This is a genomic window from Maribacter sp. IgM3_T14_3 (assembly GCF_049603095.1).
In the GTDB taxonomy this organism is placed as follows: Bacteria; Bacteroidota; Bacteroidia; order Flavobacteriales; family Flavobacteriaceae; genus Maribacter.
On record NZ_CP187138.1, the window covers coordinates 3855344 to 3913014 of the forward strand.

40 protein-coding genes (2 of these 40 running past the window's edge) are annotated in these 57671 nt (G+C 33.9%); 16 read left to right on the forward strand and 24 right to left on the reverse strand.

What is annotated here, in order from left to right:
* The 4 genes from ACPF9A_RS17155 to ACPF9A_RS17170 all read left to right on the forward strand — a co-directional run.
* A protein-coding gene (locus ACPF9A_RS17155) for a translocation/assembly module TamB domain-containing protein (protein WP_423998782.1) crosses the window boundary here: on the forward strand, window positions 1-261 show its 3' portion. 4191 nt of this gene lie to the left of the window's left edge; 261 of the gene's 4452 nt are visible here — the last part of the coding sequence; its start codon lies off the left edge, out of view; it ends in the stop codon at window positions 259-261.
* A 159-nt stretch (window positions 262-420) separates the two neighbouring features.
* Window positions 421-1407, forward strand: a complete 987-nt coding sequence (pfkA, locus tag ACPF9A_RS17160; RefSeq protein WP_423998784.1) for a 6-phosphofructokinase — start codon at window positions 421-423, stop codon at window positions 1405-1407.
* A gap of 23 nt (window positions 1408-1430) precedes the next feature.
* Complete coding sequence (gene gap / locus ACPF9A_RS17165; protein ID WP_423998786.1) at window positions 1431-2432, forward strand: type I glyceraldehyde-3-phosphate dehydrogenase; 1002 nt, start codon at window positions 1431-1433, stop codon at window positions 2430-2432.
* An 87-nt stretch (window positions 2433-2519) separates the two neighbouring features.
* A complete protein-coding gene (locus ACPF9A_RS17170) occupies window positions 2520-3371 on the forward strand; it encodes an N-acetylglucosamine kinase (RefSeq protein WP_423998788.1) in 852 nt (283 codons plus the stop codon).
* A 4-nt stretch (window positions 3372-3375) separates the two neighbouring features.
* Here the strand turns inward: ACPF9A_RS17170 and ACPF9A_RS17175 are convergent, their stop codons facing one another.
* Complete coding sequence (locus tag ACPF9A_RS17175; protein ID WP_423998790.1) at window positions 3376-3756, reverse strand: RidA family protein; 381 nt, start codon at window positions 3754-3756, stop codon at window positions 3376-3378.
* A 19-nt stretch (window positions 3757-3775) separates the two neighbouring features.
* Window positions 3776-6466 (reverse strand): putative LPS assembly protein LptD, encoded by a 2691-nt coding sequence (locus tag ACPF9A_RS17180; RefSeq protein WP_424004511.1) that lies wholly within the window; start codon window positions 6464-6466, stop codon window positions 3776-3778.
* Between the two features lie 179 nt (window positions 6467-6645).
* Between ACPF9A_RS17180 and ACPF9A_RS17185 the strand changes: the two genes are divergently transcribed.
* From ACPF9A_RS17185 to ACPF9A_RS17225, 9 genes are all read left to right on the forward strand, one after another.
* Complete coding sequence (locus ACPF9A_RS17185; protein ID WP_423998792.1) at window positions 6646-7938, forward strand: N-acetylmuramoyl-L-alanine amidase family protein; 1293 nt, start codon at window positions 6646-6648, stop codon at window positions 7936-7938.
* A 47-nt stretch (window positions 7939-7985) separates the two neighbouring features.
* Window positions 7986-8951, forward strand: a complete 966-nt coding sequence (locus ACPF9A_RS17190; protein ID WP_423998794.1) for an MlaD family protein — start codon at window positions 7986-7988, stop codon at window positions 8949-8951.
* Window positions 8952-8966: 15 nt separating this feature from the next.
* Window positions 8967-10292, forward strand: coding sequence for a 4Fe-4S dicluster domain-containing protein (locus ACPF9A_RS17195; RefSeq protein WP_423998796.1), 1326 nt, complete (start codon window positions 8967-8969; stop codon window positions 10290-10292).
* An 8-nt stretch (window positions 10293-10300) separates the two neighbouring features.
* Window positions 10301-11092 carry a (Fe-S)-binding protein gene (locus ACPF9A_RS17200; protein ID WP_423998798.1) on the forward strand — a complete coding sequence of 264 codons (792 nt, stop codon included), beginning with the start codon at window positions 10301-10303 and terminating at the stop codon, window positions 11090-11092.
* Between the two features lie 18 nt (window positions 11093-11110).
* Window positions 11111-11593, forward strand: a complete 483-nt coding sequence (locus ACPF9A_RS17205) for an ABC transporter ATPase (RefSeq protein WP_423998800.1) — start codon at window positions 11111-11113, stop codon at window positions 11591-11593.
* Window positions 11594-11687: 94 nt separating this feature from the next.
* Window positions 11688-14597 carry a glycoside hydrolase family 3 N-terminal domain-containing protein gene (locus ACPF9A_RS17210; protein WP_423998802.1) on the forward strand — a complete coding sequence of 970 codons (2910 nt, stop codon included), beginning with the start codon at window positions 11688-11690 and terminating at the stop codon, window positions 14595-14597.
* 19 nt (window positions 14598-14616) lie between these two features.
* Complete coding sequence (gene bshA, locus ACPF9A_RS17215) at window positions 14617-15756, forward strand: N-acetyl-alpha-D-glucosaminyl L-malate synthase BshA (RefSeq protein ID WP_303599639.1); 1140 nt, start codon at window positions 14617-14619, stop codon at window positions 15754-15756.
* Entirely contained in the window at window positions 15749-16195 is a 447-nt protein-coding gene (locus tag ACPF9A_RS17220) for a hypothetical protein (protein WP_423998804.1), read from the forward strand. Before bshA ends, ACPF9A_RS17220 begins: the two co-directional genes overlap by 8 nt.
* A gap of 120 nt (window positions 16196-16315) precedes the next feature.
* Window positions 16316-17497 (forward strand): OmpA family protein, encoded by a 1182-nt coding sequence (locus ACPF9A_RS17225; protein ID WP_303599637.1) that lies wholly within the window; start codon window positions 16316-16318, stop codon window positions 17495-17497.
* A gap of 94 nt (window positions 17498-17591) precedes the next feature.
* Here the strand turns inward: ACPF9A_RS17225 and ACPF9A_RS17230 are convergent, their stop codons facing one another.
* The 11 genes from ACPF9A_RS17230 to ACPF9A_RS17280 all read right to left on the reverse strand — a co-directional run bounded on the left by ACPF9A_RS17230 (window position 17592) and on the right by ACPF9A_RS17280 (window position 32019).
* Entirely contained in the window at window positions 17592-18269 is a 678-nt protein-coding gene (locus tag ACPF9A_RS17230) for a hypothetical protein (RefSeq protein WP_423998806.1), read from the reverse strand.
* Window positions 18266-21640: a PQQ-dependent sugar dehydrogenase gene (locus ACPF9A_RS17235; RefSeq protein ID WP_423998808.1), complete on the reverse strand. Its 3375-nt coding sequence runs from the start codon at window positions 21638-21640 to the stop codon at window positions 18266-18268. The genes ACPF9A_RS17230 and ACPF9A_RS17235 overlap by 4 nt, the downstream gene beginning before the upstream one ends.
* A gap of 204 nt (window positions 21641-21844) precedes the next feature.
* On the reverse strand, window positions 21845-22813 hold the full coding sequence (locus tag ACPF9A_RS17240) for a UDP-GlcNAc--UDP-phosphate GlcNAc-1-phosphate transferase (protein WP_423998810.1): 969 nt from the start codon (window positions 22811-22813) through the stop codon (window positions 21845-21847).
* A 54-nt stretch (window positions 22814-22867) separates the two neighbouring features.
* Window positions 22868-24583, reverse strand: a complete 1716-nt coding sequence (locus tag ACPF9A_RS17245) for a carbamoyltransferase family protein (RefSeq protein WP_423998812.1) — start codon at window positions 24581-24583, stop codon at window positions 22868-22870.
* A gap of 27 nt (window positions 24584-24610) precedes the next feature.
* Entirely contained in the window at window positions 24611-25522 is a 912-nt protein-coding gene (locus ACPF9A_RS17250) for an NAD-dependent epimerase/dehydratase family protein (RefSeq protein WP_423998814.1), read from the reverse strand.
* On the reverse strand, window positions 25519-26292 hold the full coding sequence (locus ACPF9A_RS17255; RefSeq protein ID WP_423998816.1) for a glycosyltransferase family 2 protein: 774 nt from the start codon (window positions 26290-26292) through the stop codon (window positions 25519-25521). The genes ACPF9A_RS17250 and ACPF9A_RS17255 overlap by 4 nt, the downstream gene beginning before the upstream one ends.
* 18 nt (window positions 26293-26310) lie before the next feature.
* Complete coding sequence (locus ACPF9A_RS17260; RefSeq protein ID WP_423998818.1) at window positions 26311-27390, reverse strand: glycosyltransferase family 4 protein; 1080 nt, start codon at window positions 27388-27390, stop codon at window positions 26311-26313.
* An 80-nt stretch (window positions 27391-27470) separates the two neighbouring features.
* Window positions 27471-28694: a glycosyltransferase gene (locus ACPF9A_RS17265; RefSeq protein WP_423998820.1), complete on the reverse strand. Its 1224-nt coding sequence runs from the start codon at window positions 28692-28694 to the stop codon at window positions 27471-27473.
* Between the two features lie 5 nt (window positions 28695-28699).
* Window positions 28700-29731 carry a hypothetical protein gene (locus tag ACPF9A_RS17270; RefSeq protein WP_423998822.1) on the reverse strand — a complete coding sequence of 344 codons (1032 nt, stop codon included), beginning with the start codon at window positions 29729-29731 and terminating at the stop codon, window positions 28700-28702.
* A gap of 192 nt (window positions 29732-29923) precedes the next feature.
* On the reverse strand, window positions 29924-30793 hold the full coding sequence (locus ACPF9A_RS17275; protein ID WP_423998824.1) for a glycosyltransferase family 2 protein: 870 nt from the start codon (window positions 30791-30793) through the stop codon (window positions 29924-29926).
* A 50-nt stretch (window positions 30794-30843) separates the two neighbouring features.
* Window positions 30844-32019 (reverse strand): hypothetical protein, encoded by a 1176-nt coding sequence (locus tag ACPF9A_RS17280; RefSeq protein ID WP_423998826.1) that lies wholly within the window; start codon window positions 32017-32019, stop codon window positions 30844-30846.
* A gap of 142 nt (window positions 32020-32161) precedes the next feature.
* Between ACPF9A_RS17280 and ACPF9A_RS17285 the strand changes: the two genes are divergently transcribed.
* Complete coding sequence (locus ACPF9A_RS17285; RefSeq protein ID WP_423998828.1) at window positions 32162-33121, forward strand: hypothetical protein; 960 nt, start codon at window positions 32162-32164, stop codon at window positions 33119-33121.
* A gap of 1 nt (window position 33122) precedes the next feature.
* On the opposite strand, the gene ACPF9A_RS17290 is transcribed toward ACPF9A_RS17285, so the two are convergent.
* From ACPF9A_RS17290 to ACPF9A_RS17315, 6 genes are all read right to left on the reverse strand, one after another.
* Window positions 33123-34382 (reverse strand): glycosyltransferase family 4 protein, encoded by a 1260-nt coding sequence (locus ACPF9A_RS17290; RefSeq protein ID WP_423998830.1) that lies wholly within the window; start codon window positions 34380-34382, stop codon window positions 33123-33125.
* Entirely contained in the window at window positions 34369-35487 is a 1119-nt protein-coding gene (locus tag ACPF9A_RS17295) for a glycosyltransferase (RefSeq protein WP_423998832.1), read from the reverse strand. The genes ACPF9A_RS17290 and ACPF9A_RS17295 overlap by 14 nt, the downstream gene beginning before the upstream one ends.
* A gap of 132 nt (window positions 35488-35619) precedes the next feature.
* Window positions 35620-37059, reverse strand: coding sequence for a lipopolysaccharide biosynthesis protein (locus ACPF9A_RS17300; protein WP_423998834.1), 1440 nt, complete (start codon window positions 37057-37059; stop codon window positions 35620-35622).
* Between the two features lie 205 nt (window positions 37060-37264).
* Window positions 37265-38356 (reverse strand): GDP-L-fucose synthase family protein, encoded by a 1092-nt coding sequence (locus ACPF9A_RS17305; RefSeq protein WP_423998836.1) that lies wholly within the window; start codon window positions 38354-38356, stop codon window positions 37265-37267.
* 95 nt (window positions 38357-38451) lie between these two features.
* Complete coding sequence (gene gmd / locus ACPF9A_RS17310) at window positions 38452-39567, reverse strand: GDP-mannose 4,6-dehydratase (RefSeq protein ID WP_423998838.1); 1116 nt, start codon at window positions 39565-39567, stop codon at window positions 38452-38454.
* Between the two features lie 249 nt (window positions 39568-39816).
* Window positions 39817-42006, reverse strand: coding sequence for an Ig-like domain-containing protein (locus ACPF9A_RS17315; protein ID WP_423998840.1), 2190 nt, complete (start codon window positions 42004-42006; stop codon window positions 39817-39819).
* 309 nt (window positions 42007-42315) lie between these two features.
* Here ACPF9A_RS17315 and ACPF9A_RS17320 point away from each other — a divergent pair, with 309 nt between their 5' ends.
* A complete protein-coding gene (locus ACPF9A_RS17320) occupies window positions 42316-43209 on the forward strand; it encodes a polysaccharide deacetylase family protein (RefSeq protein WP_423998842.1) in 894 nt (297 codons plus the stop codon).
* 11 nt (window positions 43210-43220) lie between these two features.
* A complete protein-coding gene (locus ACPF9A_RS17325; RefSeq protein ID WP_423998844.1) occupies window positions 43221-44156 on the forward strand; it encodes a nucleotide-diphospho-sugar transferase in 936 nt (311 codons plus the stop codon).
* 74 nt (window positions 44157-44230) lie between these two features.
* Here ACPF9A_RS17325 and ACPF9A_RS17330 read toward each other — a convergent pair whose 3' ends face one another.
* The 5 genes from ACPF9A_RS17330 to ACPF9A_RS17350 form a co-directional block, all read right to left on the reverse strand.
* Window positions 44231-49870, reverse strand: a complete 5640-nt coding sequence (locus tag ACPF9A_RS17330) for a T9SS type B sorting domain-containing protein (protein WP_423998846.1) — start codon at window positions 49868-49870, stop codon at window positions 44231-44233.
* Between the two features lie 213 nt (window positions 49871-50083).
* The gene (locus tag ACPF9A_RS17335; RefSeq protein ID WP_423998848.1) at window positions 50084-51409 is read right to left on the reverse strand and encodes a UDP-glucose dehydrogenase family protein; all 1326 of its coding nucleotides are present in this window, start codon (window positions 51407-51409) and stop codon (window positions 50084-50086) included.
* A 73-nt stretch (window positions 51410-51482) separates the two neighbouring features.
* Window positions 51483-52757, reverse strand: a complete 1275-nt coding sequence (locus ACPF9A_RS17340; protein ID WP_423998850.1) for a nucleotide sugar dehydrogenase — start codon at window positions 52755-52757, stop codon at window positions 51483-51485.
* A gap of 34 nt (window positions 52758-52791) precedes the next feature.
* Complete coding sequence (locus tag ACPF9A_RS17345; RefSeq protein WP_423998852.1) at window positions 52792-53817, reverse strand: NAD-dependent epimerase/dehydratase family protein; 1026 nt, start codon at window positions 53815-53817, stop codon at window positions 52792-52794.
* Between the two features lie 84 nt (window positions 53818-53901).
* Window positions 53902-57671, reverse strand: the 3' portion of a protein-coding gene (locus ACPF9A_RS17350; RefSeq protein ID WP_423998854.1) for a PKD domain-containing protein. It continues 1861 nt past the right edge of the window; 3770 of the gene's 5631 nt are visible here — the last part of the coding sequence; its start codon lies off the right edge, out of view; its stop codon occupies window positions 53902-53904.

Below are 57671 nucleotides of genomic sequence, written 5' to 3' on the forward strand. Positions count from 1 at the left end.
CAAGGTACATTAAGTGCCAATTTTTTTAGTAGACAGAGCGAAATACAGGCTTATTTGTCTGATCAGCAAGGTTCGACCCAAGGGGCTGGTTTATCTTATGAGGTAGACTTTAATAATTTTAAAGAACTTTTTCAGAAAATTCTGGCTACTAAGCCGCTTAAGAAGGAAGAACCTGTAAAAAAAGCCGAAACCCCATCTTCCGTCATGGGTAATGATAGCTTAATTCGTTTTTACGATAAGCCAAAATCATTAAATCGGTAAGCAATCAAATGCATTATTGTAATTAAATAACAAATTTTAAGAATAAGACTGGTAATATGCTATTGCGAAATCCTTTTCGTTGATTTTTTCTTAAAATGCGACTGATCTCTATTCTCTTTTTGCATAAGATTTCTTACTTTCGTTGGCTTAAATTGTTCAATGTCTTCAGAAATAAAAAAAATAGCGGTACTGACTTCAGGGGGTGATTCTCCGGGTATGAATGCTGCCATAAGATCAGTGGTTCGTACTTGTGCCTACTTGAAGGTAGATTGTGTTGGAATCTATAGAGGGTATCAAGGTATGATAGAGGGTGATTTTAAATCTATGGATGCCCGTAGTGTAAACAATATCATTAATAAAGGTGGTACAATACTTAAGTCTGCCCGTTGCGATGATTTTAGAACCCCAGAAGGTAGAAAATTAGCGCACGAGAATTTACTTAAAGCAGGTATAGATGCATTTGTAGTTATTGGAGGTGACGGTAGTTTTACAGGTGCCATGATTTTTAATAGAGAATACAATTTCCCTGTTATTGGTATACCTGGTACTATAGATAACGATATTTTCGGTACAACATTTACATTAGGTTTTGACACCGCCTTAAATACGGTGGTAGAATGTATTGATAAAATTAGAGATACGGCCAGTTCGCATAACAGACTTTTCTTCGTTGAAGTAATGGGGAGAGATGTTGGGCATATTGCCTTGAATGCAGGCGTAGGTGCTGGTGCAGAAGAAATTCTAATTCCTGAAGAGAATTTAGGTTTAGATAGATTGCTTGAATCTTTAAAGAGAAGCAAGGAATCTGGTAAGTCTTCTAGTATCGTAATAGTAGCTGAAGGTGATAAGTCTGGTAAAAATGTATTCGAATTAAAAGAATATGTAGAAGAACATTTGCCAATTTATGATGTTCGTGTCTCTGTATTAGGGCATATGCAAAGAGGTGGTGCGCCATCTTGTTATGATCGCGTACTAGCTAGTAGAATGGGTGTAAAGGCTGTGGAAGCTTTGTTAGAGGGTAAAACGAACCTAATGGTTGGTATACAAGATAATAAGTTGACATTGACGCCTATTAACAAGGCGATTAAGGGGCATACGAAAATTGATAAGGAACTTATTAGAGTTTCAGAAATAATGACTACATAATATTAAAAATAAAAATAGAGAAAATGTCAAATTTGAAAATAGGAATAAACGGATTCGGTAGAATAGGTAGATTGGTCTTCAGAACAACTGTAAAACGTGGTGATGTTGATGTAGTTGCTATCAACGATTTATTAGATGTTGAGCACTTAGCTTATTTGTTGAAGTATGATTCGGTTCACGGAAAATTCGACGGTACTGTTGAAGTAAAAGATGGTCACTTAATTGTAAACGGTAAAACTGTACGTATTACTGCAGAGAGAGATCCTAAGAATTGTAAGTGGGATGAAGTAGGTGCTGATACCGTTGCTGAATGTACTGGTATTTTTACAACTTTAGAAACTGCTCAATATCATATTGATGGTGGTACTAAAAAAGTTGTAATTTCTGCTCCTTCTAAAGATGCTCCAATGTTCGTTGTAGGTGTAAACCACAAAGATGTTAAAGCAACTGATACTATAGTTTCTAATGCGTCTTGTACTACAAACTGTTTAGCGCCTTTAGCTAAAGTTGTTAATGATAACTTCGGTATCGAAGAAGCTTTAATGACTACCGTTCATGCAACTACTGCAACACAAATGACTGTTGATGGTCCTTCTAGAAAAGACTGGAGAGGTGGTAGAAGTGCATTGTTAAATATTATACCAGCATCTACAGGTGCTGCTGTAGCGGTAACGAAGGTAATACCAGCATTGAAAGGAAAACTTACTGGTATGGCTTTTAGAGTGCCAACTGCCGATGTTTCTGTTGTAGATTTAACAGTGAAAGTTAAAAAAGCAACTTCTTTAGAAGAGATTAAAAAAGCTTTTAAAGCAGCTTCTGAAGGTGAATTAAAAGGTGTTTTAGGTTATACGGAAGAAAACGTTGTTTCTCAAGATTTTATTGGTGATCCTAGAACTAGCATTTTTGATGCTGGTGCTTGTATCGAATTAAACTCTACTTTCTTCAAGTTAATATCTTGGTATGATAACGAAGCTGGTTTTTCCAATAAAATGGTAGATTTAATGCAACACGTTAATACTTTATAACCTTCATTTTAGTATAACAAAGATATATCCTGAAAATGAGGCCATTTTTCCTTATTTTCAGGTTTATTTTTTAAAGACATTAGGCATATGATTTTAATAGTAGATAGTGGTGCAACCAAGTCAGATTGGATTGCCTTAGACGAAAATGGTGAACAACTTTTTTTTACTCAAACTCTAGGTCTTAGTCCAGAGGTGTTAACTAAAGATGTTATTGAAGATCGTTTGGCCAATAATTTCGAACTTTCTAAAAACCGTGATAATGTTTCGCATCTTTATTTTTATGGAGCAGGTTGTGGAACCGATCGCATGAAATTGTTCTTGAAGAATATTTTCAAAGATTTTTTCCCGAATGCCAAGGCGGATGTTAAAGAAGATACCTATGCTGCCATATTTGCAACAACAAAAGTGGGGCAACAAGGTATCGTTTGCATTTTGGGTACAGGTTCTAATTGTAGTTACTACGATGGTAATCAGTTGTTTCAAAAAGTAACCTCATTAGGGTATATACCTATGGATGATGGTAGCGGAAATTTCTTTGGGCGTAAATTAATACGTGACTACTATTTTCATAAAATGCCTGCAGATCTGGCGCATAAATTTGCTGTTTCCCATGATTTGGATGCCGATGTTATAAAAGAGAATTTGTACAAGCAGCCCAACCCGAATACATATTTAGCGACCTTTGCTCGTTTTTTAATCGAGAACAAAGATCACCCGTATTCTAAAGGAGTAATTGATAAAGGCTTTCAACAATTTATTAATAACTACGTTATGCAATTTGAATTGGCGACAAAGGTGCCAATTAATTTTGTTGGTAGTATTGCACATTATCTAAGAGATGAATTAACTTCAGTACTACTTAGAAATGACTTAATCGTTGGTGTTATTAGACAAAGGCCTATTGAAGGTTTAGTCGATTTTCACCGATCTAATATGTAAAATCTTATTTTACGGCAATCATAGAGATTTCAACATTTACAAACTTAGGTAAATTTGCAACTTCTACGGTTTCTCTGGCCGGTGCGGTTTCCGCATTAAAATAAGAAGCATAAACTTCGTTTACTTCAGTGAACTGTTTCATGTCACTAAGAAAAATAGACGACTTCACAACATGTTCAAAGGTCATTCCAGCTTCGGTTAAAATGGCCTTTAAATTTTCCATAGACTGCTTAGTTTCTAATTTGATGTCTCCAGAAACCAATTCTCCATTTTTAGGATTCAAAGGAATTTGACCAGAAATATATAAAGTTCCGTTGCTTAAAATTGCTTGATTGTATGGTCCTATAGGTGCAGGAGCATTTTCGGTATTGATAATTTTTTTCATGTTAGATAAAATTTAGGTGTTAGTTTTGGCTTCTATTCTCCCACTTAAGGTCTTTAAGTATCGAAGAGTCTATACCGATAAAGAAATACCATCTTTTATAGGTCCCGAAGGGAGTCCAGTTAAAGCGCATGGTAAAACTTTTTAAATCTCGTTGAAAGCGTAATTGAGTTAATGTGAAACCTTGATTTTTAAAATCGTAACCAGACGAGCCTCCGACAGACCATCTTGGGGCAAGTTCTATATCGCCCGAAAACATTAATGAGTGGCTGCTAAATTCATTCTGTCGTGCCGAATTACTATAGTTGGCAGAATATGCCAGTCTAAAATTCCAAGGTATTTTGGTACCGTAAATCGGGTTTTCGACATCTGAATTCTTTTCGTCTTTTCTAACTGGGTTAGAATTGAAATCATCGGCTCTACCAAAAAGATCATCATCTCTACCGCCACTTTGCGCTACATAATCGAATGGGTCATCATCTTGGTCTTCATCTCTATCCTTGTCATCTTTCTTACCAAACATTTCACTACTTATGGAGTATGATACGTTAGCATTTGCTCTGGTAAGTCTAAAAAGGCTTCCGCCATTATCGATATTAAAAGTATTTATTCTTGTTCCGTTGTTATCAATTGCATAAGGGTCTAAGCCAGCAGAGAAGTTAATCGACATTTTATTGTCGAGAATATTTGTACCTCCATTTATGCTTAATGGATTAAGTCGAAGTGAATCCGACTCAAAATTATATCCCGTAGAAATATTGAAGTTGCTTAGTAATGATATTTTTTTAGGTTCAATTTTGGTAGAATCCTTATCTCTTACCTTTGCTTCTAATGTATTAGCTAATGAAAAGCTTAAGCTGTTAGATTTACCTAAAGATGGTGCGCCATTCAGTGTCCCTGTAAATCGGCTATACTGAACTTCAACGCCATCTTCACCAAGATACTCATCATAAAACTGTTCAAAGGATGGTGCGTAACCATAGCTTAATGATGGTCTTACGGTATGTCTAATTGCCTGTATTTTTTTGTCCTCACCTAAATTAAAAGTACCGTAAAGGGTTGTACCTACACTCGCACTAAAGTTGTAGGTGTTATAGCGATCAAATCCGCTAACGGTATCTATTACGACTTCTTCTAGTTCATTGTCATAACTTCTGTTGTAGGTTTCTAAAGACCAAACATCTTCATAATTACCACCAACACTTACACTAAAAAATTTAGCTACTTTAAAGTTTGTAGCTACTGGTATACTATGACTTGCTCCAATTCTTGCGTTATCGAACATTTTTGCGGTGAAAAAATCCTCGTCGTTAGTGGTTAATCTATTTTGAGCATTGACACTATACTGAAAATTGATATTATCTATAATTCCCTTTTTTATGCCGTCTTTTTTTACAAATGGATAAATACGTTCAACACTTGCTTGAAATGTAGGTAAGGTCATATTAATGTTGTCTTCATCGTCATCATCGTCGTCTGTCGCTGCCGTTGTTAGTTGTGAATGTGTAGCGGTTAAACTCATGTTCACTGAGGGGTAGTTAGGAAACGTTTTAGAATATGATATTGATGATGATAAAGTATTGTTTTGTGTATTTGGTAAGTTACTTTGCTGCAACGAATTTTGGTAATAATCGCTACTACCTAGGTTTACAGATGCTGAAAATCTAGAATTCGGACTCGATTTTGTATCCTGTGAATGTGAAAATTGAATATTGTAATTTCTAGAGAGACTGTAGTCGCTGAATCCTTTTTGGCTATTAACTTGATTTTCATACCTCAGGTTTACATTTCCTCGGTATTTATATCGCTTTGTATAAATTGATGCGGTCCTGAAGGCATAACTTCCATTCGTATAAAAATCTCCAGAAAGGGTGACATCTGCGTAATCACCCAGCGGAACGTAGTAACCCATATCTTGGAGAAAATACCCAGTATTAGGATCATTACCAAAAGAGGGCATTAATATACCCGCAGATCTACCCTGCGAAAGCGGAAAATATGCAAAAGGCATGGCAATGGGTGTTGGTACATCGGCAATATATAAATTACTGAAACCTGCAATTACCTTCTTTTTAGGTACAAACTTTGCCTTTCTTACTCGTATGTAATAATCTGGGTTTATCGTATCTGTTGATGTTGTTAATTTCCCTTCACTTAAAAAATAGACCGAGTCATTCTCTTTTTTGGTTATTTCGGCGTAAACCTTCATAGCATCGCTACCTAATGCCCCTGCCGCTGCTTGTTGCTCGGTTCTCGAATTCCAGATTAATGCCTTTTGAGTATCGAAATTGAAGCGAATAGAATCTGGTATTACAATGTTGTCACCCTGTTTAAAATAGGGTAGTTGCGTATAATTGCCCAAAGAATCTACCATTCTACCGGCATAAACTTCGTTCTTTATATAATCCATTATAATAACACCTGCTTTAAGTTCGGTATCTTGATAATAAATTTCTGCTTCGTTATAGAGGTAAATTTTATTTTCTTTTTGACTTAGCTTTACATAATCTTTTGCCTTATATTTTATCTTGTCAAGTAGTAAAGGCGGATTCTTGTTAACTGAGTCTGCGGCAATAGAATCATTTGCAATTGAGTCATTTACAGCGGTAGGTGGTAATAACGGCGCGATTATTGAATCTCTATCAACTTTAATAGTTAACGGTATAATTTTACCTTCTTGACCAATAGCAAAAAATGCACCGGCAAAAACCATGAATAGGAAAAGTAAGTATTGTTTGTTTGATTGCAAGGCTATATATCCTATTTTTGTAAAGGTTTAGCGGTCTAGTGAGCCGTTATTTAAGATGTCAAACTTACATATATTTTTTAATCCCTATGTAGGGTCTTACAATAAATTTAACCATTATAAGGGCGATATAATCCCCAACACATATGAAAACAAAATTCTTAAGCATTTCATTAGTTTTAACTTCAGCGTTATTACTTCTGTCTTTTACAGTGTCAGATGAAGAAATTAAATCAGATGACCCTTTTATTGTTGTTCTAGATGCAGGGCATGGTGGTCATGATCCTGGTAACTTGGGTAATGGTTATTTAGAGAAAAAAATAGCCTTGAGCATTGTACTAAAGGTGGGCGAAATTCTCTCGACCAATAAAGACATAAAAGTTATTTACACGCGAAAAGATGACACGTTTATTGATCTTTATGTTAGAGGCGAGGTTGCTAATAAAGCAAATGCAGATTTGTTTGTGTCTGTACATTGCGATTCTCATACCTCAGATGCACATGGGGCAGGTACGTTTGTATTGGGTCTTCATGCCAACAAGCAGAACTTTGAGATTGCGAAGAAAGAAAACTCGGTTATTTATTTAGAGGATAACTACGAGAATAGATATGCCGATTATGATATTAATTCTCCGGAATCTGTTATCGGATTAACTATTATGCAAGAAGAATTTTTAGATCAAAGTGTGGCTTTGGCCACTATGATTCAAGAGAATTTTTCTTCTAAATTAAAAAGAACGGATAGAAAGGTGAAGCAAGCAGGTTTTATAGTTCTGCACCAAACCTTTATGCCTAGTGTTTTGGTAGAAACCGGCTTCTTGACGAATAAAGATGAGGGTGCTTATTTAAATTCTACAAAAGGTCAAAATGATATGGGCGATGCTATCGCCAAAGCGATATTGCATTATAAAGAAGGCGTACAGCCAACTGTTCGCTCTGTAGCTACTACTGTAGAGAAAACTAAGGAGCCACCGGTAAAAGAGGTCGTTGTTGAAAAGGTTGAAGAAAAGAAAGAAGTTGTTATCGAGCCTGTTAAAGAAGTGGTTGCCGAAGTAGAAAAGCCAAAAGAAATTACTACTTCACCTAAAATTGAAGAGGTAAAAGAATTGGTAGAAGTACCAGCGGTAAAGATTAAAGAAGCAATTAACGAAAAAGAAGTTGCAGAATCTATTGTATTTAAAATTCAATTGATGGCTAGTAGTAAAAACGTAGCACTTAATTCTAGTAATTTTAAAGGGCTTTCAAATCTTTCTCAAGAACCGTTTAAAAACTTGTATCGTTATATGTATGGTGAAACCAGATCGTATAGAGAGGCAAAAATGATGCAGACCCAGGCTCAAGAAAAAGGGTATTCAAGTGCATATATTGTTGCTTATAAGCTAGGTGAGAGAATTCCGATTCAAGATGCGATTGACGAGGTTTCTAATTTAACACCCTAAAGTGTAAATATTATTCATAATTTTGAGAGTACTAAAAATATAATTGCTTGAAACTATCTAGAGAATTAAAAACAGGAATTATTGTTATTGGTGGCATATTACTGTTCATCATGGGATTCAGCTATTTAAAGTCAACCCCAATTTTTGATAACAGTAAAACATTTTACGCCGTCTACCCAAATGTGGGCGGGTTGCAATCTGGTACCAACGTTTCTATTAATGGCTTCGGTGTTGGTAAGGTAAACGATATTAAATTTTTAGATGAGAAAGGTAATTTGTTAGTGACCTTTACAGTAGGTAATGAATTCAAATTCTCTAAAAATAGTATCGTCGAATTATATGATACCGGTATTATAGGTGGTAAGGGACTTCAGATCAGAACCATTTTTGATAATGAGTTTGCAAAATCTGGCGATACATTACGTACAGAGACTAGACCGGGTATTACAGATTTGGCGCAGCAAAAACTAACTCCATTGGTGCGAAAAGTAGAATCGGCCATATCTGGTGCAGATTCTGTTTTGGTAAATGTTAACTCTGTTTTAGACGAAAAGACCAAAAGAGAATTGAAAGAAGTTATCGGAGGGTTAAATGTTTTGATTACTAACTTGAATACGAGTGCTACTCAAATTAATTCTGTTTTAGATGGTAATAAAGAAAAGCTGAATAGCTCATTCGAAAACTTTGAGCAGTTGACTGCTAATTTCGCAAAGCTTTCAGATTCTTTAAATTCTGCGGGACTTGGAAGAACTTTGGCGAGTCTAGAATCTACTATGGTCAGTTTAGATAAAGTGACCGAAAGAATTGAGAATGGCGATGGTTCACTTGGGTTACTTATGAACGACAAAGAATTGTATGGTAACTTAAATAATGCGTCTCGCGAGCTAGACTTATTATTACAAGATTTTCGTTTAAACCCAAAGAGGTATGTAAATGTTTCTGTTTTTGGTAAAAAGCAGAAAGATTATGAAGTACCTGAAGATGATCCAGCAGCAAATTCAATAGAGAAGTAAAGAAGATTAATTTATATGCAATATCTCCCTAATATTATTTTTATAATCCTGCTTATAGTGGGCATTGGTTTCTTTGTAAAGAATGTTTCAAGGTTGAAACGAAATATTTTTTTAGGTAAAGAAGCTTCGTTAACAGACAATAAGCCACAACGTTGGAAAAATATGGCTAAGATTGCTCTCGGGCAGTCAAAAATGGTCGTGCGACCTATTGCAGGTGCCTTACATATTATAGTTTATGTTGGTTTTGTTATCATTAACATCGAAGTTCTAGAAATTATTTTAGATGGTATTTTTGGTACACACAGAATGTTTGCGGTATTGGGACCTGTTTATGATTTTCTAATAGGATCGTTTGAAGTTCTGGCATTACTAGTTATAATAGCTGTTGTTGTATTCTGGATTAGAAGAAATGTCATAAAACTAAAAAGGTTCTTTAAGCCAGAAATGGAAGGATGGCCTAAAAAAGATGGTAACCTAATTCTTTATATAGAGCTTGTTTTAATGTTTTTGTTTTTGACCATGAACGGGGCAGATTACCAATTACAACAAATGGGTGCAGAGCATTATGCTGCTGCTGGGTCTTTCCCTATTAGTATTTTTATCGCTCCTTTATTTGAAGGGATGTCTATTTCTACATTAGTATTAATAGAACGTACAGCTTGGTGGATGCATATTGCGGGAATTTTATTTTTCCTGAATTACTTATACTACTCAAAACACCTTCATATACTTTTGGCTTTCCCAAATACCTATTATGGTAAATTGACACCAAAAGGACAATTTAGAAATTTACAGTCTGTTACAGATGAAGTTCGTATGATGATGGATCCAGATGCTGATCCTTATGCAGAACCGGCTGAAGATGCTGCTGTTCCAGATAAGTTCGGGGCATCAGACGTGCAAGATTTAAGTTGGGTACAATTGCTAAATGCATACACGTGTACAGAATGCGGTCGTTGCACTAGCGAATGTCCTGCTAATCAAACAGGTAAAAAATTATCTCCTCGTAAGATTATGATGGATACCCGTGATCGTTTAGAGGAAGTGGGTAAGAATATAGATGCAAATAATGGTGTGTTTAAAGATGATGGTAAGCAATTACTTAATGATTTTATTACGCCAGAAGAATTATGGGCATGTACATCTTGTAATGCTTGTGTTGAGGCTTGCCCAATAAGTATTGATCCTCTTTCTATTATTATGGATATGAGACAGTATTTGGTTATGGAAGAATCTGCTGCTCCTACAGATTTGAATAACATGATGGGTAATATTGAGAATAATGGAGCACCTTGGCCATTTAACCAAATGGACCGTTTAAATTGGAGTAAAGAATCTTAAAGATAGATATGGCAAGTGAATTAAAAGTGCCTACAATGGCAGAATTTTTTGCGTCGGGTACCGTACCTGAAGTTTTGTTTTGGGTAGGTTGTGCTGGTAGTTTTGATGATAGAGCAAAAAAAATAACGAAAGCCTTCGTAAAGATTTTGAACAAGGCAAACGTATCTTTTGCGGTACTTGGTACAGAAGAAAGTTGTACCGGTGATCCTGCAAAACGTGCGGGTAATGAGTTTTTGTTTCAGATGCAGGCAGTTACGAATATAGAGGTGATGAACGCTTATGAAATAAAAAAAATAGTAACGGCATGTCCGCATTGTTTTAATACGATAAAAAATGAATACCCAGGTTTAGGTGGTAATTATGAAGTAGTTCATCATACCCAATTTCTTAAAGATTTATTGACCGAAGGTAGAATTTCTATGGAAGGTGGTAACTTTAAGGGTAAGCGTATTACTTTTCATGACCCATGTTATTTAGGTAGAGCAAACGGCATATACGAGGCACCAAGAGATTTAATTCGAAAATTAGATGCCGAGCTAATTGAAATGAAAAGCTGTAAGCAAAGAGGTCTTTGTTGTGGTGCCGGTGGTGCCCAAATGTTCAAGGAACCTGAGAAAGGTGATAAGGATGTGAACATTGAACGTACAGAGCAGGCTTTAGAAACTAAACCCGAAATTATTGCAGCAGGTTGTCCTTTCTGTAATACGATGATGACCGATGGTGTAAAGAATAAAGAAAAAGAAGGTTCGGTACAGGTGATGGATATTGCTGAAATGATTGCAACGGCCGAGGACTTATAATAGTTAAAAAAATAAAATTTGCTAGTAGAATTTAATACGTTACCAGAGACTGCAAGAGTTTGGATTTATCAATGTAGCCGGTCTTTTTCTGAAAGTGAAATGGCTGAAATTGGGTCTGATTTAGATACTTTTTTAACATCGTGGACTGCACATGGTAATGATTTACAAGCTGGATACGAAATAAAATACAAACGATTTATTGTTATCTCCCTGGATCAAACTGATCAGGGTGCTACTGGATGTTCCATAGACGCTTCTGTTCGTTTTATACAGGCTCTAGAAAAGAAGTATGATGTACTTCTCTTAGATAAGATGAACGTTTCTTACAAACAAGGTGAATTTGTAGCATACAAAAGCTTGTTGGATTTTAAAGCCATGGCAAAGCAAAAAGCCGTTTCGAAGAATACCATTGTCTTCAATAACCTAGTCACTAATAAAGGCGAATATCTTGAACATTGGGAAGTACCAGCTTCAGAGAGTTGGCATGCTCGTTTCCTTTAACATAATTTCTTCTTAAGCATCAGATTTTATTGGGTTTTATCGATGAAATGCAATAATTTCAATCCATAATAGTTATCTCAGTACATATATTTTTATGCGCTATATTTTTATTCTTATTTGTGGGTTGTTTTGCTGTTCAAGTATACTAGCTCAAAACCCTTTGGTAACCAAAGACAGTACTGCTCAACAGAGATGGGTAGATACCCAATACGCTCAAATGAGCTTAGATCAAAAATTGGGTCAACTTTTTATGGTAAGTGTAGCTTCTAACCAAAGTAAGCAGGCTACTGATCAAATCAAAAAATTAATTATTCAAGAAAACTTGGGCGGTGTAATTTTTTCAAAAGGTGGTCCGGTAAAACAGGCAAAACTTACGAATGATTATCAAGCTGCTTCAAAACTTCCGTTATTGATTGGAATGGATGCCGAGTGGGGTCTTTCCATGAGACTAGATTCTACCTATGCTTTCCCTTGGAATATGACCTTGGGTGCTATTCAAGACAATTCAATTGTAGAAAACGTCGGTTATCAAATTGGTAAGCATGCAAAACGATTAGGGGTACATATCAATTTTGCTCCGGATTTAGATATTAATACCAATCCTAAAAACCCCATTATCGGCAATCGTTCTTTTGGGGAGGATAGAGATAATGTGGTTGATAAAGGAACCGCTTTTGCCCGAGGTATGGAAAGCGCAGGGGTTTTGGCAAATGGAAAACATTTTCCTGGTCATGGTGATACAGAAGTAGATTCTCATCACAATTTGCCGGTAATTCCGTTCTCAAGACAAAGACTGGATAGCTTAGAGCTTTATCCGTTTAAAAAATTAATCAGTTCAGGCTTAAGCAGTATTATGGTTGCCCATTTAGAGGTGCCTGCACTAGAAATGAAAAAGGGAATGCCTTCTTCCTTATCTGAGCAAATTATTACAGGTATTTTAAAAGAAGAGTTAGGCTACGAAGGATTGATTTTTACCGATGCCCTAAATATGAAAGGGGTTTCTACAAAAGGTAAAGATGGTAGTGTTGAATTAGATGCTTTTATGGCTGGTAATGACATGTTATTAATGCCAGAAAATATTGTTAGCGCAAAAGAGAAATTAACTAAAGCTTATGAAAAAGGTAAGTTATCTGAAGAACGCTTAGCCTATTCGGTCAAAAAAATATTACAGGCAAAATATAAGGCAGGTCTTAATAGCTACAAGCCAATTCGTTTAGACAATTTGTATGAAGATTTAAATGGTCTTGAAGATGATATTATTTATGAGCAAGCTATTGAGAATGCAATTACTGTTGTTAAAAATAAGTTAGACTTACTTTCAATTAAAAATCTCGACAATAAAAAAATCGCTTATGTAAAAATGGGCGATTCAGATAATGAGGCATTTGTAAAAGGATTGAAAAACTATGCAGATATTACCGTGGTCGAAGCTAGTGATATCAATACGTTAAAAGCAAAGCTTAAAGATTTCAATTTGATAATTGTCGGACATCACATGAGTAATGAAAGTCCTTGGAAATCATATAAATTTTCAACCAAAGAATTAAACTGGTTACAAGAAATAGCAAGCGAGCGAACTTCTAATATTGTTTTATGTGTATTCGCAAAACCTTATGCATTAACCGATATTGATAGTTTTAACGATATCGATGCAGTGGTAATGTCTTATCAGAATAGCGATATAGCACAAGAAAAAACAGCTGAAATTTTGTTTGGTGCCGTAAGTGCAACGGGTGAATTACCTGTTACTGCTCACAAAGAATTTCCTGTAAATATTGGGGTGCAGGTTAAATCTTTAAGTAGGTTGGGCTATAGTATACCAGAACGGGTTGGAATGAGTACTAAGGGACTAAGACGTATTGACGAGTTAATGAACGACGGGTTAGATAGTTTGATGTTTCCTGGTGGTCAGGTTCTTGTTGCTCGAAAAGGAAAGGTTATCTATCAGAAAAGTTTCGGTAAACCAACATACGATAGCAAAGAAAAAATAACCAACGATTACATATACGACCTGGCTTCTTTGACTAAAATACTAGCCACATTGCCAATGGTCATGAAAATGGAGGAAGAGGGTAGAATTGGCTTGAATAATACATTTGAAGAATTAGTGCCTAACTATTCTAATACTGAAATTAAAAATGTTACGGTATTAAAAGCGCTTTCACATTATGGGCGTTTGCCTGCGTGGATTCCTTTTTACATCAATACGCTAGATGAAAATAAAAAGCCTTCTGGTGAATTTTATAGAAACTCGCCATTACCAGGTTTTTCGACAAAAGTGTATGATAATCTGTATTTAGCAGATGCATACAAAGATTCCATTTATAATAGAATAGGGCGACAAGATTTAAAGTCTAATAGATATCGTTACAGCGACGTTCCTTATTATGTAATGAAAAAGGTTGTTGAAGAAAGTTACGGACAAAGGCTAGACGCATTGTCAAACAATTTTCTTTATAATAGAATTGGGGCAAACCACACTTTCTATAATCCGTTAGGTAAATTTGATAAGAACATGATTGTTCCGTCAGAGGAAGATGACTATTACAGATACGGTACCGTACAAGGTTATGTTCATGATATGGGTGCGGCTATGCAAGCTGGTGTAGGTGGTCATGCCGGACTTTTTAGTAACTCTAATGATGTCGCCAAGATTATGCAAATGTACCTTCAAGACGGATATTATGGCGGTACTAAATTTTTCGATTCACGAACAGTAAAAAAATTTAACACCTGTTATTTCTGCGACAATAATGTGCGTAGGGGAGTAGGTTTTGATAAGCCACAGTTACAACATAGCGGTCCGACTTGTGGTTGTGTATCAAGAAAAAGTTTCGGTCATAGTGGTTTTACCGGAACATATACTTGGGCAGATCCAGAAGAAGAAATTGTCTACGTATTTTTATCTAACAGAACATATCCATCTGCATCGAACACACTTTTAGTTAAATCTGGGTTAAGAACTAGAATTCAACAGGCTATTTACGATTCAATTCTGAATTAAAAAAGGTAGTTTTGTTGTAATGAAAATAGCAATAGTATGTTACCCTACCTTTGGTGGTAGTGGTGTAGTCGCAACAGAATTAGGAATTGCATTGGCTAATAGAGGTCATGAGATTCATTTTATCACCTACAAGCAACCTGTTCGTTTAGAATTGTTGAGTAATAAAATATTCTTTCATGAAGTTCATGTTCCAGAATATCCACTATTTCATTATCAGCCTTATGAACTTGCATTATCTAGCAAGTTGGTTGATACCATAAAGCTTCATAAAATCGATCTTTTACATGTTCATTATGCTATTCCACATGCGTATGCGGGCTATATGGCAAAGAAAATGTTAGAGGAAGAGGGTATCTATGTGCCAATGATTACAACACTACATGGTACCGATATCACTTTGGTGGGTAAACATCCTTTCTACAAACCCGCAGTTACTTTTAGTATTAATCAGTCTGATGTGGTTACTTCAGTTTCTGAAAGTTTAAAAAAGGGTACTTTAGATACTTTTGACATCAAAGGCGAAATTGAAGTTATCCCTAACTTTATCGATGCAAAAAAATACAGTACTTCTTTTACCGATTGCCAAAGGTCAAATATGGCAACTGAAGGTGAACGGATAGTGACGCATATCAGTAACTTTAGAAAAGTAAAACGTATACCTGATGTTATAAAGATATTTAGTAAGATTCAACTTCAAATTCCTTCAAAACTAATTATGGTCGGTGAAGGACCTGAGAAAGAAGGTGCTGAGCGTTTATGCGAAGAATTAGGTATAGCAGATAAGGTTATATTTTTAGGGAATAGTAATGAGATCGATAAGATCTTGTGTTTTTCAGATTTGTTTTTACTGCCGTCAGAGTCAGAAAGTTTCGGACTAGCAGCTCTTGAGGCGATGATAAATAAAGTCCCGGTGATTTCTAGTAATGCTGGTGGTATACCAGAGGTGAATACCGAAGGGGTAAGTGGATTTTTGAGTGATGTTGGTGATATCAACGATATGGCGGCTAAGGCGATTACCATTTTAAAGAATGATAGTGTTTTAGAAAGATTCAAACTGAATGCCTTAAAAGAAGCACAGCGTTTTGATATTCAAAAAGTGGTTCCGCTTTACGAAGAAGTATATGAAAGGGCTTATAAAGGAAGATTCAAAAATGTTTAAATATTTTACTTGTTTTTTTCTGTTAGCGATAATTCAGCTGAATTCTTGTAAGAGCACTGCTCAAAGTAGTTTGCAAGAATCTAATGATACGGGTATGGAACTTATTTTAAATGAGAATTACAGCGGCTTTGAGCAAGAGGAGTATCTTTTAATAAGGAATCAAAAAGAATTGAGTGCTTTTTACGGTAAAATAAACCGGACCAGAAAACCTGGATTGACTCCGCCTTCAATAGATTTTAACATCGAAATGATTCTCATTTGGTGTGGCGATAGTTCAGCTTCTAATTATGCTGATTTAGAGTTGAGTGAGAAGGCTGATTATTTGCAAATTCATAAGATGAAAACTACAGTGTCTAAAGAAGAAAATACCTTAATTGTAAGTCCTTTTAGTATGTACAAGTTGCCTTTAAGTACAAAAACGCTCAAAATTATAAAGTAATTAGTCGATAATAATTCTACATTCGACTAACTAACGATTTTAATTGCTATACACGGTAATTATTTGTCAACCTCCTCACCTACAACTAATTTTACATTTTATAACCCCAAATTTTATATTATGAAAACGGCTAAAATTTTTAGTTTATTATTAATTCTCATGGTATCTTCTATAACTTTTGCTCAAGATGAACTTCAAATCACGGCAAAAGATAGTATTGTACAGAGCTCTTGGATTTTCGGTGTCGGTTTAAACGCTGTAGATGATTCAGGTAATGTTTTTGATGGACTCTTTAATTTTGGAGATGAATGGAATTTAGTTCCTTATCCATCAAGAGTAAGTATCGGTAGATATTTTAAAAGTGGACTTGGTTTAGAAGCTATTGGAACCTATAACCAATATAAAGATGGTAAAAATATTGATGGAGAGATTATAACTGAAAACATCAATTATTTCGGCTTAGATGGTAGAATTACGTATGATTTAAATAAAATAATTGGTGAAACTGCTTGGTTTGATCCTTATGTTGGTATAGGTGCTGGTTATACAGATGCTAATAATAGAGGAAGAGGAACCTATAATGCTATTGTAGGTTTTAGAACATGGTTTTCAGACAGATGGGGATTGGACTTAAATGCTACTGGTAAATGGGCTATGAGCGAAGAAGAAGGTGTTTCTAATCACATTCAGTATGGAGCTGGAGCCGTTTATCAATTTGGTATAGAAAAAGGGCTTTCTAAACGAGGAGAGGAAAAACTAGAGCTTTTAGCGGCTATCGCAAAAGAGAAACAGCGTCAAACAGATTCAATAAATGAAGTTAATCGTTTAAAGGACGAATTATTATTGGCAGAGAGACTTAAAAAACAACAAGAGGAAGATGCATTGGCGGCTGCTGAGAAAGCTAAAGTAGATGCGATTAATAAGCGTAAGACAGAAATTAAGTCGAGAATTGAGAATTTAGGAAATGTATATTTTGATTTAAATTCTTCGGTTGTTAATTCTTCATCTAAAAAGGTGCTAGACTCTTTAGCGCAGGTTTTAGAAGAAATACCAACATTAACTTTGAAAATCACTTCCCATACCGATTCTCGAGGAACTTCGAAATATAATGACTGGCTATCGCAGCGAAGAGTTGATAAGACTAAAGATTATTTATTGTCTAAAGGAGTATCAGCCGATAAGTTGACAACAGAAGCTTACGGTGAAACCCAACTATTAAACGAGTGTGATGACAATACTTATTGTCCTGAAGAAAAGCATGCAGTTAACAGACGTTCTGAGTTTGTGATACTAGAATTTTAATAAGGAATATAGTTTATATAAAGCCCCTTTAGTATTTGCTAAAGGGGCTTTTTTATTATCAACTTAAAAATTTAATGCAATACTTTAATATGCTTTAACCTACAGAAAATGTAAAGACTTCAGAGGTAGATTCATTACCGATACTATCTTTGGTAATAATTTTCCAATAATAGATTTTTCCAGCCTCAACTGGTATATCATTAAATCTAGTTTCTGTTACATCTGTTCCATAAAGCTGAGGGTCTTTTGCTTCACCAAAAAATAAATCATAAGAAACAATGTCGTCATCAGGATCTTCTGAATTCCAGATTAGATTAACCGATGTGCTAGTTTGCGATATAGAGGCTCCCGAAACAGGTGAAATAGCTGTAGCAGGGTAGGGTATTGTAGATTCTAAACCTGGTCCTTCATTATAGAAATTCCAAATTTCGCTAGTACTATTTATTTTTCCAGTTACGAACCATGAATAGGCTACGCCGCGATCTAGGGTAATGGCAATATACGTGTTATCACTTTCTATTAATTCTGTCTGTGAACTTACAAGACTCGTTAAATGTAAGATGTACGGACTATTATCATTTTCATCAGACCACTCAAAGACTAGCTCGCTTTGTGTATCGGAAACGATTATACCTTCGGTGCATTCAGAGTCATCTTCAGGGAAGATAAGAGTGATGTTTATTTGATCTTTGGCGTATTCCAAAACATCTGAATCTACACCGCACGATTGAAGTATTAATAATAGGAAAACTAAAAATCCGCTTTTTTTCACTGTTTTAAAAGTTTGAAGGATTTATTGAAGTTATCATTCTTCAATCTTAAAAAGTAAATACCAGAGCTTAATAAGCTAGTTTTAATTTCAATGATTGATTGTTCAACTTTATAGTTGTCTGAATGTACTAAAACTCCTGTTTCTGTAAAAATAGCTATTTCAATCTTATCTATTGTAAGAGTTTTTAAATCTATTGATAGACTATTACCTACCGGATTCGGATAAATTATTGGAGTCGTTCCCAAGTATATCGTTTCTTCAAATTCCCCTTGACAATGTTGATTAGTATTAACACTTATCGTATTAATTTCATCTAACAACGCAATGCTGATTTGTTCTTTTCTAGTTTGAAAATTTTTACCGTTTACTTGCACGGTATATTCATCAGCACCACTCATTTTTAAGTTGACGCTGTTGGTCAAAGCATCGAAGTCTAAAAGTACACTTAAGGGTAAAGGTTCGGTAATAATTATTTTAGAACAATTTTGATAATTGGTAGAGGTGCTAGAAGATATACATAAATTATATTCCCCTTTGGCCAAGTCGGCAATAGTTAGTGCTTCAATAAAGTCAATAGTTCTATTTTCACCTTCGCCGGTAATAATAGCAGTAAATTCTTCATCGTTTAAAGATTCAATGAATATAGATCCGTTATCTGAACCAATACAAGAAGCACCCGTTGAAGTAATTTTAAACTGATTAGCAGGATATGACGTTACCGTACACCCACTTTCATCTACAATTCCAACATTAGGGGTATTTGGGCAAATATCATTTATATTTAATACACCGTCGCCATCATCATCTCCATCATTACTTGCGGTCGCTATTGTCAATATAAAATCTGTAGTGCAACCTTCTGATGTTGTAAATGTGTATGTACCAGATTGTGAAGTATTCGTGTTCTCCAATACATAATCATTGTTTACGACAGATCCTCCAGGTAAAATGATGGTAAAAGAAATGTCATTAGGTAAAATGCTTAATGTTATGTCCTCTCCTTCAGCTATAGTTACGTTGTTGCTGCCACTATCCCAAGTGCCATCAATTAAATATTCAGGTGTTACACTTTCGTTAGTGCAAAAAACTTCTCCCCATTTTGCAATGTTATTCGCATTGATATTTCCTGCAGTATTAAAATTACCACCAACCAAAAGCTCGGTTTCATTCTTAATAAACTCTAAAGCATTAACTCTAGTATTTACTCCTACATTTGTAGCTGTGCCTAAAGCTTGCCAGCCATTTTGCGTACTCCAGCGAGCAATATTGTTCACTACTTTGTCAACCGTACCGTTATCACTTGCCGTATCAAATGTACCACCAACATATATATAAGTTCCACTGCTGGTAATTGAGTTAACACTTCCACTTACTCCAGTTCCTAAAGCTTCCCAAGTGTTATTGTTTTTATGGTACCGGGCTATTCTATTAACAGTTTTATCTCCGGCAATGGCAAAATTACCTCCAACATATAAATAGTCACCTGCAGAATCCATGGCTTGTACAAATCCACTAGTGCCAGAACCGAGAGAAGACCAATTGGAGCCGTTCCATAAGGCAATTCTTGTTGCTGCTACGCCGCCGGCAGTATCAAAATTTCCACCAATATAGACACTGTTATTATCATCTATATGTATAGATCGCACTTCATTGTTGGTACCTGAAATGTTCGTCGTAGCATCGGTAAGTAAGCTCCAAGATTCATTTTCCCATTTAGCGATATTATTGGCATTCAATCCACCGGCAGTTGTAAATACACCACCTACAAATAATGTCCCGTTTTCATTAAAAGCCATGGTTGATATTGGTCCGTTTGTACCTGAACTCAAGGCTGACCAAGAAGTACCGTTCCACTTCGCTATATTATTAGCTTCAATGCCGTTTACTATGGTGAAATCACCTGCAATGTAAAGAGTTCCATCAGGGGATAAAGCTGTTGCTAGAACAGAGCCTTCTATTCCACTACCAAGTGATGCCCACACTTCTGTAATACTTAAAGTAGCTAGGTCTGATGTACTAGCACCGCCGGCAGAATTAAAGGATCCAGCAATATAACTGGTGCCATTGGTAGATGATGTAATAGATTGTACGATACCATCTGTACCTGAGGATAGTGCTTTCCATTCTCCTATTCCGTTTACGGGAGTGGTTACAGGACCTGTTATGGTTTCTGTTAATTTAAATAGTTTTGCATTCGCCCCATAATCAGAAAAATATAATTCACCAGCTTCATCTTCACCAAATGAGGAAATGAATTCTCCATTTGTTTTAAAGAGTAGTTCGTTGGTGGTACTTCCGTTGGCTGCATTATATGTTAAAGCCCATACACGACCAGAAACATAGTCACCATAAATATATTTATTCTTTAAGTTATTACTTGTTAGCGATCCTCTATAGGTGTAGCCTCCTGTTATTGAAACATCGGATGCACTATGATCATAAAAGAAAATTGGTTTAATATCAGGTGAAGTAGAAAGCAAAGTTTCGCTACCGTAGCTAGGTTCTGTATTAGCCTCAAATCTGTTCCAACCATAGTTACCGCCTCTGGTAATTATATTTATTTCTTCGTATGAATTTTGACCTACATCTGATCCCCAAAGATTACCAGTGGGGTCAAAAGAGAATTTCCAGGTATTTCTAATACCCCAAGCATACAGCTCATCTAATCCTGATTGACCCACTCTTGGGTTATCCGAAGGTATTTCATAATTTCCATTTGGTAGTTCAGTGTTTGTTTCTACCGGATTATTACCATCAAGATCAATATCGATTCTAAGTAAACTGCCAAAAACGGTATTTAAATTTTGACCATTACCTTGTGGATCGCCGCCGCCGCCGCCATCACCAATAGAGATATACAGATAACCATCTGGACCAAAAGCAATTTTGCCACCGTTATGGTTCGAATCTGATTGGTTTTTAGTGAATTGCGCAATGATTGTTCTTGAATCAGCGTCAATCAAGTTAGGGTTAGCGCTGTTAACAGTATAACGAGCAATATTAATTCTATAATTACTGGGTTGGTCTATATAGTAAACAAAAATGTAACCATTAGTACTGTAATTAGGGTGAAAGGCAAGACCTAGAAGTCCGATTTCTTGACCAGCACTATAAGAAACTATTGAAGAAATATCTAAGAATGTACTTTGCTCTTGCGCATTAACATTTTCGTTATTCGGAAACACTTTTATTAGCCCAGGTTGCTCTACGACGAACATGCGGTTAGTACCGTCTACACTAGGCTGTATTTCGGTAGGGAAATTGAATGACAAGTTTGGAAAGGCTTCTTGATAAGATACTTCTTGAGTATAGCTTAATGAGAATACTAAACTAAACAGAATAAATAAAACAAAACATTTATAATTGTACATGAAACAACAGGGGAATTGACTTTGAAAACACTGATAATTAAACTGTTAGTCAATGGTTGTCAATAAACCGTGCAAAAGTAATGAATAATTGTTTTTGTAAAATCAATTTAATGGAAACGGTTAAAAAAAATATCAATAAGACTTTTTTAAAAGTTTTATATCATCTTTAAATCGAAAGAATTCGATAATACTTGTTCATACCTCTTAATTTGCTATTCTAGGTTTAAGGCTCCTATTTAGATATACATGGGATAAAATTAATATTAGAACTAATGGTATTGTAGCGAGAAGTTGAGTTTGCAAACTCTTATGTATAACCAGTAGAACAATACTGTTTACTATAGCTTGAACTATAGCATAACCACCAGCAATAGTTACATGATTTACAGATTTAACATGAACAAAGTTTTGGTACAAATGACTTTTATGTGGTTTAAGAATATTCTCTTTCTTTAGTAATCTTGAGATAATGGTAACTCCTCCATCAACCAAGTATACAGCAATGAACATAAAAGGGACTGGTGAATTCAATTTGAATGAAAATAGTAGGAGTAAGAATGTGATAAAAACCCCAATAGAAATACTGCCTATATCACCCGCAAAGAAAATAGCTTTTTTTCTAAAATTGAAAAAGCCAAAAACTACAATTCCTAGAATACCAAAAACTAGAATTTGATAATCAATACCGTTGAAAGAACGGTTCAATACCAATACAGATAATAAAACTACTAAAGAGTAGAAGCCTGTTATTCCATTAATTCCATCCATAAAATTATAAATATTGATAATTCCAAGACAGAATATTATCAACGGAAAAATTAAAAAGATAGAATTCTCAAAAAGATTTAATTGATAAAATACTAAAACAACAGCGATAATCTGCGCGCCCAATCTGCTCAAGGTTCCCAATGTTTTTAGATCATCAACGAAACTAACAACCGCTACTAAAAATATAGCTGAAAATAGGTAGGGTAGTGGTAAAGATTGCGTAAAAAAATATATAAACAACGATATAACAAATAGAATACCACCTCCTCTTATCGTTTTAAGCGAATGTGAACTTCTATGATTAGGCACATCTTCAATTCCAAATTTCTGCGCTGCTTTTATATATAAATACGCACATAAAAATAGAATTAAAAATGTGATGATAAAAAGAGTAATTGTACTCATTTAACTTTACTTTTTTTAAAGTTCATTGCCTAATTATAAATTGTTTTTTTAATATTATCGTTCAACAACGATATTCTCCATTACTAAAACATCCATAGCTGTTCTTTCAAAGCAAGAATAGGCTTCTGCCGGAGTATTTACTATAGGTTCGTTTTCATTAAAAGAAGTATTTAAAAGAATAGGCACTCCAGTTTTCTTTCTAAAAGCTTCTATTAAATTATAATACCTTGGTGAAACATCTTTATCAACACTTTGTAGTCGTCCAGTACCATCAACGTGTGTAACAGCAGGTATCTCTGCATGCTTTTCTTTTTTAATTGGAAATACTTTTTCCATAAAAGGAACATTTTGGTCGTATTCAAAATACTCACCTACATATTCTTTCAATATAGAAGGTGCAAAAGGTCTAAAGCTCTCTCTTCGCTTAATTTTTAAGTTTAAGAGTTCTTTTGCCTGTTCGTTACGTGGGTCAGCAATAATAGATCGGTTACCTAAAGCTCTTGGTCCAAATTCAGCTCTACCTTGATACCAACCTACAACAGAAGGAACAATTAACTTATCAGAGATATAGTCATACAGTTCGGCATCTTCCATTTTTTTATATGAAACGCCTTTGCTCTTTAAATAAGCCTCAATTTCATCATTACTAAAATGTGAACCTGTTGAGGCAGATTTTTGTTCTCCTGCCCTAGGGAAGTCTAACGTTTGATTGTAATGATATAAAGCAGATCCCATAGAAATACCAGCATCATGACCGGCAGATGGTATATAAAGATTGTCAAAATCTGTATTTGCAATTATTTTACCATTCGCAACAGAGTTCTGTGCGACCCCACCAGCAATACAAATATTCTTACTTCCTGTAGCTTTTTGCAAATGATTCGCCATATGGAAAATGACATCTTCTGTAGCTACCTGTACAGATTTTGCTAAATCTTTATGGTATTGTGTTAACTCTCCTTTTGGATCTCTAGGTGTACCAAAAAGCTCTTCGAACTTTTTAGTAAAGAAAGGTTCAACAATAGGTTGATTGTTCTCATACAAAGCTTTTATTTCACCGAAATATTGCTTCTTCCAAGTCCAAAGACCTTTGTCCTTAAATTTTAATAACTTCTTTACTTTATCTACATATTTAGGTTCTCCATAAGGGGCTAAACCCATTACTTTATATTCGTCACCATAATGTGGGAAACCTAAAAAGTGAGTAAATGCCGTGTATAGAAACCCTAATGATACCGGGTAGTCTATAGAATCTAGAACTTCAATTTTATTTCCTTTACCGTAAGCGAACATTGTGGTTGTAAAATCACCGGATCCGTCAATTGATATTATTGCAGATTCTTCAAATGGACTAGCAAAGAAAGCTGATGCTAAGTGAGCTCTATGATGTTCTACATTAATTAATTTGGCATTGATAATATCTTGAGGAATATTAAACGCATTTTCAAATTGTTCGGCCATAGAAGAAATATCTTTTCTATTTTCCCAGCGATTTTTCAATAATGAAGTACCTGTCTTTAAATTGGTAAGTGCATATAGTGCCTTCTTATCAATTTTAGCTTTAGGATCTCTACCTAAGGTTATGTAGTCTACCTGCTCTAAAGTAGTATTAGCCTCTTTTAAACAAAACTTAATAGCCTCGGCAGGGAAGCCTGCCCAATGTTTTATTCTTGTAAAACGCTCTTCTTCTGTAGCGGCAATTAATTTACCATCAACAAATATTGCTGCTGAAGAGTCTGCGTGATGTGTGTTTAATCCTAAAATTATCATTATTTATAGTTTTAAAATAGTCTTATCTTAATTAATCCATAAGTCAACGTTCTCAACTACACGTTTTGGTTTCCAGCCTATAGCATTCGCTTTTTTAGAAGAGAATGTTAAGTCTGTTGTCATCTGTTTTAGTTTCTTTGTTGAAAAGGGTGCTTCTTTTTTAAATATTTTTTCGGCAAAGTCTCCTAGCATAGCTATATTCCTTGCCAACCATAACGGCATATTTTTTACTTTACTTTTGTTTTTAGCTTTCGTGATTACACTAGATAATTCTTCAAAGCTCGCATCTTTACCATCGGTTAAATTGTAAATACCACTTAGGTTTATCAGTTCTGTTGAAAATTGTGCTATATCTTCTGCAAGTACTACAGATCTTTTCGCTTTGCCATTGGCAATATTAAAAAATCTGCCTTTTTCAATTCCTATAATCATTCGCCCTAAATTACCGGGAGCATTTTGCCCAATAATCAATGGTGGTCTAATTATACTAGTGATTACTTGATTTTTTAAACCCCAAGCAATTATTTTATTTTCTGCTTCAATTTTAGTTTTACCATAGCTATCTGTAGCATTTAACTTAGCTTCTTCGGTAATTCCTTTTCCTGCGGTTGCTCCGTATACCGCTACGCTACTTATAAACATAAAACCCTTTATGTTTTTATTTTCTAACCCGCCTAAAAGATTAGAAGTTCCATTTACATTGACATTATAAAAATCATCTTCATCCGCTTTGGTTTTAGGAATACTATGTGCTTTTCCTGCAATATGAATAACATAATCAATCTCTTGATTAATTTTCGGTACTTCAGCCTTTATATTGCATATTATATCACTATTCTCGCCTCTTCCTAAGGTTAAAACCTCGTGTCCTTTCGCTTTCCAATGATTAACGAAATACTTACCTAAAAATCCATTGCCACCTGTTATTAGAACTTTCATTTAAGAAATTGCTTTAATTTAGGTAGTAATCGATATAGTGGGTATGCTACCGAAACTTCTAAATCATTTGCTTTAAACGCTTCAATACATTCTTTATTTCCTTGTAAAATATTTTTTAAACTTTTATTGGTAGCCCCACCAAGCCTCATTCTAACCATAGGCGTGGGTAGGTATTTACCTTTTATTTTATTTTTTTCTAAAAATCGTAACATTAGTTCAAAGTCAGCGGCAAGACCAAAATTCAAATCAAAATATCCTAATTTTTTATAAATAGAATTTCTAACAAAAAATGATGGATGTGCAGGATGCCAACCTTTCTTAAACGCATTTTCTTTATACGGTCCTGTTACCCAATTTCTAACTACTTTATCAGTATTTAATTGTTCAACATAAACTAAATCTCCATACACACAATCAATGTTTGGATCTTCAAAAGCTTTGACAACACTTTGTATTACTTCATTGGAGTTATAAAAATCATCAGAGTTAAGAATACCTAATATATCTCCTTCTGCTAATTTTAAACCTTTGTTCATAGCATCATAAATACCATCATCTTTTTCTGATATGATTTTAGATACTCTGTTAGGCATATTTTCAATGATGGAAACCGTATTGTCTTTAGAGTTGCCATCAATTATAATATGCTCAATGTTGTCATAGACTTGATTATCGATACTCTTAACACAATCACTAATAAATTTAGAACTGTTATAAGTACCGGTTATAATGCTTACCAATGGTTTTATATCTTGCTTTTCTATACTCATTACAAAATTTATATCAACTTATTGGTTTATTAATTCTTTATAAAAGTCTAATGTTTTTTGAAAGGTATTAATCCAAGTAAACCTTTTGACATTTTCTAACCCTTTTTGGACTAGGTCATTTCTGTACTCTTCAACAAGTAACTGCTTAATGTGTTCAGCAATAAGTTGCGGTGATTCTTCTTCTAAAAGAATACCACTTTCTTCTACAACTTCTGGTATTGAAGATGTATTCATCGCTATAACTGGGCAACCTGCACTTTGGGCTTCTAAAAGCGGAAGACCAAAACCTTCGTACGATGAAGGGTAGACCAGACAAAGAGCTTGGTTGTAAAAAACATTAAGCTCTTCGTTAGATACCCCATTAAAATGAATATAATCTTCACTTTTTAATTTGGCGTTGATATAAGTCTGTTCTTTTTCACTTAAAGGGCTACCTCCAATTATTGCTAAAGGTAGTCCACTTAGTTTACTAGCTCTAACGGTAAGATTAAAGTTTTTATATAAAGCCTTTCGGTCACCTACATATAATATAAATGGTCTACCGTCAAAATATACTTTATCCTTTAATTCTTTTTCATCTATTTGGTAAAAATTAGTACCTACACCATGAGGAATAACTGTAATTTTTTTATCTGTCAATTCAGGAAAAAAATGTAACATATCTCGTTTCGTATTTTCCGAGACACATATAATACCATCAGAATGAACTAATGCTTTTCTTTTTTGATTGGTATGCGCATATAATTGAATACCCGAAAAATAATGTTCATAGGTAAAATCATGAACAGTAGTAATATTTATATGTTTAGAGTTTTTAGAATAGCGATAATAACTGGAATGAAAAATTGATTTTTCACTCAGTTGAGCAAGCTTCGGATTGGTATATCTACCAACCAAACCTGGACTTTTGCCTAAGTGTTCAAAATTAGAAAGATTTAGTTCTTTTCTAAAAATATTAGAAGATTTTTCAGAATCATCAAATAGGTATATGTGTAAGCCCTCTTCTTTTTTAATTCTTTTTAAGATTTGGTACCAATAATTTGATATACCACCTGCATCTTGTAAAGAAAATATAATGTTATCTAAAATTAAATTCATTAAAGGGACTTTTTCAATTTTCAATCGTTGATTTGAAAATGTTAGTTTTTTAATACAAAGTTGATACGTACTGTCTAACGTTAATTTAAAAGAGATTGGTATAGTTCGTCATACTTTTTTAACTGAAAATTTTTGTCGAACTTCTTAATGGCATTATTTCTAATGGTTTGTGAGTGTGTTTTTTTAAAAATATTACCCATGTTGTCAAAAGTATTATAAGCATCTAAATAGTTTCCTTGTTCAACAATTGCACCATTATAATCGGTAATCTCTTCTACGCTACCACCTGTTTTATAGGTGATTACTGGTGTACCACATGATAGTGCTTCTAAATTTGTAGTTGGGTAGGTGTCGGCATAGGTTAAATTCATAAAAACATCTGCTAGAGAATATAATTCAATCAATTCTTCCTTTGAATCAGTTCTTACTATACCGATAATATTTTTTGGTAATGTCTCAATTTGTTGTTTGCTCAACCCAACTAATATAATTCTTTCATCGTCCTTAAGATTTGGAGCAATTTTTATAAAATCTTCCCATCCTTTGGTTTTATCCCATACACTGGCAACGCCAAGAATTATTTTTAAACCTTCCCATCCTTTTTCTCTTTTATAATTTGAATCTATAATTGGTTTAAATGTATTAATATCTATGCCGTTGGTAATAGTATGAATAGGGTAGGGGCTTAAGAACGATTGCTCTACTTTAGTAGCAAGCCATTTAGACACAGGTACCAATGTTAAGTTTTTTACTCCTGTAAATGATTCTTTCTTCTGAATGAAATTTTTTATAGATCGATCAACTAACCAACTTTTAGGGTAAGTATATGTTAATGGACACTTTGTACAGGCTGTTTTATATTTCTCACAATCAATATATTCAAAATGTGTGCAATGCCCAGTAAATGACCAACAATCATGTAAGGTCCATACCACAGGTATTTCGGTATTTTTTACAAATTGAAATAACAATTCATAATTAATGTAATATCCATGAATATTATGAAGGTGAATTAAATCTGGTTTGGAATTTTCAAGTTTTTTTAAAAATTCCTTGGTAGCTTTTTTAGAGCCCAAACCATGTTTGTCAAAGATTCTGGTGTTTAGTATATGTAGGTAATAATCTAATTTAGTTCCTATTTGGTATGTACTGTTATTGGTATCTCTATGGATAGGACCATGTGCAATATGCGGGTCGTTGCCATGAGATTCTAAATAATCACTTATGTTCACACAAATTTTACCTGTAGACCCAAAATTTGATTCTACATTTATTTGAACAATGTTTTTTTTGCTTGTAGTCAAATTAATTATTTAGTTTTTAAGCCCACCATCATTAAAAATTTTGAGCCAAAATCTTTAAACATAGCAATATAGTCTTTCTTGTAATTTGACTTTTTTAATAATGTATCATGAACGGTTTCTAAATATTCTTTTTCTGGTAATAATGTAAAATCATTTCCATTTGTAAGCATACTGAATAATTTATCTAAACCGGTATTTTTTTCATTAGGTAAATGCCAAATGGCAAGGTTAACATCATCAGGCTGAACATTTCTAAAATAGTTTCTATTAGTCCATAAACGTTTTATATACTTATCCATTCCGGCCATAAGTGCGTTATGCTTATAAAAGTAATAACTAAGTACGTGGGCTTCTTCGTTAAACTTAATTTTTTCTTCTTTATGTCGTTTAAGCATATCTTCAAACAATTGAGGAAAATCGTTTGAAACATTTTTTATAAAAACTCCTTTAGCGAATAGAAGTTCACCTCCACTGTAATATGGGTTTTGATCTACAACAACACCAAAGTCATTGAATATCTCTTTCATATTATCTCCGCTAACGCCGTGTATCATGTAATCGGTTTCATGATCAACAACATAGGTAATTGCCATTTCTTCTGCTTTTAGTTCTTCAAAAGCATTATCCATGGGTTGGGTGAAAATACAATCGGAGTCAAGCAAAAGAAAACCATCTTCATTTTGCATTCTGGTAGCCATGTGGTCGATAATGGAAAACTCGAAATATTGATTTCTGAATTTCCCAAAATAGTTATTCGGTAGTGGGTATTTGTTATCTAAAGTGACTACTTCAATATTATTTTTTTTGAAAAATATTTTTAAGTCCATACCATCTATAGTTGGTATATCAATAGTATTCGTAAATACTAAATGAGTAGCATTTTTATTAAAACGTAATGAAGTTTTAAAAAAAAGAACAATACAACGCCAATATACGGCTTGAAATTCTGGGGTAGTAGAATCTCCTTTATTGTTTGGATATTTTGACTTTTCAGAAGATGAATCTAAATAAACCCAGGTGGCTATATATTCTGTCATGTTTTTATTTTGATGCAAATTTTAGATAAAAAAGACTATTAATAGGTATTAATCGGTATATAGAAAATAAAACAGATGTAAAGCTTTTAAAGTATCTGTTGAATTATTTTCTTACAATGATTTTGAAATCTTTAAGTTTATAAAAACTTAAATTAAGATATTTAATAAAAGGTAATTATTTATCAAGCTTGGTTATCTGTTATTTCTTAGCCCTTTTACATAAATTGACGGTAAAACGAGTTTTAATCCCGCGCTAAAAAGTACAAATGGAACACGTAACGGGAAGTGGCGTAACATTAGATTGAAATTAGATTTAAAATCTAGCGCTAAGGGATTTTTTAATAAGGCAAGTCGTTCAGAAAAGGTCTTTTCAGGAAACGTAATGTAAACATCTTTATGATCATCTGTGCAGGTACCTGAGTATTCAGGAGTTGTTAACACAGGAATGTCTTTATTTACTGCTTTTAGTGTGTAGTCATAATCGGCAACACCATGTATGTACCCTTCAGAAAGTATACCTATTTCTTCAACCACTTCTTTAGGTACCAACATAATATTGGCATTCCCCAACTCACAATTTTGAAAATGTCCGTTCGGTTCTAAAAAATGGTATTTAAAGGTAAATTTGTTTGTTAATTTAGCTCCGCCATAGCTTATTTTTTTAGTGCTCTCGTCATAAGTAGAGCCTAAATAAATACCGCTTTTTCCAAATTTTTTTTGGCAATATTCATGAGTATTTAAAAGTTCTTCAAATACATTTGTAAATACATTGGTATCATCGTTAAGTAATAAGTAGCCATCAAAATCACCTTTTAAAGCTTCTCTCCACGAATTACGCATACCGCCGGCCCAATACAAGTTTCCATTGCCTTTTAAGATGACAGCATCTGGAAATTTTTTCTTAACGGTTTCTCCAGTACCATCAGTTGAGCCATCGTCTGTTAGGTAAATTTTTAAACTTACTTTATCTGCAACCTTTAGATATGATTTTAAAAGAAAATCTAAAGAGGCAAGGGTTTTATCCTTTCTATTAAAACAGGTAAGAAGTACTGCGATGGTCATTTTACTTTAAAGGTTTGTTGAGAAGTTAAAACAGAATAAGAATGATTTTATTATTTTTTCTCCTCACTTAATGTTAAGCTTTCATTGATTATACCTTGAAATAGACAATAAAAAACAAAAAGTTGGATAGAACCATCTAATATGGGTTCAACAAAAAACTGAAGATAAAAAGCAATAAAGTAAATAAGAGTTAAATTTTTAAGCCGTAAAGGTAAAATCTTATTTTTAGTTACTTTGTAAACATTGATTGTTGATCTTATGGAAAACCATACTAAAAGTATGAAACAAATAACTGTTCCAACTCTGGCTGCATCTAACCATAAATTATGTGAATATCCAAATTCTGTAACATCCCAGCCTAAAGGTTTGTCAATTAAATTTTCGATTGACTTTGTCCAACGCTCTGTTCTTCCTCCAGCAGTTCCGGCTCCATATTTTTTGCTGTCCATTCTATCTGCATAAGCAGAAAAAATATCTGACTTAGAATTGATAGATATATATGAAATTGAAAGTATTGTAAATACCGTTAACATAATCAACGATATAGCTTTTTTTACAATGCTCTGTTTTGCTAAAAAATAGAATATTGAAACAAATAAAGTAATTAGAGTTATACCCAACTGTGTTCTGCTCCCAAGTCTTAGGACGGCAATAAGTGATAAAGCGTAAATGAGGATAAGAATCAGATTTTCTGAATGTTTATTTTTTTTAAAACTAAATAGAATAATTCCGGGTAAACACATGTTTGCAAATAAATAGGCAGCCATACCAGTAGCATTCATAGGGTCATGACTCCATATCATTGAAACATCCCTATTCACTTGATAAAAGCCTACATTGTAAATATTTAAAAGTACAGATATCAATGCAATGAGTGAGTATATTGTAGCAATTAATAATAGTATTTTATAAATATTCTCAAAATTATTTATTTTATTAGAGATTAATTTTCCTAATAAATAAAAGGTTGGAGGGAATAGTAAATATATAAAGATAAATTGTGAGCCGCTTATGGGGTTAAAACTATAGTAAACAGCATAAACCGCTGTAAAAAGCGTTATGAAAACAATATCTTTATCTAATAACGGTAATATTGCTTTACCGGAAAGAAAAAAATAAATAAAAATTAAATATCCAAAAGCAAATCCAAAATTGAATGGATCAATTAGATATAATGTTAAAAGTACAATTGGACCAAGTCCAATTTTTTTAATAATCGATAGCATAAACAAGTTGTTTGAATGTAACAAGATATTAATCTTCAAATCTATGGCAATATTGCAATTTATTTAGAGTTATGAAGAGTAAAATTATTTTTAACGCTGAAATCATAGGAAATACCTATGAAAATATAATTTAAAATTATTTATGATTTATTTAAAACCTATTGGTGGATTATGTAATCGTTTGCGTACTATAGATTCTTTAATTTCTATTTGTAAAAATACAGGACAGGATCTAACCGTATTATGGGTATTGGACGAATCGCTAAATTGTAGCTTTGAAGAGCTATTTAATATTCCAGAAATTAAGGAATTTAAATTTGTAATTTTAGATTGTCCGGTTGGATTTCCAGAATCGTTTTTGAAGAGTTATGGTAAGAAGAGCGATGGAAGTTTTATTTATAACAGTCACGAACTTGAATTTGTTAGAAGTCTGAAAAATGTCTTGAAGCAAAGATATTTAAGTAAATTACAAAAATCTGTTATATCTCAAATTCGTAATTTGGATTACGAACATGTAGTTGTAAATGAACAACTTTCAGTTTTGTATAATTCCCAGAATATTAATAATTCAGTTAGAGAGCTTGATGAAAATTTCCTAAAAATTGTTGAAAAAAAATTTATTGATTTAGTAGGTGATTATTATATTTCTTCATGTTATAGAGTTTATCCTATTGTAAATAATTACACATATTTTAAGCCTGTACCAGATTTAATTGAGAAAGTACATAAAAAGAAAAACAGTTTCAAAAACACTTTTGGTTTGCACATAAGAAGATCTGATAATACAATTTCAAAAGATTTCAGTACAACAGATCTTTTTGTCCATAAAATAAATGAAATTTTAAAAAATGAGAAAGATGCTTTATTCTTTTTATCTACTGATGATGAAAAAACAAAGATAGAATTGGAATTTAAATTTAAAAATAAAATTATAACGAATCCTGTGTCAAATTATGATCGAAATCACCCTGATGCCATTAAAGATGCAGTTTTGGATTTATATTGCCTAAGTAATACAAAAAAAATTTTTGGATCTCATCATAGTTCATTTAGTCAAACAGCAGCAGATATAGGCGGCATAGAAGAAGAAACGGTAAGATAATTTATGTAGTAGATATATCGTTATAAATCTCTAAATTACGATTTACGTTTATTTCCCTATTATGTCTTAACTCTCCAGATACAATAGCATTAGCGCTTATTCTTTCACATAACTTACGGTTATTAAATAGTTTAATTATTAATTGGGCTAAAATTACTGGTTCTTCAAATCTATACAAAAAACCATCATGGCCAGAATTAACTAAATTATGATTTCCACCTACATAAGATGCAATTGATGGCACGCCCAAAATTTGAGCTTCTCCTAATGAATTAGGGCTATTCTCGATACTTGATGGACATACAAAAATATGACTTTTCAGATATTGGTCTTTCATTTGATGTTCATTTAAAATACCCAAAAAGTTGACATTTTCTTTTAAATCATATTTGGTGATTAGTTCTTTAATAATTTTTGCAAATCCCGTTATTTTATAATTACTTCTTGCAAGAATATTTTCACCTGCGATATTTAAAATCACTTTTGAATTATAATTTTTGACAATACTTAATGCTTCAAGCATTTGATGTAATCCCTTTATAGGGTAAGAAGACTGGCTTAAAAAAATCGAATTCTGTTTTATTAAATTAAAATCCCATTTGGGAGGGGTATAAAAAGAATTTCTAAGAGTTTCATTGCAAAAATGATATTTTATATTATGATTTATTTTTTTTGCATGTGCATAATCCCAGTCAGTTCTACCCATTACGTTTTTTGTCTTACTGAGGTATTGCATTTCAAATTTACCTCTTTTTTTATAATTGGATTTTCCTTGCCATATTGTATCAAATCTAACAATATCCCTAAAACTGATGTTTTTTAAAATTGTGGAGAAAGGAAGGTTGGCCAAATAGTATTTTACGTAAACACTAACTAAACCCTGAATAGATATAACATATTTTTGTTCAGGACAGGAATTCATCAACGCTAAACCGTGTGCATATTCAGTTCCATGAATATGAATTACATCTGGCTTTAATTCGGTTATTAGTGTTTGCCATTCTTTTTCTAAGCCTTCATCATAATCTTGATTACTTTTCATAGATGGCAATAGATGAAAACTGATTTTATTAGCATGAAACTGTTTAATACTTTCAACTTGATAAGCCGTAGCAATATGTAATTGAATAGAATCTCTGGTTTTAATATTATTGGCTAAACCATTTACCCAGCCGCCTACGTAAGACTTTTCTAATTTTAGAAATTCGGCAACTTCTGGGAATAGTTCGTTAATAACCCATAAAACTTTAATTTTCTGCATGTAGGAATATTTTTTTTAAGGTAAGGATTTGTGATTTTGGGTTCCAGTTTTGATCAATAACTTTATAACATTCATTTCTGATTTTATCTCTAATTTCAGTATCTATATTTAACCAAGGTTTAATTTTTTCTAATAAATCTTCTTGATTATTCTCTTCATAAAAATCTCCAGTTTTATCTGGGGTAATAACTTCGTATTCAGGCATTTGAGAATTGAAATTGTTGTTTGAAATTACAGGTGTTCCATAAGTTAAGCTATGGAGTGCCGTTAAACCAACAGGTCCTGGAGAAACACAAATATTAGCGTTAAAAATTAGTTCGCCAATTTTTTGTTCTTCGTAGCATGGACCGTAAAACCAAACTTGCTTCAATATGTTTAATTTAGTGGCTATGTTTAAAACATCATTATCTCCTAAGTCCTTTCCAATAAATACAAGATTGCAATTGTTTCCACTTTCATTTAAATAATTGAGGCATTCTACTAAATTCTCTAACTTTTTACTTTTTTGGATTCTTCCAATATAAATAAGAGTAGGGAAATTATTTTTAAAATAGTTAGTAAAAATTGAAGATGGTTTTAAAGTTTTTCTAATATTTATTTGTTCATCATGATTTAGTGAATTGTAGATACATATCAGTTTATTAGGATTAAATCCTTTTTCAATCATTGTACTCCTAGAATGATTTCCATATAATAGAATTAAGGGGCATAATTTAAAAAAAAGTTTTTCAAACCACTCCATTTTATTATTATCACCTTTTATTCCATGACTCCATGGTACAACTTTTTTTCCAAGAATATTACCTAAAATAATTAGAACCCAATTTGATATGTAATACGGTTCTCCAGTAATAATGTAATACTTGTATTTACTAAAAATCAAGGACCAAGCTCCTTTTTGCCAAGAAAAACTTGTGTTCAGAATAGATACATTCTTTAATTCTTTTTTAAAGCCTTTAAGTAATTTATAGTCTAATTTTTTAATTTCGCTTTTAACTCGATCACCAAAATAGAAATCACATTTTAATTCATCATCCATTAATTTATATATTGGAAAACGATAATGTGGTGCTAAATTAAAAATACAGCAAATTTTATTTTTCATTAATTGGGTACTTTCTCATAGTTAATAGACGCACAAAATGTACAAAGGCATTTTCAAAATAATTTAAAATGAATTGAATATATTTTATAGTTGAACTCATAACTAAGAAAATTTTATAGTATGAATAAAACATTAATTATTTCCCTTTAAGGACTTGATTTTTTTAAATAATAATTCAAACTCTTTAATTTTAAAAACTTTTATTAATAATATATATACAAATATAATAACAGGAGTTGTAACAATCAGTTTAAGTAAATTACTTTCAAAAATTTTCATAAATAAAAAACCGGTAAGTGCCATAATAATACCACTTATTAGTATTTTAAATATATCTTTTAATTGTTGTTTAGAACCATATTTAAATAGTTTTCCCGGGAAGTAATTATTAATAAAATAATGTAATGTTGTAGAGGTTAGTTCCGCCAAAGCTATATAGTAAATACCATATGGTAGAGCAATTAAAAGTAATATAACTCTTACTGCAATTTTAAAATATTCTTGTTTTAAACTTAAGTCTGTCCTTCCTATTACGTATAGCATATTTGAACTAATACCAGTCATAATTGTAATTAATCTAGCTATGCAGAAAATCTGCATAATTGGTATGGCCATTGCCCATTTTTTGGAAAGTAGTAAGATTATCAAAGGTTCAGCATATATTGCTAAACAAAGAAAAATTGGAATAGTTATTAATGCAGTCATTTTTAATAAAGTTCTACAATATGACACTAAAACTTCAATATCACTTTGAACTGTAGAAAGACTTGGTAAGAGTACACTGTTAATAGATGAGTTAATTACACTATAAGCCATGTCTGTAAATTGGGTACCTCTTGTATAAAAGCCTAATTGTTTAGTACCTATGTATTTACCTATAAGTATGGCGTTTAAATTACTTAAGATATTGGCTAATAGATTTGATATTAAAAGTCTAGATCCAAATGAAAACAGTTTTTTAAACGATTTTTGGTGAAAATTTAATTTTGGAAATTTATCTATTGTAAGCCAAAATAGAATTGTTGAAACAACTCCCTTAACTAAGACTTGTACGACTAAAGACCAAGCTCCCCAGCCTATGTACGCTGCGCTAATGGCCAAAATACCGCTAATTAAGGTTGAAACAAATGTAATTTTAGCAATTTGCCTAAAATTCATTTCTATAGTCAACAAAGTCGATGGAACGGTAAATAATGAATTCAATATTAGTGAAATCGCTAAAACCCTTAATAAGTTTTTAAGCTCTGGAATCACATAAAATTCAGCTAGTAATGGTGCAGTAAAGAACAGTATAATGTAACATATAATAGCAACTATTATATTAAAAGAAAGTACTGTAGAAATATCATTTTGAGTCCTTTCTTTTGTCTGAATAAGAGCTTGACTAAAACCACTATCAATAAAGACTTGTGATATTGTAATAAAAACAATAAGAAGACCAAAGGTACCGTATTCAGCAGGAGTTAATAGTCTTGCTAATACGATGCCCAAAGCAAAGGAAATTAATTGTACTGATAATTTTTCAATAGCGCTCCAAAGTGCACCTTTAAATATTTTATTACCTAATTCCAAAAATTGAAGGGTTTAATAATTATGTGATAGGATTCAAAAAATTAACCAAAAGTTAAATGATTAGGTTGTTTTGCAACCCTTGTATTTATGTTTAAATACTTTTCTTTATAATCTAATATAAATTTTAATTTTATTAGCTTTCTTAATAAAATTAAAGGTTGTAAAACACCTGTTTTTTATATATCCAAGAAATAAAATCTTAAAATTATTCATCCATTTTGTTGTACCATGAATAAACTTTTAAAATTCCCTTTTTTAGTTCCATTTGATGTCTCCAACCTAGTTTATTTAATTTAGATACATCCGTTAGTTTTTTCATAGTACCATCTGGTTTCGAAGTATTGAATATAAAATTTCCATTAAATTCTAATTGATTTTTTACCAAAATAGCTAAATCTTTTATACTGATATCTATTCCTGTTCCAATATTTATATGTGTATTTCTTATTTCTGTACTCTTGGAATAAGTATCTGAGAAATTTCGGTTTTCCATAAGGAACACGCATGCATCTGCCATATCTTCTGACCATAAAAATTCTCGCATGGGATTACCAGTACCCCAAATTTCTACGGTTACATTACCATTTGAATTTTGATTAATACCAAATTTGCTTAATATGTTCAATATTGTCGATTTTTCACTTGAGCCATCAATACCTTGAATAGGAAGCTTATTTAAATCATGATTAATTAAATCCCAATTATTTTCCTTTAATGCCTTTCCTAAATGGATTTTGCGAATTAAAGCTGGTAAAACGTGCGATTTTTCTAAATCAAAATTATCATTGGGTCCGTATAAGTTAGTGGGTATTACTGAAATAAAATTGGTTCCATATTGTAAATTATAACTTTCACACATTTTAATCCCTGCTATTTTGGCTATAGCATAAGGTTCATTAGTGTATTCTAAGGTATCTGTCAATAAATAGTCTTCTTTCATCGGTTGAGGACAATTCTTTGGGTAGATACAGGTGCTTCCCAAGAATAACATTTTTTTTACTCCGCTAATAAAACTCTGATGAATAACATTATTTTGAATCATTAAATTTTCATAAATGAAATCTGCTCTATACGTATTGTTTGCCACAATGCCACCAACCTTTGCAGCAGCAAGTATGACATAGTCAGGCTTTTCTGAGTCGAAAAAATCCTTAACTTGTTTAGGTTCTACTAAATTTAACTCGGCGTGTGTACGATATATTAAATTGTTATAGCCACGTTCAGTTAAGTTTTTAACTATAGCACTTCCAACTAAACCGCGATGACCGGCTATATAAATTTTAGAGGATTTATTCATTTCAGCATTCAGAAAACCCCTAAGAGGATGATTAAATTTGGATAATTAATTACCATCTTAGGGGTTATTGTTTAAAAGTAAACTATTTAACTATTCTATTCGAAATAATTTAAAATTCGGTAACCGCCATCTTTTAGATATTGGTCTTTCTGCATCAACTTTACATCGCTTTGCATCATATCTTTAATTAAATCCTTCAGTTCATATTCAATTTTCCAGCCTAATTTGGTCTTGGCTTTCGTTGGGTCCCCTATAAGTAGCTCCACTTCAGTTGGTCTAAAGTATTTTGGGTCAACACTTAAAACTTCTTTCCCAATCTCTAACTGAAATTCTGGATTGTTACAAGCCTTAACAAATGCTTTTTCTTCTACACCTTCACCTTTAAACTCCAATTCAATACCTACTTCTTGAAAACTCATTCTTACGAATTCTCTTACTGGAGTGGTTTTACCCGTAGCAATTACCCAATCTTCTGCTTCATCTGCTTGAAGAATCATCCACATCATACGTACATAATCTTTTGCATGGCCCCAATCTCTTTGGGCATCTAGATTACCAAGGTAAATTTTATCCTGTAAACCTAGTGCAATTCTTGCTGTGGCACGTGTAATTTTCCTTGTAACAAAAGTTTCCCCTCTTATAGGCGATTCATGATTAAATAAGATGCCATTACAAGCATACATTCCGTAAGCTTCTCTATAGTTTACTGTAATCCAATAAGCGTACATTTTAGCAACAGCATACGGACTTCTAGGGTAAAATGGTGTAGTTTCTGATTGTGGAACTTCTTGTACCTTACCATAAAGTTCTGATGTTGAAGCTTGGTAAATTCTAGTTTTCTCAGAGAGACCTAACATTCTTACTGCATCTAAAATACGTAGTGTACCAATACCATCTGCATTTGCAGTGTATTCAGGTACTTCAAAAGATACATGAACATGACTCATTGCTGCCAGATTATAAATTTCATCTGGTTGAATTTCTTGAATAATACGAATCAAGTTTGTACTATCGGTCATATCACCATAATGTAATATGAAATTTCTATGTTCTACATGAGGATCTTGGTATAAATGATCTATACGATCTGTATTAAAAAGAGAAGATCTTCTTTTTAGACCATGAACGATATATCCTTTTTTTAAAAGGAATTCACTTAAATAGGCACCATCTTGTCCGGTAACCCCTGTAATTAATGCAACTTTACTCATATTAAAAATTTGAAACTTATTCAGTTATTTTATTATCTAATGTCTTTAACGAAGTATTATTGAAAAGATTGGTTAAATGGAGTCAAATTTATTTTTTATTTTTATTAATTTAAAATAAACATATTAATTAATATAGTTAATTACTTGCTAAATGATTTTTGTATACTTTAAGGTAAATTATAAGTAATGTTTAAAATAAAAAGGCTATCATATTATATGATAGCCTTTTTATTTTAAACATTGGAGCATTTAAAAAGCTCCAATGTTTACACTATTACTTCTACTTTCATCGTTAAACGAGTTAAATACTAAATTTAGAATATTAGATATATTTAAACCATTATTTTTAAGTGGACTTGCGTCTTGTAGTTCAAGCCCGGTTACATCAAAACTACCGTCCTGTACACTATTTTCATTTTTAAATAAAGGATTGCCTTGTATGTTGTTTTGTGACTGAAAACCATTAACAGAAGATGCGGAAGTGCTGCCACCATTAAAATGACAATTTCTAAATAGCGTATTAGAATTAAGATAATTATTACTGTGCTCGGTTAAAAAGCTATTGGTTGTATTGAAACTAGTGTTGTAAAATTTATTATCCGAGTTGTTCATGGATACCCTTAATCCATATTCTACATCATAAAATGTACAGTTAATAAAATTATTGCTAATTGGACCTTGGGAATTTTGATCTTGGCCATCTTTGAAAATAACTGCATATCTACAGTTTTTTACAATTATATTTATAAAATTATTTTCTACTCCTGATGTAAATGGATCAACTCCTGTATCATTATGTTGGCTATAGTCATAATCTCCAAAAAAGATACCACCCCATGCATTATCGACAATAATATTTTTGAATGTATTGTTATACGATCCATTTGAAACAGTAATGGAACTTAATTCATTGCCTGAATCATAAAAACTTCCTTGGATATTTCCATTCTCAAAACTATTATTATAGACGTTGCCGAATTCAGTTTCTATTCCAGTGTTAATAATTTCAAAATTTGAAATTAAATTATTATTTGCTCCATTCTTTAAAGAAAATCCGTGACCTACATGAGGAACATTCGCTAATCTTTCAATTAAATTATATTTTAAAACTAAATCATGTGCATTTCCATTATCTGAACTCAATAGTATAGAATAATCAACTCCATTTGTCATATTATAACTATAAACAACATTATTTTCAACTATTCCAGTATTTGTACCTCGAATTGTAATACCCTGTTGTTCTGGATTTAAAAACGAACAGAATTCAATAGAAAAATTTGATGCTCTGCTTGCTGTTATTCCTTCACCATAGTATCTGTCCGGGTGTGAGCTGTCAGTTAGTTGAACATTTAAATTACCTTGTTCATGAAGAATACAATTAATTGCTTTAGCTCCATTGCTATCTGCATTTATAAAAATTCCAGTAGAATAACCACTTATAATGAAATTGTGTAGCTCAATATAATCTGAACCAATTAGAAATGCATTTTCACCTTTAACATAACTTTTTTTGAACATTGGCATTTCATTTGAACTAGGGCTATTTTTATAATTAAATTCAATATTATTCGAATATCGAGTTGTTCCTCTTCTGCCTTTTGTATCCGTATTTAATAAACTCTGTTTGGAAGCATCAATATCTCCAGGTGTACTTTTATATCCAACAAATCTGATAGGAGAACCAGCTGTTCCGTTTCTAGTAAAAGTGGTATTTATATTATTGTATTCTCCAGCTTTTACGTATACAATATCACCAGGTTGCGCTTGATTGACTGCATGTGACCAATTCCAAGCTGAATTTTCTGATTTACCATCATTATTAGAATTCCCGTTGGAGGTCACGTAAAAAATATTTTCACCTGATGTAGCAAATGCTGAATTGGTTACCGTAACGGTTACTGTTGCCTCTTGAGTGGTTACTGTATTATCTACAGGGTCTGTAACCTCAGTAGTATAGGTAAAAGTATCTTCTGCCGCTTCTTCTGTAGTGGTAGACTCAGGCTCGGGTGTTGGGGTAGGTTCCGGTTCTGGAGTTGTTTCCGGTTCTGGAGTTGTTTCCGGCTCTGGGGTCGATTCAGGCTCGGGAGTTGTAGTATCTTCCGTAGTATCGGTAGTGTTTATAAACCCGTCGGGTATGTAAGTAACAGTTTTGTTATCATTTAAAATAACCTCTCCATTATTCGGAGATGATACGCTAATAATTTTTACATTTTCCCAATCAGGAAAATCATCATTAGACAATACATCAATAATAATACTTTGATCAGGTTGCGTCGTAACAAAATCATTTCTGATTAAAACACCTATTTCTGAAAATTGATCGGTATCGTTAATAACGTACTCCGATAATAAGTCAGCATCTTTCGAGCATGATGTTAAAAAAATTGAAATAAGAATGGCCGTAGACAATTTGGGAAATCTAAGGTTTAAATTCATAGGTAAAGTAGGTAAAGTAGGTAAATCGTGTTAATGTATATTTTTTTCAAAAATTCAACTTTTTATTGAATATGTCGATTAAAAACTCTTTTATTCGATGAAATGCACTAAAAATATATCTTTTAGGATTAAACGTTCTAAAACACGGTTTGGATGTTTAACCATCTACTTATTCGATAAACTACTTCTTTTTTAACAAATACTTATTATATATAGCTATAAATACAATTTTAAAACCTATAATTTGTTTATAGTATACATTCAAAGAAATAAGGAATACAACTATCTTTGCGAAACGAAATATTTTAAATGAAAGATACCATACTTGTTGATACGTATGCTCAAATTAAACATTGTCAAAATGGAAAATTTAGGGCAGGTGTAAGGTCTTCGGCTTTAGATTTATTAAGTCTTAAGCATAAATTTTTTGGAGAAGAAAAAGATTTAAAAACCCCTAGAGTTCAATTTTTATATTTTCATCACATTTTTAAAGATGAGTTGAAAAATTTTGAACGTTTATTAGAATTTCTTTCAAAAGATCATATTTTTATCAGTCATTCTGAGGCTGTTCATAGGTTAATTAATGATGAAATTGATAAACCTTATATCGCATGGAGTTCTGATGATGGTATTCAAAATAATATGCTAGCTGCGCAAGCACTTAATACATATGATGCTAGTTGTTGCTTTTATATTAACCCTGCAAGTATAGGTTTGACAGATGTTGATCAAATTAAAATATTTTGTCAAGAAAAATTAGAAATGCCACCTGTAGCTTTTTTAAATTGGAGTGAAGTTGAGCAATTACAAAAACAAGGTCATGAAATAGGTAATCATACTTTTAAGCACGATATGGTGTCAAAATTAACTCAAACGCAATTTGAAGAGGACTTTCTAAAGGCCGATGCTGTGCTAACTGAAAAGTGTGGTCCCATAAAACATTTTGCTTATACCTATGGTAAATTTGAGCACTTTACAAAACCTGCATTTGATTTTGTTATGAATAATGGATATGAATCTTGTATTTCAGCATCAAGAGGTAGCCATGTAAATGGTCATGGTAAACTTGATAAGAATGCTGTTTTTTTAAGAAGAGATCAAATAATAGCAGATTGGAAACTATCTCATATAAAGCACTTTTTAATTAAAGGGGTGCAAGAACTAGAGTACGAGACCAATTTTTTGCCTAATTCATTAGTTTAAATTTTTTAATAATGTTAGATACCCCAATACTTTTTATAATTTTCAATAGAACTGAGGTTGCTTTAAAATCTTTAGAAGCTATTAGAAAAAGTAAACCGAAAAGAATGTATATCTCGGGTGATGGTCCAAGACCTACTGTTGAGGCAGATATTAGTAAAGTTAAAAATACTCGTGAGGCGGTTATTAAAGCTATTGATTGGGAATGTGAGGTCAAAACCTTGTTTCAAGACGAGAATCTAGGTTGTGGCCCCGGTGTATATACCGCGATTAACTGGTTTTTTGAACATGAAGAACAGGGTATCATTTTAGAAGATGATTGTGTCGCCAGTGAGAGCTTTTTTCCATTTTGTGAAAATTTATTAAACCAATATGAAAACGATAATCGTATTGGTTTAATTTCAGGTTTTAATCAAGTTGGTTCAATTCCAGTAGATGATTCGTATTGTTTTTCTAAATATTCTGTGTGTTGGGGATGGGCTACCTGGCGTAGGGCTTGGAAGAACATGGATTATGACATGGTATGGAAGTCAGGTGAATATGAAGATTCTATCTTATCTAACTGTGGTTATTTAGGGAAAGATTATACCTATTGGAAGCGAAGAATTAAAGCTGTTGAAACTGGGCTAGTAAGTGCTTGGGATTTTCAATGGTGTTATAGTGTAGCATCTCAAAACCAATTGGGTATTTTTCCTGAGGTTAATCTCATTAGTAATATAGGATATGGTGAAGATGCTACCCATAGTTCTAAAAGTCCGTTCATGAATTATGATAAGCGAGAAGAGCTTTCTTTTCCACTGCGCCATCCGAAATATATTTTGCCGCAAATTGAATTTGATAAATCGTTTTATAAAGAAAGAAACACACTTATTAATTCTTTAGCTTGGTTTTTTCCAAAATCGGTTAAAGATGCGGTCAAAAATATGCTTGCTGTTTTCTACAATAAATAAAAAAAGCTGTTCAACAATTATGTTGAACAGCTTTTTTTAAATCTTATATGTTACTTTTTAAATCTATTGGCTAATTATCTAATTAAGCTAAAATGACCTTTAAATTGAATATTTCTATTATCATCTAAGGCATCGGTATATTCAATAACAAACCAATAGTCAGATTCTGGTAGTGATATACCATTATAGGTGCCGTCCCATCCAGGACCGAAAGGATCTAAGTAATGTACCAGTTTACCATGTCTATCATATATTTCGGCAACTACATTCGTTGTTAAATTGGGGTCTGCCAAACCTAAAGGAAACCAAGTATCATTTGACCCATCTCCATTAGGTGAGAAATATGTAGGATAGTTGACAATAAGGAAAGGATCACTTTCTAATGTAGAACCACAACCTTGATTTGATCTAACAAATATCGTGTGCAATCCTCCGACCACATTTTGAAAGAAATTATCTGCTTGGTACGGACCATCGGGATTATCTAAGCTATACTCAAAATCGGTATAAGCGAAAATATCATCATTGATAATAGCTCTAACCCGATTACCTGAGTTTAATTCATAACCTTCGGCAGTAATTTCGACCTCAATATTTTGTGCTAAAGGGGCATCTGTAACGTTCACTACATACTCCAAACTTCCACCACAATTTATGGTATTGCCTATAGTAAATATTCTAAGGCTATATTCACCAGGTTCGGTAACATTAAAAATAGCTTCTTCTATTCCATCTCCATTGCTATCGTTATTCGGTGTCCAGTCATAAATATAACCGGTACCTAGGTCAGTACCAATAGGTACAGCGCTGCTTACTCCATTTGAGTTGGGACAAAGCGACACTTCGAAAGGAAGGTCTATGATTGGTTCTTCTAAAATAGTAACGTCAAATTCAGTTTCTGAAAAGCAATCGGTGTTATTTGGTGATTGTGCAAATATATAAATAGTCTGAGCTTGATTTATTTGGCTACCTGCTGCAAGAAGTTGACCGGTACCATTTGCGCCTGTGTAATAGGTATTGTTAGCGTTTAAATTAGGTAGTATATAAAATTCACAGCCTTCAACATCGCTCAATATATCCGCTACCGGTATTTGTTCAATGGTCAAGGTTACTGCAATTCTATTATCGCTTATACAATCTGTAATAGTATTAATCGCTTCTGCATAGTAAGTATAGGTGCCAATAGCCGAATCGGTAGGGGTAAAGGTAAGGCCGGTGGCGATACTCGTGCCACCTGCAGCAGTAGTGTACCAATTAATAGTATTATCCATGTCATCTAATGATACCGCTAAATTTGGATTAGCTAATCCTTCGCATATCGTAGCGTTGATTGGATTCGTAGCATCATCTATAATAGGGCAGGAGCAGTCTGGTGCAAATGTTGATGAAGTTGCTATACAGCCATTATTATCTGCTGTAATTGTGATAGAGGTAATGTTTGACGGAATATCTATTATGGTATTTCCACTAATAGTACCAGCAGATGTAGTTAAAACAGCAGTAGGTATATTATTTGAAAATTCAACAGAGTAGGTGTTTAAGTCAGCGCTACAGTTTGGAACCATCAAAGTTAATGATGGTGTGTCATTAATAGATACTACAAAACTGGTTTCATCAAAACAGTTTGGTGTGGTGCCAGATTCTGCATAAATATATATCGTTTGGGTACTTGTAATGTCCGAGCCTTCTAATAAATTAGTGCCAGAGCCATTTGGGCCAGTATAATAAAGATTATCGACAGATAATGCAGGGAGAGTATACGAGGCACATTCAGTAATGTCTGCACTCGTGTCGGCCACAGACATTGGGTTAATGGTTAAAGTTACGGGAACCCTGTTACTTATACAGCCTGAAGCAGCTTCTGTTGCTTCGGCATAATAGGTATACGTACCAACTGCAGTTTCTCCGGTAGTGTAAGTTGTTCCACTACTTAAAAGTGTACCTGCCGTACTTGCATCATACCAATTTATGGCATCACCATTCGTTCCTAAATCTACTGAAACATCTGGAGTGGCAGTTCCAAAACAGATTGAAGGGTTATTTGCATTTACTGGGTTGTCAATAACAGGACAAGAGCAATCTGGGGCTGTTACCGTAAGAATTCTAATGCATCCATTATTATCCACTGTAATATCTAAATCATTTCCTGCTGTAATACCCGTAACTGTATTACCAGTAAGAGTGCCTTCACTTGCTGCGGTTATAGTACCTACATTTAATAATATATCAACATCATAAGTTAGACGATTTGGAGCACATATGCCCACTGTTGTAAGGTCTACCACCGGAACCGTATTTACAGTTACCGTAGCAGAAGTTGCAGGTGTTAGGGTAAGAGTACATGTGCCGCTTTCAATACTACTGATTTCTATAGTCACATCGGCAGTAGCTGCTGCCGATGTTACAGTTTCAGTACCTGTAGCACCTATTGTTATCGTTAAAGATGTTACACCTCCGTCAAAAGAATACGTAATGATATCGCCAGTGGTTCCTGTAATAGTAAATTCAGCATCCTCTCCTTCACAAATATTTGCTGCTACGGCAACAGGTGTAATTGCAGTTGGTGCGGTTGTTACGTTTAGTGTTGCTATTGATTCTTCGAAACAAAAATTGTCATCACCCATAACACGAACTCTATATTGATAGGTATCTTGCGCTATTGCTACCCCAGCAATGGTAAGTTCTGTTGTAGTTGTGCCAGAGTATGGAGCAACTTCTGTAAGTAAAACAAAGGTAGTACCCCCGTCAGTACTTTCGTACCATTCGTAAACTATATTTGTGTTAGGAGCTGGTCTTGTGGCTACCACCGTAAATACAGCATCTTCTCCCTCACAAACGGTTTGATCTGTAAGTTCGCCCCCGGGATTAATTATTGCGGGCAATGAAAAACTTCTAACATTGGCACTTACTGGCGTAGTATATCCATCAGTTCCGGTTACAAGTCCGTTGCCATCAATGGCTGGGATTCCGTTGCCGACAAAATCATCAAGATCATCATTAGTAAAACCAGCTTCTGTGGCATCTGGGCAACCATCATCATCGGAATCCAAATCATTACAATCAGGTATGCCATCACCATCGTAATCAAAATTGATTCGGATATTATCATAATTACCGGCTTCTTGGTTGTTTGCTACATTAATAGTGTGCGTTATTCGCAACAGTAATAATTGTCCTATGGCAGCAGAGCCAGCTGGTATTGGTACATTATATGAAATATCTGTCCAAGTGCCATTAGGCGTTTCGTGGGGTTGTACAGTTCTAGACCCTAAAACAGTAAAACCACTACCGTCATCATAACCAGCTTCTAATAGGCTGGTGCCATCATTTCTAAAGCGATCTTCAATATCCAAGCCATCACCTATAGCTACAGTTATAATATAACCACCTTCTATAATTGTGGGAACTCTATTAGTTAAGTTATAAGCAAAACGGTCTTGAGTTATTGAAGCAGTACCATTGATAAATACAAATGAGTCATTGTCATATCGCGTAGCATCGCCTGGCGCTGCGGTAGGGTCATCAGGTATGCCAGATCCATCAGCATAATAATTAGGAGAATACGGTAGTGTAGTTGCTGGGTCAATATAATCTTGAACACGAACTAAAGATGTCCCTACAACCGAAAAATCGCTCGGTAGCCAAAAATCTGGACTTCTTGTCCCCATCAGTGGATTACCTTGATTAGATGGTGTGTCATTTCCAGCACCTGGGTCGTAAATAAAATTATTTAATGGAACTTCAAAAGCATAAGCTTCCCTCATTAATCCAACTGTAGTTAAGTTGCACCCCTCATTAATATCAGTAATACCATCATTGTCGTTATCCTTATCCAATAAATCAAAATCATCGCTGTTCGCTGGTAAATTTTGAGTATAACCATCATCATTCGCTAATCCATCGCCATCGGTATCTATTGGGTTACAAGTATCCAATAAATTGTTGAAAACGGCATTTGTGGGACCACTATAACCTGTGGCGTAACCAGTAATTAACCCATCGGCATCTACTGCACCACCGGCTAAAGAACCAGTGCCGCCATTAGCATGACCGGCTTCTTCAACATCAGGGCAACCATCATTGTCGCTGTCAGTGTCAAAACAATTTGATATTCCATCGTTATCGGTATCCTTTACTATTCTTATATTATCATAATTTCCTGCTCTTTGATTTAGAATACCATTTTCTGTATGCGTAATTCTGACCACTATACCGTTTCCTAATGCACTATCTCCATCAACTATATTTACGTTCAGGGAAAAATCTGCCCAAGTACCTGGTTGAGTTTCATAACCTTGAATTTCTTCTTCATCAATTAGAACCCATACCGGAGGGGTTAAAATATTATTGTCATCGTCATTGTAATAACCTAATTGTATTAAACTAAGGCCATCATTTCTATATGGGTTACTATTATCTATACCATCACCTATGGCTACACTTAAAATATAGGCACTTTGTTCATATGTGGCATATACATTAGATAATTCCATATAACCGGTACCGTTAATAAACGCTAATTGATTTCCATCCGTAACGGAATAATAGTTTGGATTTAAGGCTGGTGGTGAAATTAACCCTTCAATACCAGCACCATCTGGGGCGGTAAATACCCAGCCTGTTTGAGGTGAAGCACCAGGTAAATCATCTTCAAAACTAAAATTTTCAATAGGTATTTCACACTCATATTCATCTCTGATGCCATCATTATCATCGTCTAAATCAGCTTCATTTAAAATGCCATCGCCGTCATTATCTTTATAAAGTGGGGCGCATGCATTTAAATTGTTATCCAAAACTTCTTGAGTACTTCCTGAATATCCTGTTGCGTATCCTGTTACCAAACCAGTTGTTGGGTCAATGTTGGTTCCCATTAATTGCCCTGGGGTTAAAGGGTTTGTGCTAGCTGTATGTCCTGCTTCAATTACATCAAAGCAACCATCTCCGTCACTATCGGTATCAATACAGTCATAAAGCCCATCTCGATCAGTGTCTTTAACGATTCTCAGATTATCTAAATTAAGTTGAGCATCCGCACCAACTCCTTGATGACTTATTCTAATTAATAAACCTTGACCAATATTTATGTCACCAGGTAGTATAGAGAAATTGATATTGAAACTAGTCCAGCCTTCAGGTGTTTCGGTTGCCCCATCTATGGTGCGAATTGCTCCTGGAATTGTTGTAAAGGTTGTTGCGTCAGAACCAAATCCTAATTCTACAACTGTAATTCCGTCACTTTGATATCCACCAGATCCAACTTTATCTCCTAAATCAAAATAAAAGAAATAGTCTGCGTCGTCACTTACAGTTATAGGATTGTTTAATGTTAAAATAGAGTTTCGGTTATATGAATTTAGAGCTAAATATTGAACTCCTTCAGGTACATAATCATAAGTCGTAGCAGCGTTAGCGGATTCCAAGGCAAAATTATCATAATCTTGTATATCCCAGGCACTAATAAAAGGTGCCTCAAATCCACCGAATGGAACAATAATTTCGCATTCCTCACTATCTAAAATACCATCATTATCATCATCTAAATCACATACGTCACCAATACTATCACCATCAGTATCAGCATTTGTTGGGTCCACAGTATTTGGGCATAAATCAACAGCATCTAAAATACCATCAAAGTCAGCGTCTTGTGCGTTGGCAATAAATGAAAAAGATAAAAATAGAAGTGCTAAATAGATTGTTCTTTGCAGCATAGTAGTTATTTATAAAAAACGTATCAGTTTAAGGGGTCAAAAAATGATACGCAGTAAAAATAGTCAGCAATTTACCTAATAATTTCATTAATCGCTGAATCGCAAAATTACTAGATAAGAGCCTAGTTATACTATTAATTTTTAATTGATTATCAACAAAAAAGGTCAAGAACAACGTTCTTGACCTTCATATACTTCTTATCTAAAAAGTTGTTATTTCTTACCTATCTGGTAGTAGGTAAACCCTTTTTCTGGCATATTCAATGCCGTATATTGGTTTCTACCATCAAAAATTATAGGCTCTTTTAATCTTACTTTTAGTTCTTCAAAATCTGGAGATCTAAATTCTTTCCACTCTGTTAAAAGTATCATGGCATCCGCATCTTTTAACGTGTCATATTTAGAATCAAAATACGATACATTTTCTACATCCTTTAAATAATGACTTTTTGCTTCGTGCATTGCTTTAGGGTCATAGGTGTTTATTTTAGCACCTCTTTTCACCAAATCTCTTATAATATAAATGGCAGGAGCTTCTCGCATATCATCGGTTTCAGGCTTAAAAGCAAGACCCCAAATAGCGAAAGTTTTACCGGTGAGGTCTTCACCAAAATGACCAACTACTTTATTGGCAATAACAAATTTTTGGTCGTTGTTTACTTTCTCTACCGCGTCGATTAGTCGAGGGGTATAACCATGTTCTTGTGCAGAGCGTTTTAATGCTTTTACATCTTTAGGGAAGCATGAACCACCGTAACCACTACCTGGGTAAATAAAGCTGTATCCGATTCTACTATCAGAACCAATACCAACTCTAACCTTATTAACATCTGCACCTACCAATTCGCAAATATTTGCAACTTCGTTCATGAACGAAATTTTGGTTGCTAGCATCGCATTTGCAACATATTTCGTCATTTCTGCAGATCGTACATCCATAGAAATCATTCTATTTTGTGTTCTAAAGAAAGGTGCGTATAGGGTTCTCATTTGCTCTTCAGCTTCTGGAGTCTCTACACCAATAACAACCCTATCTGGTTTCATGAAATCATTGATAGCATCTCCCTCTTTTAAAAATTCAGGATTTGAAACTACTTCAAAAGGAATATCAACACCGCGTAATGTTAAGCGTTCTTGAATTTTAGCTTTTACTTTATCTGCTGTACCTACCGGTACGGTTGATTTGTCAACAATAATGAGCTTTTGTTGCATATGGTCGCCAATATCTGAAGCTACTTGCAATACATATTGCAAATCTGCTGCGCCATCTTCACCCATTGGGGTACCAACTGCTATAAATGCAATGTCAGATTTAATAAGTGTTTTAGCTAAATCAGTGCTAAAACGTAATGTTTTGTTTTCATAGTTCCTTAAAACCATTTGGGTTAAACCTGGCTCGTATATAGGAATTATTCCTTTCTCTAAATTGGTGATTTTATTCTCGTCAATGTCAACACAGGTTACTGTATTTCCCATTTCAGCAAAACAAGTTCCGCTTACTAAGCCAACATATCCTGTTCCGATTACTGTTAAGTTCATGCTATAATTTTAATTTTTGGCAATAAATTTATTAACTCAATTTTATAATTGAAAATTATCTCGTTTTATAGGGCTATAAACGTGCTGTATAACCACTTGTTAATTTCCCTTTTATATCGTAAACCAACGTGTTTTTATTTTTAAAGCAAGATAAGTCTTCTTTTAAAAACTTTTCATGCGCAACTGCCAAAACAATTACATCATATTTGTCCGTAGGTTTTTCTTGTGTTGTAATCAATCCGTACTCATGTTTTACTTCTTCTGGGTCTGCCCATGGATCATAAATTGTCGTGTTAACTCTATAATCATTTAAGTTTTTGACCAAATCAACAACTTTCGTATTTCTAACATCGGGGCAATCTTCTTTAAACGTAACCCCAAGAATCAAAACTTTCGCATCTTTAACTTGTAAGTCATGCTTAAGCATCAATTTGATGATTTGAAGGCTAACATATTCGCCCATACCATCATTGATTCTTCTACCTGCTAAAATTAAATCGGGATTGTAACCATTTTCTTGTGCTTTTTGGGCTAAATAATAAGGGTCAACTCCAATACAGTGTCCACCAACAAGACCCGGTTTAAACGGTAAAAAATTCCATTTCGTACCTGCAGCTTCTAAAACATCATTGGTGTCAATGCCTAATAAGCCGAATATTTTAGCCAACTCGTTCATGAAGGCTATATTGATGTCTCGTTGGGTATTTTCAATAACTTTCGATGCCTCTGCAACTTTAATAGTAGGGGCAAGGTGCGTACCTGCCTTGATGACTGATTTATATAATTCATCAACTTTTATTCCAATTTCAGGAGTAGATCCAGAGGTAACTTTCAATATTTTTTCTACCGTATGTTTTTTGTCTCCTGGGTTAATACGTTCTGGGGAGTACCCAGCGTAAAAATCTTTATTGAAAATCATACCGCTGGTTTTTTCTATAACAGGAATACAAACCTCTTCTGTAGCACCTGGATAAACAGTTGATTCATAAATGACAATATCTCCTTTTTTAAGAATTTTACCAACCGCCTCACTAGCTTTAATCAATGGAGTGAAAACAGGTCTTTTTGTGTCATCTACAGGTGTAGGTACCGTAATGATATAATAGGTGCAATCAGCTAAATCGTTAATCGAGGTAGTGCAAATTAATCCAGTTTCTTTTTGATTAAAGTTTGCTATTAAAACTTGTTCAAGGTCTACATCTGAAAGTTCAAGGGTAGTATCTTTACCTGATTTTATTTCATCTACCCTTTTTTGATTAATATCAAAACCTACAACTTTATATTTTTTAGCGAAAAGCGCAGCCAAGGGAAGTCCTACATATCCTAATCCAATAATTCCTATTTTCATTCCTTAATTGTATATAAATGTTCTGTTCTAAATTTTATTTATAAAAATCACTATACCACTTTACAAATTGATGAATTCCATATTTAATATCAATTGTTGGTCGGTAATTATAATTTTTTTTAAGCTCCTCTATATCTGTCCATGTTTTATAAACATCACCATCTTGCATAGGTAACATATCATAGGTCGCTTTTTTACCTAATTCTTTTTCTAATATATGTATTAAGCTCATTAGTTTAACTGGCTTGCCATTTCCTATATTATAGATAGCATTGTTATTATTTTCTGAATTGCTTATAAAACCTTTGTCTACTATTTTATGTATGCCACCAACTACATCATCTATATAGGTGAAATCTCTTTCAAGATTACCATTGTTATAAACGGGTATGCTTTCATTTTTCAATATTGCCTGCGTAAATTTAAAATAGGCCATGTCCGGTCTACCCCACGGTCCATATACGGTAAAAAACCGTAATCCGGTTGTCTTGAAGTCGTATAAATGGCTATATGTATGTGCCATGAGTTCATTGCTCTTTTTTGTGGCGGCATATAAACTAACGGGACTATCAGTAAAATCGGATGTTTTGAATGGGGTAGCGGTGCTATTACCATATACACTAGAACTACTTGCGTAAATTAAATGCGGCACCTTTGTTGTCTTGCAGCCTTCTAATATATTAAAAAAACCTACAATATTACTGCTAATATATTTCTCAGGATATTCTAGGCTATAACGTACACCTGCTTGTGCCGCTAGATTACAAACAATATCAAATTTATTTTTATTAAATACCTCATTGATAATTAACGAATCTTCTAAATTACACTTGATGAATTTAAAATCTTCATAGGAGGAGCTTTGCATGAAATTGTTGTCGTCAGTGATAAAATTTTCTCGAATACCAAGTTCAGCTAGTCTTGCAAACTTTAAATTAACATCGTAATAGGTGTTTAAATTATCTAGACCAATTACATGATGCCCAGACTTCAGTAAGGAAAGGGATAGATGATAGCCAATAAAGCCCGCAGCGCCAGTTACAAGTATTTTCAAAATCATTAATTTTATAGAAATACAAATGTAACTATTGCCGTAGTAAATTTCTTTACTACGGCACTATTAATAAAAGTTAAATGTCCAGTGTTATTTAACTTTTATGATTTTTTTATACGTGAATTCATTCGTCTCCACTCTAGTGATTTCGATTAAATATAAACCATCGGATAAGAATGAAACATCAATTGCAATTTCTTCAGGATGATCTTCATTAACAATATTTTGAAATACTAATTTGCCATAGGAGTCATAAAAACCTAATGCTATAGATTCATTCATAAAATCTGATAGGTTGATATTTAGATTTTCATTACCTACCGGATTTGGATAAACTATTATATCCTTTAGATCTGCATTGTTTAAAGTGGTATTTATCGCTGTAACAATTATAATTAAATTGGTTGTTGCTGTTACCCCTTCCGCATCAGTAACCACTAATGTTACTTCATAAGTACCTGGTGTATTGAAGGTATGTGTAGTGTTTACTCCATTACCTTTTATACCATCACCATAATCCCATGCGTATGAGATGATACCCTTGTCATCTGAAGATGCTGACGCATCAAAATTTACAAGTAAAGGTGCCTCACCGTTTAATGGGTCGGCAGTCGCAGAAGCTATTGGAGCTAAATTCCCTGTTTCACTTGTAGAAACTGTAATTTCTATGGTGGCAGTGTCGGTAAGGCCTTCAGCATCAGTTACAGTTAAGATTACATTATAAATACCATCAGTTTCAAATGTATGTGATGTTTCAATACCAGTACCTGGTGAAGATCCGTCGCCGAAATTCCATGAATATGTTGTGATTGCCTTATCATCTGATGAAGCAGAGGCATCAAAATTTACTACTAAAGGAGATTCGCCACTAAGTGGGTCGGCAGTTGCTATTGCAATTGGAGCTAAATTTTCTGTTTCTACAGGTAGTACCGTAACTTCTAATGTAGTGATGTCAGCTAATCCTTCTTCGTCGGTTACTGTCAACATAGCAAAGTACTGTCCGATTTCATTATAAGTATGTGAGGTTTCAATACCTGATGTAACTGGAGAACCGTCACCGAAATTCCATGAATAGGTTATAATCTCATTATCATCTGAAGAGTCAGATGCATCGAAGTTTACAATTAATGGTGTTTCTCCGTTTAACGGTGTTGCACTCGCTATAGCTATCGGTGCTAAATTACCAGAGGTAGATGGAGATACCATAATTGTTAATGCAAATGTATCGGTCAAACCTTGTGCATCGGTAACTGTTAAAACAGCATTATAACTACCAACAGCACCATAGGTGTGAGAAGTTTGAACACCTGAACCAGTAGAAGATCCGTCACCAAAGTTCCAGGAGTATAAAGTGATACCATTATCATCGGTCGATGTTGTTGCATCGAAATCGACTAACAGTGGGGCTTCTCCATTAATAGGGGTGGCAGTTGCCATTGCAATCGGTACTGAATTACCTGTTGTAGCCGGAGAAACTATAATTTCTATACTAGTAGAATTAGATAGCCCTTGTGCATCGGTTACGGTCAATAGTGCAGTATACGTTCCTACGACCGTATATATATGAGAGACTTCAATCCCCGTTCCATTCACAGAACCGTCACCAAATTCCCATGAATAAGTTGAGATACCGTTATCATCTGAAGATGCAGATGCATCAAATTCTACCAATAGAGGAGCATTACCATTTATAGGTGTTGCTGATATTTGAGCTATAGGTGCTAAGTTAGTTGCTGTAGCTGGTGAAACTATAATTTCTATCGTTTCGGTATCGGTTGATCCTTGAGCATCAGTTACCGTTAACACTGCGTTGTAAGTGCCTTCGTTGTTGTAAATGTGTGAGGTTTCTATGCCCGTGCCATTTACAGAACCATCTCCAAAATTCCATGAATAAGTAGAGATACCGTTATCGTCTGTTGAACCTGTTGCATTAAAAGCTACTAGCAAAGGGGCTTCGCCATTTATCGGAGTAGCATTGGCGACTGCTGTTGGCGGTGCGTTTAAAGGTGCTTCAACTGTAATAAGAATATTTTCTGTATCCGTTAAGTCGGCAGAATCTACTATGGTTAGTTGAGCCGTAAAGTTACCTACAGTAGTATAAATATGAGAAGATGTTATTCCACTGCCAATAACTCCATCTCCATAATCCCATGAGTAGGAAACTATGGTATTGGCACCGGTAGAACCAGATGCGTCGAATGATACCTCTAATGGTGAATCTCCTATTTGGGGTGTAGCCACAATATTAGCAATAGGGGCGCCACTAGAAGTGATTTCAATTACTTCTGTATCTGTATCACCGTCATTAGCTGTAACGGTTAAAACGACATTATAAGTTCCAGAGTAAATGAAAGTTTTGTTAACATTTACACCTGTAGCAGTAGTTCCGTCTCCAAAGTCCCAACTGTACGATGCTATTTCTGAATTATCATTAGAATTAGAGCCATTAAAAGTTACATTTAAAGGAGCAGTTCCGTTTGTAGGAACGGCAGAAATAATAGCCGTCGCCGGTGTATTTCCCCCATTTTTGGAAAGGTTAATAACTCTGAGGTTATCATAGAATACAGTACCTGCATTTTGCGAATTATAATTGGTAAAAAGCCATAAATTTAATGTGGTAAGTCCGGCAGGAACAATAAAAGTTCCTTCAAAATTAGTCCAACCTGAGCCAAACGTATGGAATAAAATGTTTCCATTAGTGGCATTATCAGGGCTAACCTCAAATCTTGGAACACCATCAGTACCGTCTGCATCTAGAGAAATAGATATTTCATCACCAGCGGCGATACCTAAAGTGTTTAAATTAAGTGCAATGTTATGTCTAACAAATGGAGTGCCAGTATCCGCATTTACAAGCTTAAGTGAACAATCAGAACCATTTGTATTTTCTGAATTACCTACAGCGATTTCCAAATCATTAGATGTTCCCTTTGGTAAGGTTATGGCACTGTCTTCATTAATTAATTGATTTGGACAACCGTCTGTTTCGTCAATAACGGTTACCTTAAGGTCGAATACGGCAGTACAACCTTGTGCCGTGGTCATTACAAACTGACCTTCGTTGGATATGTCTACAAGGCCATTATTTCTTTCTGGATTAGTCCCCTGAAAAACGTCAGTATCTATTTTATACGCGTACCCAGCACTTGCTCCTGAGCTAAAAGTAGGGCCGTTCTCTTGTGGTGTGGTTACGTAATACTGATTCCCTGTCGTTTCTGCTCTTATGAATACTTCTGCACCTTCTTGAATGGTTAATGAATTACCGCTTAACCAAGTACCATTAGTACCTATTCTGTATTGAGCGGTAATAGCAGTAGAAGAACAATTAACAACTTGTGGGTTACCTGTATCAATACCTTGTTGGTAGTATTCTTTTATTTCAGACTCCCCAAGTACTTTGTTGAATACTTTAAGTTCGTCTATTTTACCGTTAATCTCATCGGTAATTCCACTGCCATTGGCATAACTAGGTAAGTTGGCCGCTGTTCTTTGGTCAAAGAAACCAGAAGAAGTAAAATGACTCTGTAAACTACTGTCGTCTCTGAACGGTATCGTGCCGGTCAATTCCTTCCATGAAATTAGTTTTCCATTGGCATATAGCTTTGCGGTAATTCCATCATAGGTAGCTGCCATATGCACCCAAGTATCCATAGGGGCACGCCCAGCATAAAGGTCTACGGGCCCGTTATTGGTTACAAAAGCCCATTTGTACATGGTATTGTGGAATCCAAAAAAAAGTGTACTTACATAATCATGGCTGAACAGACCAACGTTGGCTACTTTAGTAGTTCCAGGTATTGTACTACCGGCTGAATTTCTGTAGGCCCATGCCATTACAGTAATCTGGTCATCTAATGTTT

Excerpts from the sequence above, each read along its gene's own strand:
- ACPF9A_RS17195 (WP_423998796.1), top strand. The coding sequence starts at position 8,967 with ATGCAATATCTCCCTAATATTATTTTTATAATCCTGCTTATAGTGGGC.
- ACPF9A_RS17235 (WP_423998808.1), bottom strand. The coding sequence starts at position 21,640 with ATGTACAATTATAAATGTTTTGTTTTATTTATTCTGTTTAGTTTAGTA.
- ACPF9A_RS17290 (WP_423998830.1), bottom strand. The coding sequence starts at position 34,382 with ATGCAGAAAATTAAAGTTTTATGGGTTATTAACGAACTATTCCCAGAA.
- ACPF9A_RS17175 (WP_423998790.1), bottom strand. The coding sequence starts at position 3,756 with ATGAAAAAAATTATCAATACCGAAAATGCTCCTGCACCTATAGGACCA.
- ACPF9A_RS17315 (WP_423998840.1), bottom strand. The coding sequence starts at position 42,006 with ATGAATTTAAACCTTAGATTTCCCAAATTGTCTACGGCCATTCTTATT.
- ACPF9A_RS17220 (WP_423998804.1), top strand. The coding sequence starts at position 15,749 with ATGTTTAAATATTTTACTTGTTTTTTTCTGTTAGCGATAATTCAGCTG.
- pfkA (WP_423998784.1), top strand. The coding sequence starts at position 421 with ATGTCTTCAGAAATAAAAAAAATAGCGGTACTGACTTCAGGGGGTGAT.
- gap (WP_423998786.1), top strand. The coding sequence starts at position 1,431 with ATGTCAAATTTGAAAATAGGAATAAACGGATTCGGTAGAATAGGTAGA.
- ACPF9A_RS17185 (WP_423998792.1), top strand. The coding sequence starts at position 6,646 with ATGAAAACAAAATTCTTAAGCATTTCATTAGTTTTAACTTCAGCGTTA.
- ACPF9A_RS17325 (WP_423998844.1), top strand. The coding sequence starts at position 43,221 with ATGTTAGATACCCCAATACTTTTTATAATTTTCAATAGAACTGAGGTT.
- ACPF9A_RS17200 (WP_423998798.1), top strand. The coding sequence starts at position 10,301 with ATGGCAAGTGAATTAAAAGTGCCTACAATGGCAGAATTTTTTGCGTCG.
- ACPF9A_RS17255 (WP_423998816.1), bottom strand. The coding sequence starts at position 26,292 with ATGAGTATAGAAAAGCAAGATATAAAACCATTGGTAAGCATTATAACC.
- bshA (WP_303599639.1), top strand. The coding sequence starts at position 14,617 with ATGAAAATAGCAATAGTATGTTACCCTACCTTTGGTGGTAGTGGTGTA.
- ACPF9A_RS17180 (WP_424004511.1), bottom strand. The coding sequence starts at position 6,466 with ATGGTTTTTGCCGGTGCATTTTTTGCTATTGGTCAAGAAGGTAAAATT.
- ACPF9A_RS17330 (WP_423998846.1), bottom strand. The coding sequence starts at position 49,870 with ATGCTGCAAAGAACAATCTATTTAGCACTTCTATTTTTATCTTTTTCA.
- ACPF9A_RS17305 (WP_423998836.1), bottom strand. The coding sequence starts at position 38,356 with ATGAATAAATCCTCTAAAATTTATATAGCCGGTCATCGCGGTTTAGTT.
- ACPF9A_RS17320 (WP_423998842.1), top strand. The coding sequence starts at position 42,316 with ATGAAAGATACCATACTTGTTGATACGTATGCTCAAATTAAACATTGT.
- ACPF9A_RS17170 (WP_423998788.1), top strand. The coding sequence starts at position 2,520 with ATGATTTTAATAGTAGATAGTGGTGCAACCAAGTCAGATTGGATTGCC.
- ACPF9A_RS17280 (WP_423998826.1), bottom strand. The coding sequence starts at position 32,019 with ATGCTATCGATTATTAAAAAAATTGGACTTGGTCCAATTGTACTTTTA.
- ACPF9A_RS17285 (WP_423998828.1), top strand. The coding sequence starts at position 32,162 with ATGATTTATTTAAAACCTATTGGTGGATTATGTAATCGTTTGCGTACT.
- ACPF9A_RS17245 (WP_423998812.1), bottom strand. The coding sequence starts at position 24,583 with ATGATAATTTTAGGATTAAACACACATCACGCAGACTCTTCAGCAGCA.
- gmd (WP_423998838.1), bottom strand. The coding sequence starts at position 39,567 with ATGAGTAAAGTTGCATTAATTACAGGGGTTACCGGACAAGATGGTGCC.
- ACPF9A_RS17260 (WP_423998818.1), bottom strand. The coding sequence starts at position 27,390 with ATGAATTTAATTTTAGATAACATTATATTTTCTTTACAAGATGCAGGT.
- ACPF9A_RS17335 (WP_423998848.1), bottom strand. The coding sequence starts at position 51,409 with ATGAACTTAACAGTAATCGGAACAGGATATGTTGGCTTAGTAAGCGGA.
- ACPF9A_RS17275 (WP_423998824.1), bottom strand. The coding sequence starts at position 30,793 with ATGACCATCGCAGTACTTCTTACCTGTTTTAATAGAAAGGATAAAACC.
- ACPF9A_RS17240 (WP_423998810.1), bottom strand. The coding sequence starts at position 22,813 with ATGAGTACAATTACTCTTTTTATCATCACATTTTTAATTCTATTTTTA.
- ACPF9A_RS17295 (WP_423998832.1), bottom strand. The coding sequence starts at position 35,487 with ATGAAAAATAAAATTTGCTGTATTTTTAATTTAGCACCACATTATCGT.
- ACPF9A_RS17340 (WP_423998850.1), bottom strand. The coding sequence starts at position 52,757 with ATGAAAATAGGAATTATTGGATTAGGATATGTAGGACTTCCCTTGGCT.
- ACPF9A_RS17210 (WP_423998802.1), top strand. The coding sequence starts at position 11,688 with ATGCGCTATATTTTTATTCTTATTTGTGGGTTGTTTTGCTGTTCAAGT.
- ACPF9A_RS17225 (WP_303599637.1), top strand. The coding sequence starts at position 16,316 with ATGAAAACGGCTAAAATTTTTAGTTTATTATTAATTCTCATGGTATCT.
- ACPF9A_RS17250 (WP_423998814.1), bottom strand. The coding sequence starts at position 25,522 with ATGAAAGTTCTAATAACAGGTGGCAATGGATTTTTAGGTAAGTATTTC.
- ACPF9A_RS17345 (WP_423998852.1), bottom strand. The coding sequence starts at position 53,817 with ATGATTTTGAAAATACTTGTAACTGGCGCTGCGGGCTTTATTGGCTAT.
- ACPF9A_RS17270 (WP_423998822.1), bottom strand. The coding sequence starts at position 29,731 with ATGACAGAATATATAGCCACCTGGGTTTATTTAGATTCATCTTCTGAA.